Consider the following 40,884-nt stretch of genomic DNA (forward strand, 5'->3'; position numbering starts at 1 on the left):
TCGACGCCGTTCGGGACGACCGCAGCAGGGCCGGTGGGGTTGATCCGGTCGATGATCTCGGCCGAGACGGCCGCAACGGCCAGACCCGACTCGGAGATGCGACGATACGCCTCGCGGTACGCCGGCCAGTATGCCTCTCGCGCCGGCGAACTCGACCAGTCGTCACGGGCGAAGAACGTCACGTCCTTCGTCCACGCGAGCGGCGCGAAACCGGCCACGAGCGGATTGGTCGTGATGGCGAGCGGTTGCACGAGGCTCATCCGGCGCGAGGCCCGGAGCAGGGAGCGATCGTAGCGCGCGTACTCCTCGGCGAGATCGGCGACGTCGGTCGGGTCGTCGCGCCGCAGGCGCACAGGGTGGTGCAGCGACATCCGCGAGCTCTCGGGGAACCGCACGTCCCGATCGAGGAGCGGCGTCGCGGCCACCCGGGGCGCCCAGCGGAACGGGTTGGCGACGAGGAGTCGCCGCACCGCGGTGCTGTGCATGAGGCTCGAGAGGATCCGATCCGGCGGGCGCATCATGCCGCGACGCACCGCGTCGGTGTACGTCTCGTAGCTGAACGTGAAGACGAAATCGGCGGTGCTCCGCGCGGTCGCACCGGTCTCGACCGGCGCGGTGCCGGGGTCGATGTGCTCGATCATGCGGTGAGCTGCCGGATGAGCCGGGCAGGGGTGCCGGCGACGACGCTCCGTGCGGGAACGTCGTCGCGCACGACCGAATTGGCACCGACGACCGCCCCGGCGCCCACCGTCACGCCGGGCATGATGACGACGTTCTGCCCGAGCCACGCTCCGCGGCAGATGCGCACGGGGTCCACCCGCACGAGCGGCTGATCCCGGATGAACACGTCGGGGTCGTCGAACCCGTGCGTGTGGTCGGAGATGTAGACGCCCCGCGCGATCGCGACGCCGTCTTCGATCACGACGCTCTTGACCGCGGAGATGGAGGTCTCGTTCATTCGCACGCGATCGCCGATCACGATCGCGGGACCGGGTTCGTCGAGGCGGGGCACGATCAGCCACGAGCCGGGACCGATGAGCACGTCGGAGCCGATCGAGATGCGGTCGGCGTTGCCCACCCGGAACGGCAGCAGGATGCGGGTGCGCGCTCCGAAGCCCGCGAATCCCGAGGCGGCGATCCAGGAGAAGGCCGCATCGCGTGCGCGTTGCACGAGCAACAGCAGATCAAGACCGTTCACTTCCGCCCTCCCGCGCCGGCCGTGACCCGGTGGCCGAGCCGGTGTCCCTCGCCCAGTGCTCGTCATCGGCCGGGTCGCCAGCCAGATCAGTGTAGCCTTCCCCCGCCTCCCGACGGAGACGAGGGCCGGATGGTTCATCCGGGGGCAACGGTACGGTCGCGTTGGGGCAGCCCGGCGAAGTTCCGACCGGCCGATTCGGTGACGGACGCCAGGCGTTCGCCGATCTGCGCAGACAACGCCTCGGCGGCATCCGCCGTCTGGCCGGCCACCAGCGCCAACGATGACGCGAGCGCATCGGGGCTCACGCAGAGGCCGGGCGTGCCGAAGAGGTCCATGAGGCCCTCCACCTTGCCCTGCGTGGCGACCGTCACGGCGGGGACGCCGTTCATCAGGCTCATGACCGCGAGGTGCATGCGACCCGTGACGACGACTCGCGCGCGGTGGGTGAGACCCCGGATGGCTGCGGGTGCGAGGAGCCGGTCCACCAGGACGACGTCGGGATCATCGCCGAAGGTCTCGGCGACGGCCCGGCAGATCGGCAGGTCGTCGGCTCCGGGGCGAGAGACGTGGGGAATGAGGAGCACCCCGTGGTGGCGCTCCCGGAGCGTCCGCACCACCTGGACGTACGGTTCCAGTCCGTCGTCCGACGGCACCAGACCGGAGAAGTTCACGAGCGCGAGCGGTGCGGAGACCCGGTCGGCCCATGCGTCGGCGGTGTGCTCGTCGACGCTCTGCGCGAGGAACACGATGTCGGAACCGTCGACGATGGGTGCGATGCCGTCGGCCCGGGCACGGGCAGCGGACCGAGGGTCCCGCAGCACCGTCGTCACGCCGTGGCGCGCGGCGTCGCGAACGGCGCGGCTGGCAGTGGGGTGAGGAGATGCGTTCCAGCTGAAGCCGAGGATGCGGGAGTCTACGCCGAGTTCCGCGACGCGCCGCGCGAGGTTCGCGCGATTCGTCGACGCCCGGAACCCGTAGCCGCCGTCCATCACGTCGGCGCCGATCACCGAGAACGACGTCGCCGACCGCAACGCCCGCCGGAACGGGCCGAGATCGCGGACGTGTCCGACGAGGTCGCCGTAGACCAGGGAGAGGAGGGGAAGGATCGCCACCCGCGGGTCGTCGTGCTGCGCGTAGTCGGTCGGGCGCCGGCAGATCACGGTGACCCGGCCGGCGACGTTCTCGATGAAGGCCTCCACGAGGGCCTGGTCGCCGATGTTGCCGCCGCCCGCGGGTGCGAGCACCACGTGGTGCGCACCATCGTCTCGCGGTCCGGCGGTGTTCCGGCGGGTGAGCAGCACCCGATCGGCCGCCGCGAGCAGTCGGGGCGAGCGAAGCGGCCGCAACGCTCGTTGCCGCAGGCTTCCGACCCAGGTTCCCATCGCGTGCGCCTCCTCGTGAATGGCGGAGGCATCGAGCGTGCTCCAGCAGGCGCAATGATACCGAGTGCGGACGTCCCACCTGGGATGGCCCCCGAGCTGGGGGTGCGAGAACACGCGCGCACGACGTCACACGTCGCCGCCGGTCGAACGCGGACCATAGGCTGGTTCGCACGTGTGCTCAGACGTCGCCGTGCTGCGCACTCGTGCACGTGAGCACAAACAGGGGGAGGGGCGCCGAATGGCACTCACCACGACGTTCCTCGACGTCATGCGGGCCGCCGCGGTCGCGGCCGGTGACGAGCGCGGGTTCCGGTACTACTCGAGTCCGAACGACTCCGAGTTCGTCTCGTACGCCCAGCTCGAGCGCCAGGGGCGAGCGGATGCCGCGGCGCTCGCCTCGGCCGGTCACCGACCGGGCGACGTGGCCGTGCTCGCATTCGAACCGGGGCTCGGATTCATCCGCGCCGTCTACGCCGCGTTCTCGGCCGGCCTCGTCGCGGCGCCGGTGCCGGTGGCCGCGATGCGGCAACCCGACGCCGCCGTTCGGCGTCTCGAGGCGATCGTCGCCGATGCCGGGAGCAGGCTCGTGCTCACCGAGGGCACCGCGCTGCGCCCGCTCGGCATCGGGCCGGGCGACTCGGTCGCCGGCGCGGAGGTCGTCGCCCTGTCCTCCCTCATCGGGGAGGCCGACGACTGGACGTCGCCGGGCATCGACGAGTACTCGCTCGCGCTGCTGCAGTACACGTCGGGGTCGACGGGCGTGCCGAAGGGCGTCATGGTGAGTCACGGCAACCTCGTCGCCAACGAGGCGGCGATCACCAGCGCCGTGGGCATCACCGCGGCATCCCGCACGATCGGGTGGCTGCCGCACTACCACGACATGGGCCTCGTCGGGCAGCTGCTGCAGCCGATCTCGGTCGCCGCCGACAGCGTGCTCACGTCGCCGAGCCAGTTCCTCCGGCGCCCGCTGCTGTGGCTGAAGCTGATCACCCGGCACCGGTCGACGCACACCGTGGGACCCGACTTCGCCTACGGGCTCTGCACGAGGCTCGTCACCGACGAGCAGCTGGCGGACCTCGACCTGTCATCGCTCGAGGGCGTCATCACCGGAGCGGAACCGGTGCGGAGCGCCACCCTCGACGCGTTCGCGGAGCGGTTCGCCCCCGCCGGATTCGACGCGCGGGCGTTCATCCCGGCGTATGGCATGGCCGAGACGACCCTCCTCGTGACCGCGAGCGTGCGGCGCGGCGCCGTGCAGCCGATCCGGGTCGACGCGGCCTCGCTCGAACGCGGCGAGCTGCGTTCCGCGGTCGAGGGGGAGCGCGCCATCGATCTCGTCTCCTGCGGCCCTCCGGCCCGCGGGCACGAGGTGGTGATCGTCGACCCGACCACTGGTGCACGTACACCGCCGGGCGGCATCGGCGAGATCCTGGTGCACGGCCCGAGCGTCGCGCAGGGATACCGGCGCCGCCCGCGCGAGACCGCCGACGTCTTCGGCGCGACCGTCGCCGGCGAACCGGGTGCGCCGACGTACCTGCGCACCGGCGACCTCGGCGCACTCGTCGACGGCGAGCTGGTGATCACCGGCCGGCTCAAAGATCTCATCATCATCCGCGGCCGCAATCTCTATCCGCAGGACCTCGAGGCCACGGCCCAGGCCAGCCTGCACTCCGGATGCCTCAGCGCCGCGTTCGAGGGCACCGGCACGCAGTCCGTGGTGGGCCTCGTCGCCGAGGTCGACCTCGCCAGGGTTGCGGCCGAGGAGCTCGGCGGACTCGCCGAACGCGTGCGACGGTCGGTCGCCGACGAGCACATGATCCCCGACCTCGGCGTCGCGCTCATCCGCAAGGGCACGCTGCCGCGCACGACGAGCGGCAAGGTGCAGCGCGGGCTGACCCGGTCGCTCCTCGCCGACGAGCGGCTCGCCACGGTGCTCACCCTCGGCTTCGAGCGGAGTGCGGCGACGTGAGCACGGCGGTCCGCCTGTCGGAACGGCTCGGCAGCGGGGCGGTCGCGTCGTTCGACCGGTACCTCGGCGATCCGCGCGACGCGGCATCCGTCATCGCCACCGAACGGTCGGTCGAACTCGATGAGGCGTCCGAGTTCCCGGCGGCGGCGATCGAGGCTGTCGATGCGTGGGGCTTGCAGCGCTGGTACGTGCCCGAACGCCACGGCGGCGAGCTGCGCGACGTGCTCGTGCCGATGATGATGATCCGCCGGCTCGCGAGCCGCGACCTCACCGTCGCGGTCGCGCACGGCAAGACGTTCCTCGGCGCCGTCGGCGCATGGATCGCCGACGGATCGGTCGCGACGACGATGGCCGGCCTCGTGCTCGGCGGCCACCCCGTGTCGTGGGGGCTCACCGAGCGCGGGCGCGGATCCGACCTGTCGCGCACGGCGACGGCGGCGACGATCCGCGGCGATCGTCTCGAGCTCCACGGCGAGAAATGGCCGATCAACAACGCGACCAGGGGGCGCGCGATGACGGTGCTGGCCCGTACGTCCGACCAGCCCGGCCCGCGATCGCTTTCGCTCGTCCTGGTCGACAAGCAGCGTGTCGACGCCCGCTCGCTCACGACGCTGCCCAAGGTGCCGACGCACGGCATCCGAGGTGCCGACATCAGCGGTCTCGCGATCCGGGGCGGCGTAATCGATGCCGACCGGCTCGTCGGCGCCCCGGGGGCAGGGCTCGAGGTCGTGCTGAAGAGCCTGCAGCTCACCCGCCCGCTGACCACCGCGCTCTCGCTCGGCGCCGCCGACCAGGTCATCGCGATCGCCGTCGACTTCGCCGCATCGCGTCGGCTGTTCGGTCGCGGTCTCGCCGACCTGCCCGCCGCCCGTTCGACGCTCGGCACGGCTGCCGCCGACGGGCTGCTGGCCGAGTCGGTGATGGTGGCTGGCGCCCGCGAGGTGCACCACGCGACCGATGAGATGTCGCTCGTGAGCGCGATCGTGAAGTTCCTCGTGCCCGACACCGTGGACCTGCTCGTGCGAGATCTCACGGCATTCCTCGGGGCGAGGTCGCAGCTGCTCGGCATCGCGGGGGCCGGTGCCTTCCAGAAGGCGGCCCGCGACAATCGCGTCGTCGGCATCTTCGACGGGAACTCGATCGTGAACCTGAACATGATCGTCAACGAGTTCCCGTCGATCGCCCGGGAGACCGCCCCGGTCGATGGCGGAACGGTGGTGGAGGCGTTCCGGTTCGACGACACCCGGGAATGGATCGACCCGACACGGCTCCGACTGGTCAGCCGCCGGGGGTCCCGCCTGCTGCGGGGCTTGCCGTCGCTCGCGGAGCTGCTCGGAGCGAGGCCCTCGGCCGAGCCGGCGCGTCGGGTCGCGGCCGAACTGCGCCGGCTGGTGGAGCTCGCCCGGTCGGTTCCGCGGGAGGCGACACCGAGCGCCGCCTCCTTCGACCTCGCGGAGCGCATCGCACTCTGCTTCGGCGCGGCGTCGGCGGTCGCGGTCGAACTGGCCGGGCCGGAGGGCGGGAGCGCGGCATCCGAGGTGCGTCTGCTCGCCACCCTGGAACGCATCGAGGTGAGGCTGGGCCTGCGTTCCGCGTCATCCGCGGCGGCATCCGCGGCCGCGCTCGGCGACCTCGCACTCGCAACGTCGCGCGACGGCCGCCGGCTCACGATGCTCGAGGGTTGGGAGGCGCGCCGATGACGCTCATCGACGAAGGCGACTCGGGGTCGAGCGTGGCGCGGCGCGAACCCGGCGACCTCGACGCGCTGTTCGGGGATCCGCGGGTGCCGGGACCGTTCGACTACCGGTCGATCGTCGCCGATGACGACGCCAGACGCCTGAGCGAGCCCGCAGAGGCGCTCCTCGACGAATGGGGTGCGGCGGCGGAGTTCGTCCCCGCCTCGCTCGGCGGACGCTGGGTCTCGACAGAGGACCTGGTGCGGCGGTGGCGCCCGATCTTCCGTCGGGATCCCGCTCTGGGGCTCGGCTACGGCCTCACGACGCTCATGGCGGCGCTCAACGTCTGGGTGGCCGGTGACGATGCGCAGCGCGCCGATGTCGCGTCCCGCCTCCTTCGCGGCGAGCGGATCGCGGTGGGCTTCCACGAGCTCGACCACGGCAACGACCTGCTGCAGAACGAGTGCTGGGCCGATGCCGACGGCGATCGTTGGATCGTCGGCGGCGGCAAGCAGGTCGTCAACAACGTCGATCGGGCCGAGTCCCTGCTCATCATGGCGAGGACCGCACCGCAGCCCGGCGCGCGAAGCCATTCGCTCCTGCTCTGGCACAAGGACGACCGCACGCGGCCGCACGCCGACACGAGTCGACGCGTGCTCACCGTGGGCATGCGCGGCTGCCGCATCGGCGCGGTCGAGTTCGACGGGCTGCCCGTCCCGGTCACGGCGACCGTGGGCGCGCCCGGCACCGCGGCGCAGACCGCGCTCACCGCCTTCCAGGTCAGCCGCGCCGTCATCCCCGCGCTCGCGGTCGCGACCGTTGACGCGTCGCTCGATCTGGCGATGCGCTATGCACGGGAACGCTCGCTCTACGGCGGCAGCGTGCTCGATCTGCCCCATGCCCGAGCCCTCTTCGCCGGGGTGCTCGCCGACGTGCTGATCGCCGATGCGTTCAGCGCCGTCGTCGTTCGCGCCCTGCACCTCGCCCCTGCCGAGTGCCTCATCCTCACGGCGGCTAGCAAGTACCTCGTGCCCCAGCTGCTCCTCTCGGCCATGCAGGATCTCTCCGTGCTGTTCGGCTCGACGTTCTACGCGCGGGTCGCACCGTTCGACGTGTTCGAGAAGTTCCTGCGCGACCTCGCGGTCGTGCCGATCGGGCATGCGGGATCCACCGCCTGCCTCCTCACGATCCTGCCGAACCTCCCGGCGTGGATCCGCCGGTCGCGACGCACCGAGGCGGCCGACCCCGAGCTGTTCCGGCTCGGCGCGCCCGTCGACGAGCTCGCGTTCGACCGGCTCACGCTGGGCGCGGGTTCGAGCGACCCGCTGGGCGCCGCCCTGCGCGACCCGGCCGTGCGTGCGGCGCTCGGCGACGGTCCCGCCGCCGAGACCCTCGAGCGCCTCGGCACCGCCTTCGACGCGCTGCGTGACGAGATCGCCGCCTTCGCGCCGTCCGAGCTCGGTGCGGATGCATCGCCCGCCGCGTTCGACGTCGCGCACCGGCTCACCCTCGCGCTCGCCGCGGGAGCGTGGGCGGGTCTGTGCGGGGCGGGCGACGCCGCGATCACGAGCGATCCGCTCATCCGCGAGATCGGCCTGCGCCGACTGGAGGCCCGGCTCAACGGGGGTCGCATGGACCTCGTCGACCCGGCAAGCGTCGACCGGTTGATGCGGTTCGCCGAGGACCGGGTCGCACGCGACGCCGGACTCTCACTGTTCGCCCGGGATGAATCGCCGCAGACCGCGGCATGGAAGGAAGGCACATGATGAACACGGATGCTGCGTCGATCGAGTCCTGGCTGGTCGGTCGCGTCGTCGCCTACGGCAAGGTCGACGCCGGATCGTTCACCCCCGAGACGCCCCTCGCGGAGCTCGGGCTCGACTCCGTCTACGCCCTCACCCTGTGCGGCGACATCGAGGACGAGTACGGCCTCGATGTCGATCCGACGATCGTCTGGGACCATCCGACCATCGGGCAGCTGGCAGGCGGCATCTCCGAACGGCTGGCCGCCGCAGCGTGAGCGGTGCGTCGGCACCGCAGGCGCCGACGCGGTACGTCGAGGACGTGACCGCGTCGGGCGTGGCCTGGCGCATCGGCGAATGGCGCAACGGAGCCGATGCCGGCGCCTCGGCGCACGTCGGCGCCCCGGCGCACGTCGGCGCCTCGGCGCACGTCGGGGCCTCGAGCGCACACGGTGTGCGAGCCGCCGAACTCCGGTATCGCCGGCTGGTCGGGCGCCGCTGGGCCCGTGACCTCATGACGACACGCCTCGGCCTCGGGTGGCCGGGCTTCGCCCCCGACGCTCCGGGGCGGAAGCCGCGACTGCTCGGCCGTTCGGGGCCCGACGTGAGCATCTCGCACAGCGGCGGCACCCTGCTCGTCGGGGTGGTCGCCGAGGGTCTCGTCGGAGTCGACGTCGAAGAGGAGCCGTTCGATGCCTTCGACCGGGCCCCGCTCGTGCGCCGCATGTGCGCACCCGAGGAGCGTGCAGCGTTCGAAGCGCTGCCGGGCGGCCTGCGTCGACGATCGCTCGCCCGCGCATGGACCCTGAAGGAGGCGACCCTGAAGGCGCACGGCGCCGGGCTCGCGCGGGATCCCCGCAGCATCATCGTCGACCTCGACGACGCGACCGCGACGATCGGGACCCTCGGACCCGAACGCACGATCGTGCACATCACCGGCGGAAGCGCCGTCGTCTGCCATCCGGCGGGCGCTGCGCCATGACCGCGGTACGGCAGAATGAATCGGAATGTCTGAACGAAAGGTCTTCATGCGCATCTCAGTGATCGGCTGCGGCTACCTCGGCGCCGTGCACGCCTCGGCGATGGCCGAACTCGGCCACGAGGTCGTCGGCATCGACGTCGACGAGCGCAAGATCGCGGCACTGAAGGCCGGGCGGCCCTCGTTCTACGAGCCCGGACTCCCCGAGATCCTCACCTCGGCGACCGCGAGCGGCCGGCTGCGGTTCAGCACCGAGATCGCGGATGCCGCGACCGCCGACGTGCACTTCCTCGCCGTCGGCACGCCCCAGGCCGCCGGCACCAGCGCCGCCGACCTCACCTACGTCGACGCCGCGTTCGAGGCGCTCGTGCCGCATCTCGCAGACGGCGCGCTCGTCGTCGGCAAGAGCACGGTGCCCGTGGGCACGGCTGGACGGCTGGCGGCCCGGCTCGAAGCGGATGCCCCGCACGCGCGCCTCGCCTGGAACCCCGAGTTCCTCCGCGAGGGGTTCGCTGTGAAAGACACGCTCGAGCCCGACCGGCTCGTGTACGGCGTGAACGACGAGCACGCGGCATCCGTGCTCGACCAGGTCTACCGCGCCGCGATCGAAGCGGGCACGCCGCGCATCGTCACCGACTACGCGACCGCCGAGCTGGTGAAGGTCGCCGCGAACTCGTTCCTTGCCACGAAGATCAGCTTCATCAACGCGATGAGCGAGATCGCGGATGCCACGGGAGCCGATGTCACGGCGCTCGCCGACGCGATCGGCCACGACGCCCGCATCGGTCGGCGCTTCCTGAACGCGGGCGTCGGGTTCGGCGGCGGATGCCTGCCGAAGGACATCCGCGCGTTCACCGCGCGCGCCGAGGAGCTCGGCCGCGGCGAGTCGCTCCGGTTCCTGAAGGACGTCGATGCGATCAACCTGCGGCAGCGGCAGCGCGTCGTCGACCTCGCCGTCGAAGCGCTCGGCGGCTCGGTGTTCCGCAAGAAGATCGCCGTGCTCGGCGTCACGTTCAAGCCCGACTCCGACGACGTGCGCGACTCGCCCGCCCTCGACGTCGCGGTGCAGCTCAAGGGACTCGGCGCTTCCGTGCTGGCGACCGACCCCGAGGGAATCGAGAACGCGCGGATGCGGCACCCGCAGCTCGACTACACCTCGTCGACGCAGGAGGCGCTGCAGGGCGCCGACCTCGTCGTGCTCGTCACCGAGTGGCGCGAGTACCGCGCGCTCGACCCCGTCGAGACCGGGCGCGTCGTCGGCGACCGGCACATCATCGACGGACGCAACGTGCTCGACCCCGCCGCCTGGCGGGCCGCCGGCTGGCAATACCGCGGCATCGGCCGGCCCTGAGCATGCTTCACTGACTGCAACGGAGCGGATGGAGGCGCACCATGGGCGAGACGGGCGAGATCGTCGTCGGCGTGAGCACCGGGGGGCGGGCCAGCCGCATCGCGGTGCGCTGGGCGGCGCAGCGGGCGTCGGCCACGGGCAGTCGCCTGCGGCTCGTGCACGTGATCGAGGGGTCGATTCCGGCGACGGATGACGCGGAGCTGCTGCTCGCCGCACAGACCGCCGCGAGGGCGTCGCTCGACGAGGCGGCGGATGTCGCGGCATCCGTCGATCGCGACCTCGAAGTGGCGACCGAGCTCGAGCAGGGCTCGCCCGTGGAGGTCTTCGACCGGCTCTCGCAGGGCGCCGACCTGCTCGTGGTCGGCAGCGACTGGCACGGCGGCCAGCGCGCGAGCCGGCGCGGGGTGCACAGCCTGCGCATCGCCGCGGGCAGCCACGCGCCCGTCGCGGTGATCCCCGACATCGACGTGTCGGGGCGGCGCGGGGTGGTGGTCGGGCTCGACGGCTCCGAGGCATCCGATGCGGCGCTGGCGTTCGCGGTGTCGGAAGCGGCTCGCCTGGGTGAACCGCTGATCGCGGTGCACGCGTGGGACATCGCGATGATGATCGGCGGCGACTACGGCTACGGCGTGCCGATGGTGCCCACCGACGACCTGCAGCGCGCGGCGGAGGAGGTGCTCGACGAGGCGCTGGCCGGGGTGTCGTCCGGGGCGCCGGCTTCGCTCGAGATCCAGCGGGTCGTCGTCGCGGGCGACCCGGTGATCGCGCTCGCCGAGGAAGCCGCGTCGGCGTCGCTGCTCGTCGTCGGAAGCCACGGACGCGGCGCCCTCGCGCGCTTCCTCCTCGGCTCGGTGAGCCACGGCGTGCTCGCGCACCTCGAGGGGCCGACGGTCGTCGTGCGGTAGGGCGGGCCAACCGCTTCTTCTAATCGCCCGCGCTGCCGCTCCCGCTGACGATGCCCGCGTGGTGCGCGATGATCGCCGCCTCGACCCGATTGCGCACGCCGATCTTCGACATCAGGGCGCTCACGTGGCCTTTCACCGTGCCCTCGACGAGATGCAGCCTCGCAGCGATCTCCGCGTTGGTCGCGCCCGCGCCCAGCAGGGCGAGCACGTCGCGCTCGCGGTCGCTCAGGCCTGCCATCACCTCACGAGCACGGGTCGCGCGCGCACGGTCGGGGTCGCGGTACGGAGCGATCACCCGGCGGGTGATCTCGGGAGACAGGTAGGCAGCACCACCCGCCACTGCGCAGACGCCGCTGATGAGCTCGCGGGGGTCGGCCGCCTTCAGCAGGAATCCGAGCGCACCACCGCCGAGCGCCCGCTCGACGTACTCGTCCTCGCCGAACGTGGTGAGCATGACCACCTTCGTCGACGGTGCGACCTCGGCGAGTTCCCCGGCCGCGGCCAGACCGTCGAGCACCGGCATCCGGATGTCGAGCACGACGACGTCGGGCCGGTGCCGAAGCACGAGCTCGACCGCCTCGTGGCCGTCGCCCGCCTCGGCGACGACCTCGATGCGAGGATCCGACTCGAGGATCGAACGGATGCCGCTTCGAATCATCGCCTCGTCGTCGGCGATCACCACCCTGATCATTCGTCCTCCAGCAGGCGTTTCTCGACCAGGGCCCCGTCGGCGAAGCAGAGCCGGTAGGTCGCATCCGTGAAGTGCAGCCAGCCTTCCTTCGCCGAGAAGTACTCGCAGTCCGCACCGTCGGGTGCGGGCGGTTCGTCGACGATCGGCGGCGGCTCGGGCACGCCGGGCGGCAACAGCGGTGCGATCTCATCGCGGGACTGACCGATCTGCACCGAATCGTAGGTCTCGGGCGCGAGTGCGGTCTGCGCGAACGTGATCGCCTGCACGGCGATGAGCGCGACGAGGATGGCGACCGCGATCGCGACGGGCACGATCGCGGTCTGAAGGATGCGTCGGCGGGCGAACCGCGCACTGGAGGCGAACGCCGGCTCGGTGCCGGTCGCGGGCGGTGGGGCGGTCCAGGTGCGGGGGAGCGCGGCGAGGAGCTCGTAGCCGCCGGATGGGAGCGGGCCGGCCCGCAACGTGCCGCCGACCAGGCGAGTGCGTTCGCGGAGGCTCGGAATGCCGTGGCCCCCGCCAGCGCGGCCCCCGCCAGCGCGGCCCCCGCCGGCGTGACCCCCGCCGGACGGCCGGTCGGTCGCGAGCGTCGGCGCCGACTGCGGTGGTGCGTCATTGACGATCCGAACCTCGACAGACTCGACGCCGTACGACACCGAGATGTCGACGATGGCGCCGGAAGCGTGTCGTGCGGCGTTCGTCAGGCCCTCGCGAACGGTTCGCAGCATCGTTTCGTGGATGACGGGGGCGACAGGGCGGTCCGCATCGCCGCCCTGTTCGAACCGAACGCGCATGCCCGCCGCCCGTGCGCGTGCGACGAGCATGTCGATGCTCTGGCCGACGGGGTCGAGCGACGGGGCATCCTCGGGCCTGCGGGTGAGTGCCACGACCTCGCGAAGTCGCTCACTCGCCCGCACAGCGGATTCACGGAGTTCGCCGAACCGGTCGCGCTGCCCTGCGTCGAGGCCGGAATCCAGCTCGAGCGCTCCCGCCTGCACCGCGATCAGCGCGAGTTCGTGGCCGAGCGTGTCGTGCAGGTCGTCGGCGATGCGTGCCCGTTCGTCGGCCTGCGCCCGCTCGGCGAGGATCGCCCGGTCGCGCATCGTCTGCTGGGCGCGCAGCAGGCGGTACCGGCCGATCCACCACGGCAGCGTGACCCACGCGAAGACGTTCACGAGGCCGACCAGCCAGTCGCCGAGCGGCGCGCCTCCAGGCAGGGCGTACGAGACGGGCAGGGAGACGAGCATGACGGCACCGATGGCCGACAGCGCCGCGGTGAGCGAGTGCATCCGCCGGCCCGCCCAGTACGACACTGCGACGGCGGGGAGGATCAGCAGCAGGAGCGTCGAGTCGCCCCAGCGCGCAACCGGCAGCATCAGCCCGGTCGCGAGTGCGAGAGCGCCAGCTCCGGGCAGTTCGCGCCGGAGTGAGATGCCGCTGTCGCCGGGCGTGTGCTGAGGCATCCACTCATCGTAGGCAGCGGCGAACGCCCATGCACCTGACGAAAGTCAGGGGCGATCGGCGACCTTCGGCAGGCGCGCGGGGCCCCGGATGCTTCGTAGCGTCGTTGGTCGTGGTGCTGCGGGCCGGGCGGCCGGCCGCGGGGCATCCGCTCTCTCGAGACCGAAGGAAGGCAGGAACATGGACTTCATCGCGGTGCTGAACGACACCATCACCGCTCTCGCGGGATCGCCGTGGCTCTACCTCGTGGTCGTGCTCGTGTGCCTGATCGACGGATTCTTTCCGCCCGTGCCGAGCGAGACGGTGGTGGTCGCGGCGGCGGCGGTGTCGGCATCGACCGGGTCGCCGCACATGCTGTTGCTCGTCGCCGTCGCCGCACTCGGCGCCATGGCCGGCGACAACATCGCGTTCGAGATCGGGCGACGCATCGGCGTCTCGCGTTTTCGATGGATGCGCACGGCCAAGGTGGCCGCCGCGTTCGATTGGGCGCGGCGCGGACTCGACCGCCGTGGAGCCGTGTTGATCTTCACCGCCCGCTACATTCCGGTGGGGCGGATCGCGGTCAACATGACGGCCGGGGCGACCCGTTACCCACGTCGGCGCTTCATTCCGCTGTCGGCCGTTGCGGGGCTGACCTGGGCCGTCTACTCGACCGTGATCGGCCTCGTCGCCGGGCAGTGGCTGCACGACCAGCCGCTGCTCGCCGTGCTCGTCGCGATCGGGTTCGCGGCGGTCGTCGGCGCCGTCGTCGACGTCGCGATCCGTTGGGCGCAGCGGCGCGGGGAAGGGGAGGCGGTCGTCGGCGGCGGGGGTGACGAGCGTGGCGGGGGTGGCGATCGTGGCGGGGGTGGCGAGCGTGGCGAGCGTGGCGAGGTCGGTGTCGGGTTCGGCGAGGTCGGTGGCGGCCGCACGTCGCACTGACACCGGCACCACGGCACCGCTACCCGGTGTCAGGGGATCACCGGCCGGCCGATCCGACTCACGTCGGCGGCGAGGTCGTCAAGACGAACGTGGGCGCCCGACCCCGACCGGTGCTCGATGAAGACCTCGCCGAGTTCACGCAGTAGCGCTCTGCGCTGGCAGGGTGACAGCATGACCATCGCACGAATCATCATCCTGTTCGTCGTCGCGGCCGCGGCCGAGATCGGCGGAGCATGGCTGATCTGGCAAGCAGTCCGCGAGAATCGCGGCTGGTGGTTCGCCCTACTCGGCATCTTCGCGCTCGGCGCGTACGGCTTCGTCGCTGCATTCCAGCCGGACGCGAACTTCGGCCGCGTTCTCGCCGCCTATGGCGGCATCTTCGTCGCCGGATCCCTCGCCTGGGGCATCATCATCGACGGCTTCAAACCCACCGCGTGGGACTACATCGGCTCCGCCGTCTGCCTCATCGGCGCCGGCATCATCATTTTCGCCCCCCTGTTCCAAGGCACAGTGCAGTCCGATTGACCTGCCGGCAAACGACCACCCTTCACCGGGGCAGTTGCCTAGAACACCGGTTCGAAAGAATGTCAGTGGGTCGCGTGAGAATCGATACATGGCAGAAGCACCCGCAGCCCTCGGTGAGATCCTCACCGATGTCGACGCGCTCGTCAGTGCATGGGCGGGTGCGTTGACCATGGCGTCGGGCGATCCGGGTGCCGACGTCGGCACCATGAGCGACACGGGGCTCGTCGCGGTCACCGAAGCTCTGGCGTCGCTGTCGAAGCGTGTCGACGCACTCACCGTGCGTTGCGCGGCCGGGCTGGCGAGGCGGTCGCCGTCCGAAGCCGGCAACGACGGGCTGGCGCGCCGCCTGGGTCATTCCACGCCTGCCGGCCTCATCGCGTCGATGAAAGGTGCGCGATACTCCGACGCCGCCAAGCTCATCGCCGTCGGCGAAGCCACCGAGCCGCGCGCTGCGTTCACAGGGGAGCGCCTGCCCGCGCGGTTCCCGCATGTCGCGACAGGTGTCGCCGCGGGTCGACTCGGGGTCGAAGCTGCGGCCGTGATCACGTCGTTCCTCACCCGCGTGTCGGTGCGCGCCTCGGCCGACGACCTCGAGTTCAGCGAAGCGCTGCTCGTCGAGCGCGGCCCAGTCGTCGGCGTCGACGGGCTCGGTCGGCTCGTCAAGCAGCTCGAGGCACGGCTCGATCCCGACGGGGTGCGTCCTCGCGAAGACGAACAGCGCGGCCTTCGGTCCCTCAAGATCTGGGAGGATTCCGCGGGCATGATCAACCTGCGCGGCCGCTTCGACCCCGAAACCGGTGCGCCGATCAAGGTGGCCGTCGAATCGTTGGTGGGTGCCGAGCTGCACAGAGCGCGCGACGCCCGGCCTGGGTTCGGGGCGACGGATGCCGCGACTGCGGATGCCGCAACTGGCGATGCCGCAACTGGCGATGCCGCCGGCACTCGAGCCGATGCGGTGATCTCGGCGACGGATGCCACGACCGATGCCACGACCGATGACGCGGCCCACCCAAGCGCCGACGGGCGGGCCGACATCTCGGCAGATGTCGCCATGGCCGAGCAGCGCTCGATCGATCAGATGAACGCCGATGCACTCGCAGACATCGCTCGGCTCGCCATCTCGGCGGCAGGCGACACGCTGCCCGCGTTGGCCTTCGCCACGGTCGTAGCGCGCATCGACCTCGACGACCTCCGCACCGGCACCGGGTACGCCACTATCGACGGCATCGACCAGCCCGTGCCCGCCGCCACCGCACGTCAGCTGGCCGCGTCGGCCGGCATCATCCCGATGGTGTGCGGCGGCGACGGCGAGGTGCTCGACCTCGGCCGAAGCAAGCGGCTCTTCTCCAAGGCGCAACGACTGGCCCTCGCCGAACGAGACGGCGGCTGCGCTCACCCCGGCTGCCGACGACCGGTGGCCCACACCCAGGCTCACCACATCAGGTGGTGGAAGAGGCACCACGGCCCCTCCGATCTCGAGAACGGCGTTTTGTTATGCGCTTTCCATCACGGGTTGCTGCACCGAAACGGTTGGCGAATCGAGATTCGTGCGAACCGGGCATGGTTCATCCCGCCGCCGCACATCGACCCCGAACAACGCCCCCGCGCCGGCAACCGATCCCCGCACCTCGAGTTGCGCCGAACCCCGAGCACGTCAGCGACGATGACGTGCCCGACCGAGACCGCCGCCTGACGGCGCAACCGCCGCCGCCGCCGCCTGACGGCGCGGCACCGGCTCGGCACGGAACAGCATTGCGCCGCCGTGACAGCCACGCGGCGGGGTCGAGTGATGGTGCGGAGCGCGGCGATGGCGAGCTCGTGCTCGTCCACATCAGCCGGCCGGCCGAGCCGCAACGCGACACGGCACGGCACGGCGACAGACCAGCGACACGGCACGGCACGGCGACAGACCTGCGACACGGCACGGCACGGCGACAGACCAGCGACACGGCACGGCAACAGACCAGTGCGACAGAATTGGAGCACGTTCGACCGGAAGGAAGGACTGAGCGATGCCGCGTCCGATCGAGAAGTACGCGATCATCGGCGACTGCCGCACCGCCGCGCTCGTGGGCGACGACGGTTCGATCGACTGGCTCTGCATGCCCCGGTTCGACTCCGCCTCCGTGTTCGGCGCACTCCTCGGCGACGCCGAGCAGGGCCACTGGAGCCTTCGACCGGCCGACGACTCGGCCACGAGCTCCCGCGCGTACACCGCCGACACGTTCACCCTCGTCACGCGCTGGGCGACCGCCGACGGCGAGGTCGAGGTGACCGACCTCATGCCGCAGACCGGCCCCGGCGACCTCGAAGACCTCGTGAGCGGCTCCGACCGTCGCAGCGACGTGATCCGGCGCGTCCGCGGCATCCGTGGCCGGGTGAGGATGCGGCAGGAACTGCGCGTGCGCTTCGACTACGCGTCGTCGCTGCCGTGGATGCGGCAGGTCGGCACAGCGGATGCCCCGGTGCTGCTGGCCGTCGCAGGCCCCGACGCCCTCGTGGTGCGCGGTCCCAGGCTCGCGCCGCACGATCACCGCCACCTCGGCGAGTTCACCGTGGCGGCCGGCGAGACGGTGGACGTGCAGCTCACGTGGTACCCGGCCCACCGGCCCGTGCCCGATCCGCGCGACGTCGACGACGCGATCGCCTCGACCGAACGGTGGTGGCGGTCGTGGGCGCGCTCCTGCGCGGCACCCGGCGCCTACGACGAGGCGGTGCGCCGGTCGCTGCTCGTGCTGCGGATGCTGACCCACGAGGAGACCGGCGGCATCGTCGCCGCGGCGACCACGAGCCTGCCCGAGGAGTTCGGCGGAGCCCGCAACTGGGATTACCGCTACGTGTGGCTCCGCGACGCGGCGCTCACGCTCGAGGCGCTCATCCACCACGGGTACACCACCGAGGCCGAGGCGTGGCGGCAGTGGCTGCTCCGCGCCATCGCCGGCGACCCCGCCGACGTGCAGATCATGTACGGCCTCGCGGGGGAACGCCGCCTCGCCGAATGGGAGGTGTCGACGTTGCCGGGCCACGCGGGCAGCTCGCCCGTGCGCGTCGGCAATGCGGCATCCGAGCAGTACCAGGCCGATGTCTTCGGCGAGGTGATGATCGCCCTCGATTCCACCCGGCACGTCAGCGCAGACCACGACGGCTTCTCATGGTCGCTGCAGCTCGCCCTGCTGCGCGAGGCCGAAGCGCACCTCGACCAGCCCGACTCCGGCATCTGGGAGATCCGCGCCACCGACCGCCACTTCACGCACTCGCGGGCCATGCTGTGGGCTGCATTCGACCGGGCGGTCTGCGCCGTCGAGCACGACGGACGCGAAGGCCCCGTCGACCACTGGCGCGCCATCCGCGCCCAGCTCGCCGACCGCATCGAGCGGGGCGGATTCGACGCCGCGCTCGGCAGCTACGTGCAGTACGAGGGCACGACCGAGGTGGATGCCGCGCTGCTGCAGCTCGCGCAGGTCGGCTACGTCGCCTACGACGACCCGCGCATGCTCGGCACGGTCGCCCGCATCGAGCAGACCCTGCTGCGCGACGGGCTGCTCCGCCGCTACCGCACCGAGGCCGACGTCGACGGTGTGCCCGGCGACGAGAACACGTTCCTCGCCTGCTCCTTCTGGCTCGTCGAGCAGTACGCCCACACCGGGAGACTCGACGACGCGACCGCGCTCATGGACAGGATCCTCGCCTTCCGCACCGACCTCGGGCTCCTCGCCGAGCAGGCCGACCCCCGCACCGGGCGCCAGGCCGGCAACTTCCCGCAGGCGCTCTCGCACCTCGCGCTCGTGCGCGCCGCCGACGCGATCGCGGCTGCCCGCGGCACCGCTGCGGAGGGCGCGCAGGCGAGCGTCGCGCGCAGCTCGCGCGCATGAGGCATCCACTCGGCACCGTACGCCGTGCCGGCCCCGTAACGCAGAAAGACCCCCTCCGTGCGGGAGGGAGTCTTCTGCATTCAGTCGGGGTGACAGGATTTGAACCTGCGACCTCGTCGTCCCGAACGACGCGCGCTACCAAGCTGCGCCACACCCCGGCGGCCTCACGGCCTCCACAAGGATAGCCGATAAATCGCGGCCGGCAGACCACGACGGATGCCGCGGCATCCGTCGACCGCGTCGTTACTCCGCGCCCACCAACGTGAGCAACGTCGCCTCGGGCGGGCACGCGAACCGCACCGGCGCGAAGATCGACGTGCCGAGCCCGGCCGAGACGTTGAGGTACGCCGAGCGCAGCCCGTGCCGCCACGTGCTGAGCCCGCTCACCTGCGTGCGAGGGATGTCGCAGTTCGTGACGAGGGCGCCGAATCCGGGCAGGCACACCTGGCCGCCGTGGGTGTGCCCGGCGAGCATGAGCTGCGCGCCGTGGTTCACGAACGAGTTCAGCACCCGCTGGTAGGGCGCGTGCGCGACGCCCACCGTGACGGTGGGGCGACCGTTGACCGGTCCCTGAGCCCGTCGAAGGGCGTCGGGCCAGGTCTCGTCGCCGAGCGGGTCCTCGGCGCGCAACTCGTCGATCGCCGCGGTGATGAGGTCGAGGCGGTCGTACCCCTTGTGCGGGTCGTCGACGCCGAAGAACTCGAAGTGCGTGCCGCGCAGGTCGAGCGCCGCAGCGGTGTTGTCGAGATCGTGCCAGCCGAGCTCGGCGAAGAACTCGTGCAGTTCGCCGATGTCGAGGGGCTTGGAGCGGGGGATGTGCGTCGAGGGGCCGCCGAAGTACAGGAACGGGTTCTTCACGACCGGGCCGAAATAGTCGTTGGACCCGTTCACGAAGACGCCCGGGATGCCGCGGAACGGTTCGAGGGCGCGACGGACGCCCTCGATGCCGCGCTCGTGCCCGAGGTTGTCGCCCGTGTCGACGATCAGGTCGGGCTCGAGGCCGGCGAGCGAACGCACCCAGTCCTGCTTGTCACGCTGCCACGGCGCCATGTGCAGGTCGGAGAGATGCAGCACGCGGATCGGTGCCGCCCCGGCGGGAAGCACCGGGACATCCGCTCGGCGCAGCGTCCAGCGTGTGCGCTCGACGAGGCTGCCCCACGCCAGGGCGACGGCGGCGGCCGCGCCGATCGCCAGGGCGATCCGCGCGGCCGGGGAGAGCGTGGAGCCGCTCAATCTTCGTCGCCGCCGGGCCCGTTGCCGGCGCCGGGGCCGGTGCCGTTGCCCGGCACGTTGGTGACGAACGTGACGGTGACGTCGCCGCCGCGCTTGAGGGGCGTGCCGGGTGCCGGGTCCTGGCTCTCGACGACATCGAGGGGTCCGACGTTGCCGGGCGACTTCATCCTGAGTCCGGCCTGATCGAGCGCACCCTTCGCCTGCTGCGCGTTCATGCCCGTGAGGTCGGGCACGGTCGTGCCCTGGCCGTTGCTGGTGAAGACCCGGATCGTGGAGCCACGCGCGGCCTGACCCGACGGATCGGACCCGACCACGGTGCCGCCGGGGAGGTTCGAGTCCTGCTGGCCGCCGTCTTCGAAGACGAAGCCGGCATCTTCGATCGCCTGCTTCGCTGCATCGAGTGAGAGGCCCGAGACCTGAGGCACATCGACGAGCGTCTGCTTGAACGCGCTCGCGTCGGGCTCGGTGAACTCGGCGCCGCCCCACTTGTTGTCGGCGACCTCCATGATCGAACTCCAGATGCGGTGTCGCGCGGTTGATGCCTCGCCGCTGTCGAAGCTCACGTCACGGAGATTCTGCCGGTCGTTGCCTCCGGTGATGTTGCCGACCCAGACCGCGGTGGCGGCGGTCGTGCTCGAACCGATCATCCAGGTGTCGTGGGCGTCATCCGTCGTACCGGTCTTGCCGATGTGCGGAACCCCCGTGCCGGTGTTCGAGGCCACCGCCGTGCCGCCGCCCCTGAACGTCTCCTGCATGGCGTACTCCATCGCGTGCGCCACCTCGGGGGTGACCGACTGCGAGCACGTGGCCTGCGGGGGAGCGAGCTCCTCGCCGCTGGGCGTCACGATCTTGTCGATCGCGATCGGCGTGCAGGTGAGACCGTTGTTGGCGATGCCGGCGAAGGCCGCGGCCATCGTGACGGGAGCGATCTCCTCGGTGCCGAGCACCGCGCTCGGGCCGAACGTGATCGGGTTGCCCTCGGAATCGACGCCCTCGCCGAGCGCCGCGCCATCGGCTCGGTGCACGCCGAAGGCCGCCGCGGTGTCCCTGATGCCGCAGAGCTCGAGCTGCTGTGCCATTGCCATGAACGACGTGTTGACCGACCACTTGGTGGCGTCGACGGCGTTGTTCGCGATGCGGCCGTCGTCATTGCGCGGGTTGTAGCTGCCCGACCAGGTGCTGCCGTCGCACATGCCCTTGAACGAGGTGAACGTGCGCCGCCCGCCGTTGAACGACTCGCGCAGCGAGTGGCCCTCGTTCAGCCACTCGGCGAGCGTGAAGACCTTGAACGTCGATCCGGGCTGGAGTCCGCTCGAGCCGCCGTACGCGCGGTCGGTGCTGAGGTTGATCGCGGTGTACGACGGGTCGACGCTCGTGACGTCGGGGTCTTCGCTGTAGTTCTTGTTCTGCGCCATCGCAAGCACCCGGCCGGTTCCGGGCTGCACGGTGACCGCGACCGAGCCCACGTCGAAGCGGGGGTCGACGAACGGCACGTTCTCGGCGATGGCCGTCTGGGCCCGGTCCTGCAACTCGAGGTCGAGCGTCGTGAACACCTGCAGGCCGCCGCTGCGGAGCAGGTTGGCGCCTTCCTGGATGTCTTCGGTGGCGGGATCGTCGTAGTGGTTCAGGATGATGTTCTTCACGTAGTCGCAGAAGAACGCGCTGCCCGCGGCTGTCTGGCAGCCGGTGCTCGGTTCGACGATCACCGGAGCGACGGGCGTTGCGACGGCGGCGTCGTGCTCCTCCTGCGTGATCTTCTTCTCTTTGAGCATCTGCTCGAGGATGTAGTCGCGGCGCTCCTTGTTCGCGGCGTACGGCGTCGGCTCACCGGCGTCGTTCACGGAGTTAACGCCGTTCGTCTCGCTCTCGGGGTAGTCGAGGCGGAACTTCTCGGGATGGTTCACGATCGCGATGAGGCTCGCGGCCTCGGCGAGGGTGAGGTCGGCGGCGTGCTTGCCGCCGAAGTAATACTGCGCCGCCGTCTCGATGCCGTACACGCGGCCGCCGAACGCGGCGATGTTCAGGTAGCCGAGGAGGATCTCGTCTTTCGAGAACTTCTTCTCGAGCGCGATCGCGTAGCGCATCTCCTTGAGCTTGCGCTCGATGCCGGCGCTGCCGTCGGATTCGGTGGCGGCGGCGTAGGCCGCGTCCTTCTCCTCCTCGGTCTGCGCTTCGCGCACGCCGTTGTTGATGATCACGTTCTTCACGTACTGCTGCGTGATCGAGGAGCCGCCCTGCGTGTCTCCGCCGATCACGAACTCGTTGAGCACCGCGCGCGACGTGCCCTGGATGTCGATTCCGCCGTGCTCGTAGAACCTGGGGTCTTCACCGGCGATCGCCGCGTCCTTCACGTACTGGCTGATCGCCTCCCACGCGACCTCCTCGCGGTTCTCGTCGAAGAACGAGGCGAGGTGAGCCTGCGAGCCGTCGGGCTGCGTGGCGTAGATGTCGGTCTTCTCCGACAGCTCCCCGATCTCGAGGTAGCCCGGAAGGTTCTCGAACATCGAGATGCCGTTGTTCGCGGCCATGCCGGTCACCGCGAGCGCGGGAGTCACCGCTGCTGTCACGAGAACGCCGGCGAGAGCGCTCATGCCGACGAACCCGAGGATTCCGGTGCCGACGTCGCTCATCGTACGTTTTTGGGCAGACATATAGTGGAGCTTAACGGAAGAAGGCTGGCAAAATCCGCCACGCGGCGTGGGTTGCCGGTCTTGTCGCGCGCACATCGCGCGCCCATCCGCGCCCATCGCGCGCACATCAGAGACGAGGGATCCATGTCGGCCTGGGAATACATCACGACCCCGCTGCTCATCCACAACACCGCCGCCATCCTCAACAATTGGGGCTCGGAGGGCTGGGAGCTCGTGCAGGTCGTGCAGGGTCCCGAGGGCGGGCTCGTCGCGTACCTGAAGCGGCCCGTCGGCGGAGAATCATCGGTCGCGGCATCAGCCGGCGCTGCAGCTGCCGCGCAGGCCGCCAAGCAGTTCGAGGGCGAGGGGCACGCCTGATGGGGGTCGAAGCGCGCCTCGCCGAACTCGGCATCGAGCTGCCGGATGTCGCGCCGCCTGTCGCGGCATATGTGCCCGCCGTGGCCACTGGCGCCTACGTGTACACCTCGGGCCAGCTCCCGTTCGTCGCGGGCGCGCTGCCCGCGACGGGCAAGGTCGGCGACAGGGCAGGGCTCGTGTCCCCTGCTGATGCGAAGGGCTACGCGCGCACGTGCGTACTCAACGCATTGGCCGCGGTGCGCGCCGAGCTCGGCTCGCTCGACCGGGTCACCCGCATCGTGAAGCTCGTCGGCTTCGTGGCATCCGACCCCTCGTTCACCGGTCAGCCGGGCGTCGTGAACGGCGCCTCGGAGCTGCTCGGCGAACTCTTCGGCGAGGCAGGGCGGCACGCCCGCTCCGCCGTCGGCGTCGCCTCATTGCCCCTCGACGCCCCCGTCGAGATCGAGCTCGTCGTCGAGTTCGCGTAGCGAGAATAGACAGCGCGCTCAGCGCACCTGCGCGCTGATCACCTGCATGATCGAGGTGTCGGCGAGCGTCGTGGTGTCGCCGATGTCGCGGCCCTCGGCGAGGTCGCGGAGCAACCGCCGCATGATCTTGCCCGATCGCGTCTTCGGCAACTCGTTGACGATGAACACCTGGCGCGGCCGGGCGATGGCGCCGATCTGCGTCGCGACGTGCTTGCGCAGCTCCTCGCTCGCCTCGAACGGGTCGGTCACCCGCTCGGCCTGGCTCGCCTTGAGGATGACGAACGCGACGACGGCCTGGCCGGTCGTCTCGTCGGACGCTCCGACCACGGCGGCCTCGGCCGTCCACGGGTGGGCGACGAGCGACGACTCGATCTCGGCGGTGGAGAGCCGGTGGCCCGACACGTTCATGACGTCGTCGACCCGGCCGAGCAGCCAGATGTCGCCGTCCTCATCCCGGCGCGCCCCGTCGCCGGCGAAGTACTTGTCTCCGAACTTCTCCCAGTACGTCTCCTTGAAGCGCTCGGGGTCGCCCCAGATTCCCCGGAGCATCGCCGGCCACGGCTCGGTGACCACGAGGAGCCCGCCGTTCTCACCCTCGACCGGCGTGCCGTCGTCGCTGAGGATGTCGATCGTGACGCCGGGGATCGGCACCTGCGCAGACCCGGGCTTCAGGTCGGTGATGCCGGGCAGCGCCGAGATCATGATCGCGCCGGTCTCGGTCTGCCACCACGTGTCGACCACGGGGATCGAGCCGCCGCCGATGACGTGGCGGTACCAGATCCAGGCCTCGGGGTTGATGGGCTCGCCGACCGAGCCCAGCAGGCGCAGCGATCGCAGGTTGAACTCGTGCGGAATCTTCCGGCCGAGCTTCATGAACGAGCGGATCGCGGTCGGCGCGGTGTAGAGGATCGACACCTTGTAGCGCTCGACGATCTCCCACCAGCGGCCCGGGTGCGGCGTGTCGGGCGTGCCCTCGTAGAGCACTTGCGTTGCGCCGTTCGCCAGCGGGCCGTACACCACGTACGAATGCCCGGTGACCCAGCCGACGTCGGCCGTGCACCAGTACACATCGGTCTCGGGATGCAGGTCGAACACGTACTTGTGCGTGAACGCGGTCTGCACGAGGTAGCCGCCCGACGTGTGCACGACGCCCTTGGGCTTGCCGGTGGTGCCCGACGTGTAGAGGATGAACAGCGGATGCTCCGCGCCGAACCCGCGCGCAACATGCTCGTTCGAGGCATCCGCCACCGTCTCGTGCCACCAGAGGTCGCGACCGCCGGTCCAGTCGACCTCGTTCTCGCCGCGCCGCACGACCAGCACGTTCCGCACGCCCGACGTCTGCACCTTCGTGAGCGCCTCGTCGACGACGGGCTTCAGCGGGAACACCCGCCCCTTGCGGTATCCGCCGTCTGCCGTGATGACGACGGATGCCTCGGCATCGTCGATGCGCGAGGCCAGGCTGTCACTCGAGAACCCGCCGAAGACGACCGAGTGGATGGCGCCGATGCGGGCCACGGCGAGCATCGCCACGACGGCCTCGGGGATCATCGGCAGGTAGATCGCGACGCGGTCGCCCTCGCCGACCCCGAGGCCCTCGAGCACGTTCGCGGCGCGCTTGACCTCGTCGGTGAGCTCGGCGTAGGTGATGTCGCGGCGGTCGCCGGGCTCGCCTTCCCAGTGGATGGCGACGCGATCGCCGAGTCCGGCCTCGACGTGGCGGTCGAGACAGTTCACGGCGACATTGAGCTCGCCGTCGTCGAACCACTTCGCGAACGGCGGATTCGACCAGTCGAGCGTGCGCGTGAACGGCTTCTCCCACTGGAGGAGCTCGCGGGCCTGGTCGGCCCAGAAACCGAGCCGGTCGGCGCGGGCGGCTTCGTACAGGCTCTCGTCGGCGACGGCTTGGGCGGCGAACTCGGGGCTCGGCCGGAAACGCCTGATCTCCTCGAGTGCGTGATCGATCTGAACGGTCATGGTTCTCGGGTCGCTCCTTCGCGGTTCAGTTCATCGGGTGGGCCGCCTGCCCCACAGAGCACCCTACCCCTCTCTTATGAGGGCTCTGCAAACGGGCGGGTCACGCTGGGAGGCACCCGAAGGCCGCGCCGTTGAGCCCGACGCTGTGCCTTTGCCCAGAGAAATCTGCGGGTCCGCACAAATGAGGACAAAAGGCTTGCGCATCGGTGGGCAAGCCGTATGCTGATTACCGCCCGAACACTCGTTTCGTGGCCTGCAGCGCTCGCGATTCCCCCCAATCCTTGCGCTGCCGAGGCGGCACCTGTTCCCCCCAATGGGTGCCGCCCCCTTTCGTTAAGGGCGCCGGCTGTTCGCGGCCGGCGTCGCATCGTCGCAGCCGGCGTCGCACCGCTGGTGCGATCAGGGCGAGTCCTCCTCCACAACGGCGTGCCGGAGGGCTCTTTCCACACATGAGCCGAGCGGATGCCGCGGGCACGGCCGGCTGCCTACGGTCGTCGCATGACCATCCCCTTCGTGGCCACTCCATCGTGGGAGCGCGAGCCGAGACCCGTCGTGGAGCCGGGCGTCGAGCGTGTGGGCGTCGAGCGCACCGGTCGCCGCGTCACCGGCAGCGACGTCGATGCCGACGACATCGACGCGGCTCGCGCCGACGCGGCTCGCGCCGAGGCGGCTCGCGCCGATGCGGCTCGCGCCGATGCCTACGGTCCCGGGGCAGGCGCCGATCGCGCCGACGTCAACACCGACTCCGCCGCCGACCCCGATCTGGCCGTGCTCGGCCCGCTCGCCCCGTTCGCGGCATCCGGCCCGGTCACCGACCTCTTCGTGAACGGCGCGAACGGACTCTGGATCGACCGCGGCGCCGGGCCCGAGCACGAACCGGCATGGGCGGCGAACGAGGCCGAGGTGCGGGCGCTCGCGGTGCGTCTCATCGCCCGCGGTGGCCGCCATATCGACGAGGCCACTCCCGCGGTCGACGTGCGGCTCGGTCGCGGCATCCGGGTGCACGCGGTGCTGCCGCCGGTCTCGACCGTCGGCACGCTCCTGTCGGTACGGGTCCCGAGGGTGGCGGGCTTTCCGCTCTCGGCGCTCGCACGTGCGGGCATGCTCGACCCGGCTCAGGAGTCGCTGTTGCGCGAGGCGGTCGCAACGCGCAGGAACCTCCTCGTCACCGGTGCCGGCGGTGCGGGCAAGACGACCCTCCTCGCCGCACTCCTCGGCGAGGCATCCGCGCGCGAACGCATCGTCCTCATCGAAGACGTGGCCGAGCTCGCCGTCGACCACCCGCACGTCGTCTCGCTCGAGGCTCGGCAGGCGAACCTCGAGGGAACCGGCCGCGTCGGACTCGACGCGCTCCTGCGCGAGGCGCTGCGCATGAGACCCGACCGACTCGTCGTGGGCGAGTGCCGGGGCGCCGAGTTGCGTGAGCTGCTCGCCGCGCTGAACACGGGACACGACGGCGGTGCGGGCACCCTGCACGCGAACTCGCTCGACGATGTGCCGGCCCGGCTCGAGGCGCTCGGGTCGACGGCGGGGCTGACGCCCGACGCCGTCGCACGGCAGACGGTGAGCGCGTTCGACCTCGTGCTGCACGTCGAGCGTGTCGCAGGCAGGCGCCGGCTCGCGCAGGTCGGTCGCTTCGGGCTGCACGCCGACCGCCTCTCGGTGGAGGCGATGTGAACGAGCGGATGCCGCGTGCCCTCGAGCGGCTGATCGAACGGATCCCGGGGTTCCGCCGTCGGCGCGACCCCGCCGCCGAGGTCGATGCGATCGCCGCCGTCGCGGAGCGGCTCGCCGTGCTGCTCTCGGCGGGGGTTCCGGCGCCGGCGGCGTGGACGCATGTGGGGGAGCGGTCGGCGAGCGGCGGGGCGGTGCGCGGCGGCGCGGCGAGCGGCGGCGCGGTGAGCGGCGGCACGCCGGATGGCGGTGCGGGCACGAGCATGGCAGGCGCCGACGCGCTCGTGCTCGCTGCGGCCGCAGACGCAGCCGCCGACGGCGCATCCGTATCGGCGGCGATCGCGGCGTCGAGGAGCGAGGCTCCCGCCGCGTCGACCGAGTGGTCGGTGCTCGCCGCCGCGTGGTCGGTGGCCGCGGATTCGGGCGCCCCGCTGGCGGCGAGCCTCAGGGATCTCGCCGCAGCCCTCCGCGATGAGGCACAGCTCCGGCGCGAGGTGCGCACCGCGCTCGCCGGCCCGATCGCGAGCGCACGCCTCGTCATGGCGCTGCCGCTCATCGCGGTGCTCTTCGGCGCGGCGTTCGGATTCGACACGATCGCCGTGCTGTTCGGCAACCCGCTCGGGGCAGCCTGCGTCCTACTCGGCACGGCATTGCTGTGGGCCGGCCGACGCTGGAGCACGGCTCTCGCCGCGCGTGCCGGCCGTTCCCGGGCCGACGCCGGCCTCGAGCTCGAACTGCTCGCCATCGCCATGTCGAGCGGCGCCTCGATCGACCGTGCCCGCGCCCTCGTGCGCGATGCGCTGGTGGCCGGAGGCGCGATGCCCGCCGGCGACGGCGCCCCTGATGCGGTGATCGCGTTGGCCGTCCGCGCCGGCGCACCCGTGTCGGAACTGCTGCGGGCCGAGGCGTTCCGCCTCCGACGCGTCGCTCGCGCCGAGGGCGCCGCCCGAGCCGCAGCCCTCGGCGTGCGGCTCATGCTCCCGCTCGGCGCCTGCGTGCTGCCCGCGTTCGTGCTGCTCGGCGTCGTGCCGCTCCTCATCTCCGTCGTCGCGGGCACCCTCGGCGGTGCCGCGTGACGCCGCCGCGCTCGTGCCGCCCAGCAGCCTCGTGCCGCCCGGCAGCCTCGTGCCGCCCGGCAGACTCGTGCCGCCCATCAGGCTCGTGCCGGCGCCCAACAGGCTCGTGCCGGCGCCCAACAGACTCGTGCCGCCCGACCGCCGGAAGACCGGCACCACAGGAAGGAACACCACCATGCAGCATCACGCAACTGAACCATCCGCGGCGGACGAGCCCCCGGGGCACGGGCGAGGAGTTGCCACCGGGGCCGCAGGCGGCAGCGCCAAGCGTCGCGCGCTCCGTCGCATCGCCCGACGCCTCGCCGGCGAGCGCGGAGCGGCGACCGCCGAGTATGCCGTGGCCACGATGGCGGCGGTTGGGTTCGCCGGCCTGCTCGTCGTCATCCTGCGCGGCGACGAGGTGCGCGGCATCCTCACCGACCTCGTGCGGAATGCGCTCACGGTCGGGTGACGCAGATCGGGGCAGCGTGACGGCCGAGTTCGCCGTCGCGCTGCCCGCGATCGCCCTGGTGCTCGCCGCCTGCTTGGCATCGGTGCAGCTCGTCGGACAGCAGGTGCGGCTCACGGATGCCGCGGCCGACGCCGCGCGGGCGTTCGGTCGCGGCGAGTCCGCCGCCGAGGCCGGCGCGATCGCCGACCGGGTGTCGGGCGGCGCCACGCTCGCCGTCGCTGAGGACGGCGTGTTCGTGTGCGTCACGCTGCGGGCGCCGGGGCGTGGCCTCCTCGCGCCGATCGAGCTGCGGGCGGAATCGTGCGCGGTCGCGGGCGGGCACTGATGCGCGCGCGGGCGGCACCGGCACGCCGGCCGCGCTGGCTGTGCAATCGTGCACTTCGCCGCGACGACCGTGGCGCGGCATCCGTGCTCGCGCTCGGAATCGTCGGCGCGGTGGTGGGGCTCACCGCGATGGTCGTGCCCACGGCCACCGTCTTCGTCATCTCGCAACGGGTCGCGAACGCAGCGGATGCCGCCGCGCTCGCCGCGGCCGACGCGCTCTCAGGGGCCGTGCCCGGCGTCCCGTGCGAGCTCGCCGCGCAGACGTCAGCCCGCAACGGTGCGATGCTCACGTCGTGCGAGACGGTCGGACCGGATGCCACCGTGACCGTCGTGAGCTCGTCCCTCGGAATGGAACTCTCCGCGTCCGCGCGGGCTGGGCCCCCCGGGTGAACCGGATGAGCTCAGTCGAAGACCGTCTCGACGAACCGATACTCGACGGCGGTCGGTCGGTCGTCGTCGTCGGCGCTGAACTCGAGGCCCGCGCCGCGAGTATAGATGTAGTGCTTTCCCTTGTCGGTGTTGAGCTCGAGTCTCGGCCTGGGGTCGCCCGTCTCGAGGAAAGCGGTCGCAACCGTCTTTCCCTCGAGCGGACCGTCGATCAGTTTCGCCGTGTACGAGCTCGCGGAAGAGGTGTCCATGAGCCCAATTCTCCTCCGAGGCGAGCGCACTGCAAGGGGTTGCGGCCCGCATTCCGCCCCCACTTCGCGTTGCAGGGTGGGTGCACTCACGGCGAGGGTGTGTATGGTGTGGCTGTCGGCGGGACCGCTCCGCCGAACGGCACACCGCTCAGGGGCGCGGCTCGATGTGCGTTCTCCCGATCACGGAATAAGAGGAGTCTGGTGTCAGGCGCGAAGAAATTGGTCATCGTGGAGTCGCCGACCAAGATGAAGTCGATCTCCCAGTACCTGGGCGAGGGCTACGAGGTGTTGTCGTCGGTGGGCCACATCCGTGACCTCATCGAGCCGAAGAACCTCCCCGCAGAACTGAAGAAAGGCTCGCTCGGCAAGTTCTCGGTCGACGTCGAGAACGGCTTCGAGCCCTACTACGTCGTCTCCGACGCGAAGAAGAAGACGGTCGCCGAACTGAAGCGGGCGCTGAAGAACGCCGACGAACTCCTGCTCGCCACCGATGAGGACCGCGAGGGCGAGGCCATCGCATGGCACCTCCTGCAGGAGCTGAAGCCGAAGGTGCCCGTGCGGCGCATGGTCTTCCACGAGATCACGAAAGACGCGATCGAGAAGGCCAAAGACAACACCCGCGAGCTCGACACGGCGCTCGTCGACGCGCAGGAGACCCGCCGCATCCTCGACCGCCTGTACGGGTACGAGGTCTCGCCGGTGCTCTGGCGCAAGGTCGGCCCGGGTCTCTCGGCGGGCCGGGTGCAGTCCGCCGCCACGCGGCTCGTCGTCGACCGCGAGCGCGAGCGGCTCGCGTTCGTCGCTGCCGGCTACTGGGATCTCATCGGCCGATTCACGAACGCGGATGCCGCGGAGGGCGCGGATGCCGCCGCCGCATCGTTCGAGGCACGCCTCGTGCGCCTCGGCGGCGAGCGGGTCGCGACCGGGCGCGACTTCGACGACGCCGGGCGGCTGAAGGGCAGAGCGGTCGTGCTCGAGGAGCCGGTCGCGCACGCACTCGTCGAGGCCCTGCGCGCCGACGGGGTCTCCCGCACCGTCTCGAAGGTCGAGTCGAAGCCGTACTCGCGTCGCCCGGCGGCGCCGTTCACCACGTCGACGCTGCAGCAGGAGTCCGCCCGCAAGCTCCGCCTGTCAGCACGCGACACGATGCGGGTCGCGCAGTCGCTCTACGAGAACGGCTACATCACCTATATGCGAACCGACTCCGTGTCGCTCTCGCAGCAGGCGATCACCGCCGCCCGCGCGCAGGCCACCAAGCTCTACGGCGCCGACTCCGTTCCCGACAAGCCGCGCGCCTACTCGGGCAAGTCCAAGAACGCGCAGGAGGCGCACGAGGCGATCCGTCCGTCTGGCGAGGTGTTCCGCACGCCGTCCGAGCTGCAGAACGTGCTCCGCGGCAGCGAGTTCAAGCTCTACGACCTGATCTGGAAGCGCACGGTCGCGTCGCAGATGGCCGATGCGAAGGGCCACACCGCCACGGTGACGATCGAGGTCGGGCCGACGGCGGCGGATGTCGCGGCCCCAGCCGGCGCATCCGTGAACATCGCCGGCACCATCGCCGAGTTCACCGCGAGCGGCACCGTGATCACGTTCCGCGGCTTCCTCGCCGCCTATGAAGAGGGACACGACGAGGAACGCAACGCCGACGACACGCCCGGCGACGCGAAGCTGCCGGCGCTCACCGAGGGCCAGGCGCTCGGGATCGCCGACCTCGAGGCGAAGGGGCACGAGACCACTCCGCCGCCGCGCTTCACCGAGGCGAGCCTCGTGAAGCGGCTCGAGGAGCTCGGCATCGGCCGCCCGTCGACCTTCGCGTCGATCATCTCGACCATCCTCGACCGCGGCTACGTCACCCAGCGCGGTCAGGCACTCGTGCCGAGCTGGGTCGCGTTCTCGGTTGTTCGCCTGCTCGAGGACCACTTCGGCGATCTCGTCGAGTACGACTTCACCGCCGAGATGGAAGACGACCTCGACCACATCGCGGCCGGCGAGGCGGACCGCGTCGACTGGCTCTCGAGCTTCTACTTCGGTTCCGACCGGCACCGGGGCCTGCGTCAGGTCGTCGACAACCTCGGCGAGATCGACGCCCGCGAGATCAACTCGGTGTCGATCGCACCGGGCGTCACACTGCGCATCGGAAAGTACGGCCCCTACCTCGAGGCCGTCGAACCGGATGCCGCGCCCGACGCACCGCCGCGTCGCGTGAACCTGCCCGAAGACCTCGCGCCCGACGAGCTCACCGAGGCGAAGGCGCGCGAGCTCATCGACGCGCCGGTGCAGGTCGATCGGGTGCTGGGCGTGAACTCCGCCAACGGCAAGCAGGTGGTCGTCAAGGACGGACGATTCGGCCCGTACGTGACCGAACTCGAGCCCGAGCCCGAGACGGATGCCGCGGCATCCGTCGACCCTGCGACCCTTCGACAGGCTCAGGGCGGCGCCGGCGAGGTGATCGAGGCACCGCCGACCCCACCGGCGAAGACGGCCAAGCGCGGAGCGAAGAAGGTCGCGGCCGCGAAGCCGCGCACCGCGTCGCTGTTCAAGAGCATGCAGATCGAGGAGGTCGATCTCGACACCGCGCTGAAACTGCTCGACCTGCCGCGCGTCGTCGGGGCGGATCCCGAGTCGGGCGACGAGATCACGGCCCAGAACGGCCGGTACGGCCCGTACCTGAAGAAGGCCGCCGACACCCGTACGCTGCCGAGCGAGGACGCGATCTTCGAGATCGACGTCGCCGGGGCGCTGGAGCTCTTCGCGCAGCCGAAGTACGGCGCGCGCCGCGCGTCGAGCGCGCTGAAGGAGTTCGACAACGACCCGGTCAGCGGCAAGCCCATCAAGGTGAAGGACGGCCGGTTCGGCCCGTACGTCACCGACGGCACGACGAACGCGACCATTCCGCGCGCCGAGTCGGTCGAGGACATCACCTTCGAGCGGGCGGTGGAACTGCTGCAGATCAAGCGCGACAAGGGTCCGGCGGCGCCGCGAGCGAAGCGCACGTCGACCGCGAAGAAGGCGACCGTGAAGACGGCGCCGGCCAAGAAGTCGGCCGCGAAGAAGAGCTCGGCGTGAGCCGCGGGGTCTTCATCACCCTCGAAGGCGGCGACGGGTCGGGCAAGACCACGCAGGCGGAACTGCTCCGGGAATGGCTGGCCGCGGAGGGCCGCACGGTCGTGCGCACCCGCGAGCCGGGCGGCACCGAGGTTGGCGTCGAGGTGCGCGAGATCGTGCTGCACCACCGCGGCGACATCTCGCCGCGGGCCGAAGCGCTCCTCTACGCCGCCGACCGCGCGCACCACGTCGCGACACTGGTGCGGCCGGCGCTCGAACGTGGCGACATCGTGATCCAGGACCGCTACATCGACTCCTCGGTCGCCTACCAGGGCGCCGGGCGCGTGCTCGATCCCGAGGAGGTGCGCGGCATCTCCGAGTGGGCGACCGAGGGCCTCCGCCCCGATCTCACGATCCTCCTCGACCTCGACGCGGATGTCGCGCGCGGCCGCCTCGACGAGTCGCGCACGCGTTTCGACCGGCTCGAGGCCGAGGCATCCGACTTCCACGATCGGGTGCGCGAGGCCTACCTCGCGCTGGCCGCCGCCGATCCCGATCGGTTCCTCGTCGTCGATGCCGGCCTGCCGGTCGATGAGCTCGCGGCGACGATCCGCGATCGCGTCGCGGGCCTCCTCTGAACCCACAGGCCACGGTCGGCGGGGAAAGGTAGCGTGGTCGCGTGAGCGTATGGAGTGAGCTGACCGGGCAGGAGCAGGCGATCGACCTGTTCCGTTCGGCCGCGGCGGCGGCCGGCGCGGCCGTCGCCGCCGGCGCCGCCGGCGCTGCCGATGCGGCTCGCGCCTCGTCGCAGATGACGCACTCCTGGCTTATCACGGGACCGCCCGGCTCCGGTCGGTCGAACCTCGCCTACGCCTTCGCGACCGCTCTCATCTCGGGCGCGCCCGACGGCGACGACGCGACCCGCATCCAGGTCGAGGCCCGAAGCCACCCCGACCTGCACGTGCTCGCCACCGAGGGCGTCATCATCAAGGTCGCCGACGTGCGCGACATCGTGAAGCGCTCGCACTACTCGCCCTCCGTCGGCCGGCACCGGGTGATCGTGGTCGAAGACGCCGACCGCATGACCGAGCAGACCTCGAACGTGCTGCTGAAAGAGCTCGAGGAGCCGCCCGAGCGCACGGTCTGGATCCTGTGCGCGCCGAGCGAGGCCGACCTCATTCCCACGATCCGATCGCGGGTGCGCACGGTGCGGCTGCAGATGCCGACCGTGTCCGAGGTCGCCGCCCTCCTCGAGCGACGCGACGGCGTCGACGCCGAACTCGCCGAGCGATGCGCCCGTGAGGCGCAGTGCCACATCGGCATGGCGCACCGGCTCGCGACGAGCGAGGAGGCGAGGCGGCGTCGCGCCGAGACGCTTCGGCTTGCGCTCGAGGTGCGATCGGCGGCGACGGCCGTGATGACCGCGGCGCGGTTCCTCGAGATCGCCGGCGACGACGCCAAGGCGATCACCGAGCTTCGCGACGCCGAGGAACGGGCGAACGCGCTCCACTCCCTGGGCCTGGCAGCCGGCCAGCCCGTGCCGCCCGCCCTGCGTCCTCAGCTGAAGGCCCTCGAAGACGACCAGAAGCGCCGCGCGACGCGAAGCCTCCGCGACGGCATCGACCGCATCCTCGTCGACCTCGCGTCGTTGTATCGCGATGTCCTGCTCATCCAGCTCGCCGCCGACGTCGGGCTCGTGAACCTCGAGCTCGAGGGCGAGATGCGGCGAGCGGCGGCATCCGCCACTCCCGCGACCACGCTCGCGACGCTCGATGCGATCCAGGCGGCACGCGAGCGCATCGACGGGAACGTGCAGCCCGCGCTCGCGCTCGAGGCGATGCTCGTGAGCGCGATCCGCACCACCACGACCGAACGGGGAGCCGCATGACCGGCGCACGCACCACGCAGCGCAGGCACCGGATGCCGCGAGCACGACGCACGGGCGTCATGGCCGGCGTTCTCGTCGTGCTCCTCGCGCTCACGGGGTGCGTGTCGTCGTTCCTGGGCCCCGCGAACCCTCCCTCGACGCCGACGGCCGAAGACGTCGAGGCGGCCCTCGAGCCGTTCTATACGCAGGTGCTCGAATGGGAGCGCTGCGGCGACGAGCTCGGCTGCGCCACCGCGAAGGCCCCGCTCGATTGGGACGACCCCGAGCGTGGCGAGATCGAGCTCGCCCTCGTGCGCCACGTCGCCACCGGCGACCGGCTCGGATCCCTGCTGGTGAATCCCGGCGGGCCGGGCGGGTCGGGCTACGAGTTCATCGCCGAGTCGCTCGACTACGCGGTCGGCCCGCCGCTGAAGGAGCGGTTCGACGTCGTCGGGTTCGACCCCCGCGGGGTCGGCCGCTCGTCGTCCGTCGCCTGTTACGACGCCGCGCAGATGGACGACTTCCTCTACGGGATCGTGCCCGCCGAGCGCGGGAGCGACGAATGGATCGAACTCGTGGGCCAGGCGGCGGCCCGGTTCGGCGAGGCCTGCAGCGAGAACACGGGCGAGCTGCTCGCCGAGGTCGACACCGTGAACGCAGCCCGCGACCTCGACCTGCTGCGTGCCGTGCTCGGCGACGAGCGGCTCAACTACCTCGGATACTCGTACGGCACGTTCCTCGGCGCCACGTACGCGGGGCTCTACCCCGACAAGGTCGGCCGCCTCGTGCTCGACGGCGCGATCGATCCGTCGGCGAGTGAGACAGAGGTCACCGAGGCGCAGGCGGTCGGTTTCGAGCAGGCGTTGCGCGCCTACCTCGAGGACTGCCTGACCGGCAGCGAATGCCCGTTCGACGGGCCGGTCGACACCGCGATGGGCGAGATCTCGCGGCTCCTCGCCTCGGTGGACGCCAGTCCGCTGCGCGGCACCGACGGGCGGCTGGTCGGTGCGGACACCCTGATCACCGCCATCATCTACCCGCTCTACAGCGCCGTGTCGTGGCCGTATCTCAGCGAGATGTTCGAGGCCGTCATGTTCGGCGACGCAGACCTCGCCCTCTCCTTCGCCGACAGCTACAACGGCCGCAACGAAGACGGCACGTACAGCGACAACTCGACCGAGGCGTTCCGCGCGATCAACTGCCTCGATTACGCCTACCAGGCCGACGTCGCGGTGATGCGCGAGAAGGCTGCGGCGATCGCGGCCGCCGCGCCCACCATCGGGCCGTACTTCGGCTTCGGCGACCTCGGCTGCGTGAACTGGCCGCACCAGGGCGATGCCGAGCGCGAGGCGATCCACGCCGAGGGCGCGGCGCCGATCCTCGTCGTCGGCACGACCGGCGATCCCGCGACGCCCTACGAGTGGGCCGTCGCGCTCGCCGACCAACTCGAGAGCGGCGTGCTCGTGAGCTACGACGGCGAGGGCCACACCGCCTACAACAAGTCGAACCGGTGCGTGAGCGACGCCGTCGAGGCGTACTTCATCGACGGAACGGTGCCCGCGAGCGATCCCATGTGCTGACGTGTTCAGGGCTGATGTGTTCATCGACGCCTGCGAAGTCCGCTAACATGGACTCTCGTGCCACCGGATCGTGAACGCGATTCCGGATGCCACGCCGCCTTAGCTCAGTCGGCAGAGCGTCTCACTCGTAATGAGAAGGTCGTGGGTTCGATTCCCACAGGCGGCTCTAGAGTTCGTCCATCCAGTCGTAGTCGACGGGTGCATCGTGGTCGGCGGGCCGCTCCGTCAGCGGTCGCATGGGCACGAGTTCTGCGGTGAGGGCGCGCAGTCGAGCGAGCAACGGTTCGTCGCGGATCTCCTCCTCGCCGTCGACGACGTGGATCTCCTCGGTCACGAGCTGGCTCGCGGGACCGACCAGGAAGCTCACGATCCCGAGCTGCCCGTCATCTTCGTGACGCACGGGGATGTCGATCGCCCCGGCCCTGCCCTGCTGGGCGAGTGCCGTCGCGTAGGACACCAGCGCCCTCGCGATCTCGGTGCCGGTGGTGAAGTGACCTCCGGCATACGTGATCCGATGCATACCTCACGATCACCCAGCGGGTGGATGCGGATCAATCCCTTGACGTACGTCCGAGGATCTGAGTCCGCGGGCGAACGCGGCGCGCGCGTGGTAGGCGCCCGTCGCCCCGCCGCTAGGCTCTACGACCATGACGGATCGACTGCGGTGGGGCATCCTCGCGACCGGCGGCATCGCGCGCGCCTTCACGAACGACCTGAAGCTGAACGGCTTCACGGTGCAGGCGGTGGGCTCGCGGTCGCAGTCCGCGGCCGACGGGTTCGCGGCTGAGTTCGGCATCCCGAACGCCCACGGCAGCTACGCGGCGCTCGCCGCCGACCCCGAGGTCGACGCGGTGTACGTGTCGACGCCGCATCCGCTGCACGCCGCGAGCGCGCGCCTCATGCTCGAGTCGGGCAAGCACGTGCTCGTCGAGAAGCCGTTCACGTTGAACGCCCGCGAGGCCCAGCAGCTCGCCGACTTCGCGGCCGAGCGCGGGCTCCTCGTGCTCGAGGCCATGTGGACGAGATACCTGCCGCACATGGTCCGCATCCGCGAGATCATCGCCGAGGGCACCCTCGGCGAGGTTCGCTCGCTCATCGCCGACCACACGCAGAAGCTGTCCGACGACCCCGTGCACCGCATCAACGCCCTCGAGCTCGGCGGCGGTGCACTGCTCGACCTCGGCATCTACCCCATCTCGTTCTCGTGGGACCTCTTCGGCGCCCCGTTGACGATCCAGTCGACCGCCACGTTCAAGCGCACCGGCGCCGATGCGCAGATCGCGACGATCTTCGGCTACGGCGGGGCACGGGTCGCGTCCCTGCTGTCCGCGAGCGACACGCTCGGTCCGAACACGGCGTCGGTGCTCGGCACGCTCGCCCGCATCGAGATCGACCGGGTCTGGTACACGCCGACGAGCTTCAGCGTGATCGGCGCCGACGGGGCGGTGCTCGAGGAGTTCCGCTCCGAGGTGGCGGGTCGCGGCATGCACTTCCAGGCCGAGGCGGTGGAGCGGCTCGTCGCCGAGGGCAACCTGCGTGGCGACACCCTCACGATCGACGAGAGCGTCGCGATCATGGGTACCCTCGACGCGATCCGTGCGGAGATCGGGCTGCGCTACCCCGGCGAGTGAGCGGGTGAGGGGGCAGGGGGTAGGCGTGCGGTTGGGCACCCTTGCCGGAGACCGGGCGACCATCAGGTTGCGCTCCGGGGTACCGCGTACAATTCCCGGGTGATCGACGAGACGGCGTTCCCTGAGCGCGCCGAAGGGGCCGCGGGCGCGCCCGCCCCGTCCGGCGACCCCGCGAACACGACGACGATGAAGGCCGGCGCCGGGGCATCCCTCACCGCGTTCGCCAGGAGGCACCGGCTCGCGCTCTCGATCACCGGCGGAGTGCTCGCGCTCGCGCTGCTCGGCACCGGTGCCGTCGTCGCGGGCGCCGCCGTCAGCGCACCCGCCGAAACGCGAGCGGTCGCAGCCGCGTCGACCGCCGCTCAGACCGAGGACCCCGGCCGCCCTGCGCCGGCCGCCGCCGTCGCGGCGAGCCGCATCCGCACGTGCTCGGTCGCCGATCGGGCGGCCGACGGACGCCTCGCCGACCTGCAGGCCCAGGTCGTGAACGCGACGACCGGCGAAGTGCTCTACGACCGCGGCGGCACGACGCCGTCGCGCACGGCGAGCGTCATGAAGGTGCTGACCTCGGCGGCCGCGCTGTCGGTGCTCGGCCCCGACCATCGGGTCGCGACGACCGCCGTGAAGGGCTCGGAGCCCGGCTCGGTCGTGCTCGTCGGCGGCGGTGACGTGACACTCTCGCGTACCTCGAGCGGCACCGAGACGGTGTATCCGGATGCCGCGCACCTCGACGACCTCGCCGCGCAGGTGCGCAGCGCGTGGGACGCCGACCCCTCGAATCCGCTGCTCACGAAGCTCGTGCTCGATGCGAGCCTGTTCGGCGGCGACGAGTGGGAGCCGAGCTGGGACCTGGTCGAGCGCGAGTTCGGGTACATGTCGAACATCGCCGCGCTCATGGTCGACGGAGACCGCGACGACCCGGGTGCCGAGACGTCGTGGCGCACCGCCGACCCGATCGGCCGGGCGGGCGACGCGTTCGCGTCCGAACTCGGCGGCATCGGCACGATCGAGCGCGGCACGGCGCCCGCCGGCGCCCAGCGTCTCGGGCAGGTGCTCTCGCCCACGGTGGCGCAGCTCGTCGACAAGGCGCTCGTCGTCTCCGACAACACGGTGGCCGAGATGCTGGTCCGGCTCGTCGCGATCGAGACGGGCGCGGGCAACACCTTCGGCGCGATCAACGCCGGGGTGCTCGAGGGGCTCGCCGCCTACGGCGTCGACACGACGGGCATCACCGTCGTGGACGGGTCGGGGCTGAGCGACCACAACGCGGTGCCGCCGTCGTACCTCACCCGCCTGTTCGTCAAGATCAACGCGCGCGAGGCGAACCTCGGCGTCATCATGGACGGCCTGCCGGTATCTGGCCAGCGCGGCTCGCTCTCGTACGGCGACCGGTTCTCGGGCGACAACGCCGTCGCCGACGGTGCGGTCTCGGCGAAGACCGGCTGGATCGAGACCGGCTACACGCTCTCGGGCGTCGTACGGGCGCAGGACGGCGCGACGCTCACCTTCGCGGTCTACGCCCTCGGCGACGTGTCCGACGACACGAAGCAGGCGATCGACACGCTCACCACCGGCTTCTTCCTCTGCGGAGACAACCTCTCGAACCGGTGACCGTGCTCTCACCGCAGTGACCGCGAACCGGCGGACTGGAAGAATGGAGGCACGGCGGCACGGGAGCGCGTGCCCGACGAGCGAAGGAGCAGCCATGACCCGGGCCCTGTTCATCATCGACGTGCAGAACGACTTCACCGAGGGCGGCGCGCTCGGCGTCGAGGGCGGAGCTGCCGTCGCGGCCGGCGTGGCCGAGCTGCTCGGGCAGCATCGCGGGAGGTACGAGCTCGTCGTGGCATCCCGCGACTGGCATTCCGGTGAGAACGACAACGGCGGCCACTTCGCGGTCGACACCGAGCCCGACTTCGTCGACACCTGGCCGCCGCACTGCGTGGAGGGCACCGCCGGCGCCGAGTACCACCCGGCGCTCGACCTGGCGCACGTCGACGTGCACATCCGCAAGGGCCAGGGGGTGCCCGCCTATTCGATCTTCGAGGGCACGGATGACGCGGGCGCCTCGATGCACGACGTGCTCGCGTCGCACGGCATCACCGACGTCGACGTGGTCGGCCTCGCGACCGACCACTGCGTTCGGGCGAGCGTGCTCGACGCGCTCGAGCACGGCCAGCACGTGCGGGTGTTCACCGACCTCGTCGCCGGCGTCGCGGCGGAATCGTCGGCGGCGGCGCTCGCCGAGCTCGGGCACGCCGGGGCCGTCATCACCGAGTCGCGGGCGTCCGAGGGGGACGGCGCGTGAGCCGTGCGACCGCCGCTCGCGTGCCCACCCTCCATGCCGAAGCGCCCGACGGCGTGCTGATCGCCTACCGGGTGCACGGCGGAGGCGACGCGGATGCCGCGCTGCCGCCGGTGCTCCTCGTGCACGGCTTCGCGTCCGATGCGCGGGTGACCTGGGAGGGCACCGGCTGGGTGCGCGCGCTCCGCGACGCGCACCGGGCCGTCATCACCATCGACCTCCGCGGGCACGGCGAGAGCGACAAGCCCGCCGACGCGGACTCGTACGCTCCCGAGCGGCTCGGCGCCGACCTCGTCGCCGTGCTCGACTCGGCGGGCGCAGACCGGGTCGACCTCGTGGGCTACTCGATGGGCAACCGGGTCGTCTCCGACCTCGCGGGCATCGCCCCCGAGCGCGTGCGTCGCGTCGTCGTCGGCGGGGCGGGTCCGCGTGAGCTCTTCGCGTCGTGGGACCTCGAGGAGGCGCGGGCGGTGCTCCTCGATGACGAACCGTCGAGGAATCCGCTCATCGAGCAGGTGCTCCGGCCGGCGATCGACGCAGGCGCCGACCGGGAGGCGCTCCTCGCCTGCATCGAGGGCGTCGCGGGTGCTCCGCTTGCGATCCCGGGTGAGATCCCGGTGCTCTTCGTCGCCGGCGAGCACGACCCGGTTCCCGAGGGTGCACGCGAGCTCGCGCTCGAGTGGAACGCCGACTACGTGTCGATCCCGGGCCGCGACCACGTCTCCACGCTCACCGCGCGCGCCTTCAAGGACGCCGCGATCGCGTTCCTCGCCTGATCGGCCCGAGTTGCCCGGGTCTGTGCAGATTCGGGCAACTCGGGTCGCGGCTGTTTCTGCAGCGCGCGAGGAGCTAGGAGACCGCTGAACAAGTGGGTGGTTGGTCGGCGTGGCGGCGGGCGAGGTGCCACCAATGGCCGTCAAGCGGCGTGTTCTGGTCAGCACT

At 71.2% G+C, this 40,884-nt stretch carries 36 protein-coding genes and 2 tRNA genes (1 of these 38 only partly in view); 27 read left to right on the top strand and 11 right to left on the bottom strand.

The genetic code is table 11. The annotated features are described in order from the left end of the window. The 3 genes in view from ACFWN7_RS13975 to ACFWN7_RS13985 are tightly spaced (each overlapping or abutting the next) and all read right to left on the bottom strand, a layout consistent with a single transcriptional unit that may run on beyond the window. A protein-coding gene (locus tag ACFWN7_RS13975; protein WP_376939430.1) for a glycosyltransferase crosses the window boundary here: on the bottom strand, positions 1-641 show its 5' portion. It extends 556 nt beyond the left edge of the window; 641 of the gene's 1,197 nt are visible here — the first part of the coding sequence; the start codon lies at positions 639-641; its stop codon lies off the left edge, out of view. Next, entirely contained in the window at positions 638-1,336 is a 699-nt protein-coding gene (locus ACFWN7_RS13980; protein ID WP_376939431.1) for an acyltransferase, read from the bottom strand. Before ACFWN7_RS13980 ends, ACFWN7_RS13975 begins: the two co-directional genes overlap by 4 nt. Beyond that, the gene (locus ACFWN7_RS13985; RefSeq protein WP_376939432.1) at positions 1,333-2,580 is read right to left on the bottom strand and encodes a polysaccharide pyruvyl transferase family protein; all 1,248 of its coding nucleotides are present in this window, start codon (positions 2,578-2,580) and stop codon (positions 1,333-1,335) included. The genes ACFWN7_RS13980 and ACFWN7_RS13985 overlap by 4 nt, the downstream gene beginning before the upstream one ends. 238 nt (positions 2,581-2,818) lie before the next feature. Between ACFWN7_RS13985 and ACFWN7_RS13990 the strand changes: the two genes are divergently transcribed. From ACFWN7_RS13990 to ACFWN7_RS14020, 7 genes are read left to right on the top strand one after another with little or no spacing between them, the layout of a single operon-like run. After that, positions 2,819-4,549 carry a fatty acyl-AMP ligase gene (locus ACFWN7_RS13990; protein WP_376939433.1) on the top strand — a complete coding sequence of 577 codons (1,731 nt, stop codon included), beginning with the start codon at positions 2,819-2,821 and terminating at the stop codon, positions 4,547-4,549. Then, positions 4,546-6,249 carry an acyl-CoA dehydrogenase family protein gene (locus ACFWN7_RS13995; RefSeq protein WP_376939434.1) on the top strand — a complete coding sequence of 568 codons (1,704 nt, stop codon included), beginning with the start codon at positions 4,546-4,548 and terminating at the stop codon, positions 6,247-6,249. Before ACFWN7_RS13990 ends, ACFWN7_RS13995 begins: the two co-directional genes overlap by 4 nt. After that, positions 6,246-7,991, top strand: coding sequence for an acyl-CoA dehydrogenase (locus tag ACFWN7_RS14000; RefSeq protein WP_376939435.1), 1,746 nt, complete (start codon positions 6,246-6,248; stop codon positions 7,989-7,991). The genes ACFWN7_RS13995 and ACFWN7_RS14000 overlap by 4 nt, the downstream gene beginning before the upstream one ends. Further along, positions 7,988-8,245, top strand: a complete 258-nt coding sequence (locus tag ACFWN7_RS14005; RefSeq protein ID WP_376939436.1) for an acyl carrier protein — start codon at positions 7,988-7,990, stop codon at positions 8,243-8,245. Before ACFWN7_RS14000 ends, ACFWN7_RS14005 begins: the two co-directional genes overlap by 4 nt. Next, positions 8,242-8,949 (top strand): 4'-phosphopantetheinyl transferase family protein, encoded by a 708-nt coding sequence (locus ACFWN7_RS14010; RefSeq protein ID WP_376939437.1) that lies wholly within the window; start codon positions 8,242-8,244, stop codon positions 8,947-8,949. Before ACFWN7_RS14005 ends, ACFWN7_RS14010 begins: the two co-directional genes overlap by 4 nt. 46 nt (positions 8,950-8,995) lie before the next feature. After that, entirely contained in the window at positions 8,996-10,297 is a 1,302-nt protein-coding gene (locus ACFWN7_RS14015) for a UDP-glucose dehydrogenase family protein (RefSeq protein WP_376939466.1), read from the top strand. Between the two features lie 41 nt (positions 10,298-10,338). Next, positions 10,339-11,202: a universal stress protein gene (locus ACFWN7_RS14020; RefSeq protein ID WP_376939438.1), complete on the top strand. Its 864-nt coding sequence runs from the start codon at positions 10,339-10,341 to the stop codon at positions 11,200-11,202. A gap of 19 nt (positions 11,203-11,221) precedes the next feature. Here the strand turns inward: ACFWN7_RS14020 and ACFWN7_RS14025 are convergent, their stop codons facing one another. Further along, on the bottom strand, positions 11,222-11,893 hold the full coding sequence (locus tag ACFWN7_RS14025; protein ID WP_376939439.1) for a response regulator transcription factor: 672 nt from the start codon (positions 11,891-11,893) through the stop codon (positions 11,222-11,224). Beyond that, positions 11,890-13,353: a sensor histidine kinase gene (locus tag ACFWN7_RS14030; protein ID WP_376939440.1), complete on the bottom strand. Its 1,464-nt coding sequence runs from the start codon at positions 13,351-13,353 to the stop codon at positions 11,890-11,892. The genes ACFWN7_RS14025 and ACFWN7_RS14030 overlap by 4 nt, the downstream gene beginning before the upstream one ends. A 178-nt stretch (positions 13,354-13,531) precedes the next feature. On the opposite strand from ACFWN7_RS14030, the gene ACFWN7_RS14035 reads away from it, so the two are divergent. The 4 genes from ACFWN7_RS14035 (at position 13,532) to ACFWN7_RS14050 (ending at position 18,669) form a co-directional block, all read left to right on the top strand. Then, the gene (locus ACFWN7_RS14035) at positions 13,532-14,272 is read left to right on the top strand and encodes a DedA family protein (RefSeq protein ID WP_376939441.1); all 741 of its coding nucleotides are present in this window, start codon (positions 13,532-13,534) and stop codon (positions 14,270-14,272) included. A 171-nt stretch (positions 14,273-14,443) separates the two neighbouring features. Next, complete coding sequence (locus tag ACFWN7_RS14040; protein ID WP_376939467.1) at positions 14,444-14,797, top strand: YnfA family protein; 354 nt, start codon at positions 14,444-14,446, stop codon at positions 14,795-14,797. 88 nt (positions 14,798-14,885) lie between these two features. Further along, the gene (locus tag ACFWN7_RS14045; RefSeq protein WP_376939442.1) at positions 14,886-16,490 is read left to right on the top strand and encodes a DUF222 domain-containing protein; all 1,605 of its coding nucleotides are present in this window, start codon (positions 14,886-14,888) and stop codon (positions 16,488-16,490) included. A gap of 319 nt (positions 16,491-16,809) precedes the next feature. Then, positions 16,810-18,669: a glycoside hydrolase family 15 protein gene (locus ACFWN7_RS14050; RefSeq protein ID WP_376939443.1), complete on the top strand. Its 1,860-nt coding sequence runs from the start codon at positions 16,810-16,812 to the stop codon at positions 18,667-18,669. Between the two features lie 84 nt (positions 18,670-18,753). Here ACFWN7_RS14050 and ACFWN7_RS14055 read toward each other — a convergent pair. The 3 genes from ACFWN7_RS14055 to ACFWN7_RS14065 all read right to left on the bottom strand — a co-directional run bounded on the left by ACFWN7_RS14055 (position 18,754) and on the right by ACFWN7_RS14065 (position 22,532). Then, positions 18,754-18,827, bottom strand: a tRNA-Pro gene (locus tag ACFWN7_RS14055). A gap of 85 nt (positions 18,828-18,912) precedes the next feature. Beyond that, complete coding sequence (locus tag ACFWN7_RS14060) at positions 18,913-19,902, bottom strand: metallophosphoesterase (RefSeq protein ID WP_376939444.1); 990 nt, start codon at positions 19,900-19,902, stop codon at positions 18,913-18,915. Next, a complete protein-coding gene (locus ACFWN7_RS14065; RefSeq protein WP_376939445.1) occupies positions 19,899-22,532 on the bottom strand; it encodes a transglycosylase domain-containing protein in 2,634 nt (877 codons plus the stop codon). Before ACFWN7_RS14065 ends, ACFWN7_RS14060 begins: the two co-directional genes overlap by 4 nt. Positions 22,533-22,676: 144 nt before the next feature. On the opposite strand from ACFWN7_RS14065, the gene ACFWN7_RS14070 reads away from it, so the two are divergent. Both ACFWN7_RS14070 and ACFWN7_RS14075 read left to right on the top strand, forming a co-directional pair. After that, positions 22,677-22,910, top strand: coding sequence for a hypothetical protein (locus ACFWN7_RS14070; RefSeq protein ID WP_376939446.1), 234 nt, complete (start codon positions 22,677-22,679; stop codon positions 22,908-22,910). Beyond that, positions 22,910-23,377 carry a RidA family protein gene (locus ACFWN7_RS14075; RefSeq protein WP_376939447.1) on the top strand — a complete coding sequence of 156 codons (468 nt, stop codon included), beginning with the start codon at positions 22,910-22,912 and terminating at the stop codon, positions 23,375-23,377. The genes ACFWN7_RS14070 and ACFWN7_RS14075 overlap by 1 nt, the downstream gene beginning before the upstream one ends. 18 nt (positions 23,378-23,395) lie before the next feature. On the opposite strand, the gene acs is transcribed toward ACFWN7_RS14075, so the two are convergent. Beyond that, entirely contained in the window at positions 23,396-25,351 is a 1,956-nt protein-coding gene (gene acs, locus ACFWN7_RS14080) for an acetate--CoA ligase (protein ID WP_376939448.1), read from the bottom strand. Positions 25,352-25,849: 498 nt separating this feature from the next. On the opposite strand from acs, the gene ACFWN7_RS14085 reads away from it, so the two are divergent. From ACFWN7_RS14085 to ACFWN7_RS14105, 5 genes are all read left to right on the top strand, one after another. Further along, positions 25,850-27,028, top strand: coding sequence for a TadA family conjugal transfer-associated ATPase (locus ACFWN7_RS14085; RefSeq protein WP_376939449.1), 1,179 nt, complete (start codon positions 25,850-25,852; stop codon positions 27,026-27,028). 8 nt (positions 27,029-27,036) lie between these two features. After that, positions 27,037-28,101 carry a type II secretion system F family protein gene (locus tag ACFWN7_RS14090; RefSeq protein ID WP_376939450.1) on the top strand — a complete coding sequence of 355 codons (1,065 nt, stop codon included), beginning with the start codon at positions 27,037-27,039 and terminating at the stop codon, positions 28,099-28,101. Between the two features lie 175 nt (positions 28,102-28,276). Further along, positions 28,277-28,552 carry a DUF4244 domain-containing protein gene (locus ACFWN7_RS14095; protein ID WP_376939468.1) on the top strand — a complete coding sequence of 92 codons (276 nt, stop codon included), beginning with the start codon at positions 28,277-28,279 and terminating at the stop codon, positions 28,550-28,552. 16 nt (positions 28,553-28,568) lie between these two features. Next, positions 28,569-28,877 carry a TadE family type IV pilus minor pilin gene (locus tag ACFWN7_RS14100; protein ID WP_376939451.1) on the top strand — a complete coding sequence of 103 codons (309 nt, stop codon included), beginning with the start codon at positions 28,569-28,571 and terminating at the stop codon, positions 28,875-28,877. After that, positions 28,877-29,266: an Rv3654c family TadE-like protein gene (locus ACFWN7_RS14105; protein WP_376939452.1), complete on the top strand. Its 390-nt coding sequence runs from the start codon at positions 28,877-28,879 to the stop codon at positions 29,264-29,266. The genes ACFWN7_RS14100 and ACFWN7_RS14105 overlap by 1 nt, the downstream gene beginning before the upstream one ends. A gap of 11 nt (positions 29,267-29,277) precedes the next feature. On the opposite strand, the gene ACFWN7_RS14110 is transcribed toward ACFWN7_RS14105, so the two are convergent. Then, positions 29,278-29,514 carry a hypothetical protein gene (locus ACFWN7_RS14110; protein WP_376939453.1) on the bottom strand — a complete coding sequence of 79 codons (237 nt, stop codon included), beginning with the start codon at positions 29,512-29,514 and terminating at the stop codon, positions 29,278-29,280. A gap of 201 nt (positions 29,515-29,715) precedes the next feature. Here ACFWN7_RS14110 and topA point away from each other — a divergent pair, with 201 nt between their 5' ends. The 5 genes from topA (at position 29,716) to ACFWN7_RS14135 (ending at position 36,172) form a co-directional block, all read left to right on the top strand. Next, complete coding sequence (gene topA, locus ACFWN7_RS14115; RefSeq protein WP_376939454.1) at positions 29,716-32,580, top strand: type I DNA topoisomerase; 2,865 nt, start codon at positions 29,716-29,718, stop codon at positions 32,578-32,580. After that, on the top strand, positions 32,577-33,197 hold the full coding sequence (gene tmk / locus ACFWN7_RS14120) for a dTMP kinase (protein ID WP_376939455.1): 621 nt from the start codon (positions 32,577-32,579) through the stop codon (positions 33,195-33,197). The genes topA and tmk overlap by 4 nt, the downstream gene beginning before the upstream one ends. A gap of 41 nt (positions 33,198-33,238) precedes the next feature. Further along, a complete protein-coding gene (locus tag ACFWN7_RS14125; RefSeq protein WP_376939456.1) occupies positions 33,239-34,447 on the top strand; it encodes a DNA polymerase III subunit delta' in 1,209 nt (402 codons plus the stop codon). Next, positions 34,444-36,006 (top strand): alpha/beta hydrolase, encoded by a 1,563-nt coding sequence (locus ACFWN7_RS14130; protein ID WP_376939457.1) that lies wholly within the window; start codon positions 34,444-34,446, stop codon positions 36,004-36,006. The genes ACFWN7_RS14125 and ACFWN7_RS14130 overlap by 4 nt, the downstream gene beginning before the upstream one ends. A 93-nt stretch (positions 36,007-36,099) precedes the next feature. Continuing rightward, a tRNA-Thr gene (locus ACFWN7_RS14135) sits at positions 36,100-36,172 on the top strand. On the opposite strand, the gene ACFWN7_RS14140 is transcribed toward ACFWN7_RS14135, so the two are convergent. Next, positions 36,173-36,526, bottom strand: a complete 354-nt coding sequence (locus ACFWN7_RS14140) for a hypothetical protein (protein WP_376939458.1) — start codon at positions 36,524-36,526, stop codon at positions 36,173-36,175. A 127-nt stretch (positions 36,527-36,653) separates the two neighbouring features. On the opposite strand from ACFWN7_RS14140, the gene ACFWN7_RS14145 reads away from it, so the two are divergent. The 4 genes from ACFWN7_RS14145 (at position 36,654) to ACFWN7_RS14160 (ending at position 40,718) form a co-directional block, all read left to right on the top strand. Next, positions 36,654-37,637: a Gfo/Idh/MocA family protein gene (locus ACFWN7_RS14145; RefSeq protein WP_376939459.1), complete on the top strand. Its 984-nt coding sequence runs from the start codon at positions 36,654-36,656 to the stop codon at positions 37,635-37,637. 99 nt (positions 37,638-37,736) lie between these two features. After that, a complete protein-coding gene (locus ACFWN7_RS14150) occupies positions 37,737-39,248 on the top strand; it encodes a D-alanyl-D-alanine carboxypeptidase/D-alanyl-D-alanine-endopeptidase (protein ID WP_376939460.1) in 1,512 nt (503 codons plus the stop codon). A 94-nt stretch (positions 39,249-39,342) separates the two neighbouring features. Continuing rightward, positions 39,343-39,945: an isochorismatase family protein gene (locus ACFWN7_RS14155; protein WP_376939461.1), complete on the top strand. Its 603-nt coding sequence runs from the start codon at positions 39,343-39,345 to the stop codon at positions 39,943-39,945. Further along, positions 39,942-40,718: an alpha/beta fold hydrolase gene (locus tag ACFWN7_RS14160; protein ID WP_376939462.1), complete on the top strand. Its 777-nt coding sequence runs from the start codon at positions 39,942-39,944 to the stop codon at positions 40,716-40,718. The genes ACFWN7_RS14155 and ACFWN7_RS14160 overlap by 4 nt, the downstream gene beginning before the upstream one ends. Positions 40,719-40,884: the final 166 nt, after the last annotated feature.

Origin of the sequence: Agromyces sp. NPDC058484, from assembly GCF_042720415.1 — a bacterium.
Classification (GTDB): domain Bacteria; phylum Actinomycetota; class Actinomycetes; order Actinomycetales; family Microbacteriaceae; genus Agromyces.

What these genes read in the sequence shown, in the direction of transcription:
- ACFWN7_RS13980 (WP_376939431.1), bottom strand. Translation starts at nt 1,336, where the DNA reads ATGAACCATCCGGCCCTCGTCTCCGTCGGGAGGCGGGGGAAGGCTACA.
- ACFWN7_RS13985 (WP_376939432.1), bottom strand. Translation starts at nt 2,580, where the DNA reads ATGGGAACCTGGGTCGGAAGCCTGCGGCAACGAGCGTTGCGGCCGCTT.
- ACFWN7_RS13990 (WP_376939433.1), top strand. Translation starts at nt 2,819, where the DNA reads ATGGCACTCACCACGACGTTCCTCGACGTCATGCGGGCCGCCGCGGTC.
- ACFWN7_RS14000 (WP_376939435.1), top strand. Translation starts at nt 6,246, where the DNA reads ATGACGCTCATCGACGAAGGCGACTCGGGGTCGAGCGTGGCGCGGCGC.
- ACFWN7_RS14005 (WP_376939436.1), top strand. Translation starts at nt 7,988, where the DNA reads ATGATGAACACGGATGCTGCGTCGATCGAGTCCTGGCTGGTCGGTCGC.
- ACFWN7_RS14015 (WP_376939466.1), top strand. Translation starts at nt 8,996, where the DNA reads ATGCGCATCTCAGTGATCGGCTGCGGCTACCTCGGCGCCGTGCACGCC.
- ACFWN7_RS14020 (WP_376939438.1), top strand. Translation starts at nt 10,339, where the DNA reads ATGGGCGAGACGGGCGAGATCGTCGTCGGCGTGAGCACCGGGGGGCGG.
- ACFWN7_RS14025 (WP_376939439.1), bottom strand. Translation starts at nt 11,893, where the DNA reads ATGATCAGGGTGGTGATCGCCGACGACGAGGCGATGATTCGAAGCGGC.
- ACFWN7_RS14030 (WP_376939440.1), bottom strand. Translation starts at nt 13,353, where the DNA reads ATGCCTCAGCACACGCCCGGCGACAGCGGCATCTCACTCCGGCGCGAA.
- ACFWN7_RS14035 (WP_376939441.1), top strand. Translation starts at nt 13,532, where the DNA reads ATGGACTTCATCGCGGTGCTGAACGACACCATCACCGCTCTCGCGGGA.
- ACFWN7_RS14040 (WP_376939467.1), top strand. Translation starts at nt 14,444, where the DNA reads ATGACCATCGCACGAATCATCATCCTGTTCGTCGTCGCGGCCGCGGCC.
- ACFWN7_RS14045 (WP_376939442.1), top strand. Translation starts at nt 14,886, where the DNA reads ATGGCAGAAGCACCCGCAGCCCTCGGTGAGATCCTCACCGATGTCGAC.
- ACFWN7_RS14050 (WP_376939443.1), top strand. Translation starts at nt 16,810, where the DNA reads ATGCCGCGTCCGATCGAGAAGTACGCGATCATCGGCGACTGCCGCACC.
- ACFWN7_RS14065 (WP_376939445.1), bottom strand. Translation starts at nt 22,532, where the DNA reads ATGAGCGACGTCGGCACCGGAATCCTCGGGTTCGTCGGCATGAGCGCT.
- ACFWN7_RS14070 (WP_376939446.1), top strand. Translation starts at nt 22,677, where the DNA reads ATGTCGGCCTGGGAATACATCACGACCCCGCTGCTCATCCACAACACC.
- ACFWN7_RS14075 (WP_376939447.1), top strand. Translation starts at nt 22,910, where the DNA reads ATGGGGGTCGAAGCGCGCCTCGCCGAACTCGGCATCGAGCTGCCGGAT.
- acs (WP_376939448.1), bottom strand. Translation starts at nt 25,351, where the DNA reads ATGACCGTTCAGATCGATCACGCACTCGAGGAGATCAGGCGTTTCCGG.
- ACFWN7_RS14085 (WP_376939449.1), top strand. Translation starts at nt 25,850, where the DNA reads ATGACCATCCCCTTCGTGGCCACTCCATCGTGGGAGCGCGAGCCGAGA.
- ACFWN7_RS14090 (WP_376939450.1), top strand. Translation starts at nt 27,037, where the DNA reads ATGCCGCGTGCCCTCGAGCGGCTGATCGAACGGATCCCGGGGTTCCGC.
- ACFWN7_RS14095 (WP_376939468.1), top strand. Translation starts at nt 28,277, where the DNA reads ATGCAGCATCACGCAACTGAACCATCCGCGGCGGACGAGCCCCCGGGG.
- ACFWN7_RS14105 (WP_376939452.1), top strand. Translation starts at nt 28,877, where the DNA reads ATGCGCGCGCGGGCGGCACCGGCACGCCGGCCGCGCTGGCTGTGCAAT.
- ACFWN7_RS14110 (WP_376939453.1), bottom strand. Translation starts at nt 29,514, where the DNA reads ATGGACACCTCTTCCGCGAGCTCGTACACGGCGAAACTGATCGACGGT.
- ACFWN7_RS14130 (WP_376939457.1), top strand. Translation starts at nt 34,444, where the DNA reads ATGACCGGCGCACGCACCACGCAGCGCAGGCACCGGATGCCGCGAGCA.
- ACFWN7_RS14140 (WP_376939458.1), bottom strand. Translation starts at nt 36,526, where the DNA reads ATGCATCGGATCACGTATGCCGGAGGTCACTTCACCACCGGCACCGAG.
- ACFWN7_RS14145 (WP_376939459.1), top strand. Translation starts at nt 36,654, where the DNA reads ATGACGGATCGACTGCGGTGGGGCATCCTCGCGACCGGCGGCATCGCG.
- ACFWN7_RS14155 (WP_376939461.1), top strand. Translation starts at nt 39,343, where the DNA reads ATGACCCGGGCCCTGTTCATCATCGACGTGCAGAACGACTTCACCGAG.